General features: G+C 72.4%; 53 protein-coding genes and 3 pseudogenes (2 of these 56 running past the window's edge). 27 read left to right on the top strand and 29 right to left on the bottom strand.

The window, feature by feature from the left end; all coding sequences use genetic code 11:
- Nucleotides 1-588 carry the 5' portion of a hypothetical protein gene (locus J5X75_RS09880; protein WP_208467027.1) on the bottom strand. Its footprint begins 357 nt before the window's first position, so only the first 588 of its 945 coding nucleotides appear in the window; its start codon is at nt 586-588; its stop codon lies beyond the left edge, outside the window.
- A gap of 193 nt (nt 589-781) precedes the next feature.
- Here J5X75_RS09880 and J5X75_RS09885 point away from each other — a divergent pair, with 193 nt between their 5' ends.
- Nucleotides 782-1,846: a hypothetical protein gene (locus tag J5X75_RS09885; protein WP_208467028.1), complete on the top strand. Its 1,065-nt coding sequence runs from the start codon at nt 782-784 to the stop codon at nt 1,844-1,846.
- Here J5X75_RS09885 and J5X75_RS09890 read toward each other — a convergent pair.
- The 5 genes from J5X75_RS09890 to J5X75_RS09910 all read right to left on the bottom strand — a co-directional run bounded on the left by J5X75_RS09890 (nt 1,769) and on the right by J5X75_RS09910 (nt 5,075).
- Entirely contained in the window at nt 1,769-1,993 is a 225-nt protein-coding gene (locus tag J5X75_RS09890) for a hypothetical protein (protein WP_208467029.1), read from the bottom strand. The two genes, J5X75_RS09885 and J5X75_RS09890, sit on opposite strands and share 78 nt — an antisense overlap.
- Before the next feature lie 122 nt (nt 1,994-2,115).
- Nucleotides 2,116-2,721: a hypothetical protein gene (locus tag J5X75_RS09895; RefSeq protein ID WP_238487607.1), complete on the bottom strand. Its 606-nt coding sequence runs from the start codon at nt 2,719-2,721 to the stop codon at nt 2,116-2,118.
- A gap of 190 nt (nt 2,722-2,911) precedes the next feature.
- On the bottom strand, nt 2,912-3,568 hold the full coding sequence (locus J5X75_RS09900; RefSeq protein ID WP_208467030.1) for a hypothetical protein: 657 nt from the start codon (nt 3,566-3,568) through the stop codon (nt 2,912-2,914).
- Between the two features lie 161 nt (nt 3,569-3,729).
- The gene (locus J5X75_RS09905; protein ID WP_208467031.1) at nt 3,730-4,719 is read right to left on the bottom strand and encodes a permease prefix domain 1-containing protein; all 990 of its coding nucleotides are present in this window, start codon (nt 4,717-4,719) and stop codon (nt 3,730-3,732) included.
- Complete coding sequence (locus tag J5X75_RS09910; protein WP_208467032.1) at nt 4,716-5,075, bottom strand: PadR family transcriptional regulator; 360 nt, start codon at nt 5,073-5,075, stop codon at nt 4,716-4,718. Before J5X75_RS09910 ends, J5X75_RS09905 begins: the two co-directional genes overlap by 4 nt.
- A 198-nt stretch (nt 5,076-5,273) precedes the next feature.
- Between J5X75_RS09910 and J5X75_RS09915 the strand changes: the two genes are divergently transcribed.
- Nucleotides 5,274-5,738: an Asp23/Gls24 family envelope stress response protein gene (locus tag J5X75_RS09915; RefSeq protein ID WP_183221900.1), complete on the top strand. Its 465-nt coding sequence runs from the start codon at nt 5,274-5,276 to the stop codon at nt 5,736-5,738.
- Between the two features lie 75 nt (nt 5,739-5,813).
- Nucleotides 5,814-6,404, top strand: coding sequence for a hypothetical protein (locus tag J5X75_RS09920; RefSeq protein ID WP_208467033.1), 591 nt, complete (start codon nt 5,814-5,816; stop codon nt 6,402-6,404).
- Nucleotides 6,405-6,418: 14 nt separating this feature from the next.
- On the opposite strand, the gene J5X75_RS09925 is transcribed toward J5X75_RS09920, so the two are convergent.
- From J5X75_RS09925 to J5X75_RS09935, 3 genes are all read right to left on the bottom strand, one after another.
- On the bottom strand, nt 6,419-7,330 hold the full coding sequence (locus tag J5X75_RS09925) for a PfkB family carbohydrate kinase (protein ID WP_208467034.1): 912 nt from the start codon (nt 7,328-7,330) through the stop codon (nt 6,419-6,421).
- Nucleotides 7,331-7,423: 93 nt separating this feature from the next.
- Entirely contained in the window at nt 7,424-7,945 is a 522-nt protein-coding gene (locus tag J5X75_RS09930; RefSeq protein ID WP_208467035.1) for an RDD family protein, read from the bottom strand.
- Nucleotides 7,946-7,971: 26 nt separating this feature from the next.
- Nucleotides 7,972-8,364 carry a DUF2752 domain-containing protein gene (locus J5X75_RS09935; RefSeq protein ID WP_208467036.1) on the bottom strand — a complete coding sequence of 131 codons (393 nt, stop codon included), beginning with the start codon at nt 8,362-8,364 and terminating at the stop codon, nt 7,972-7,974.
- A 226-nt stretch (nt 8,365-8,590) separates the two neighbouring features.
- Between J5X75_RS09935 and J5X75_RS09940 the strand changes: the two genes are divergently transcribed.
- On the top strand, nt 8,591-9,943 hold the full coding sequence (locus tag J5X75_RS09940) for a protein adenylyltransferase SelO (RefSeq protein WP_307798009.1): 1,353 nt from the start codon (nt 8,591-8,593) through the stop codon (nt 9,941-9,943).
- 87 nt (nt 9,944-10,030) lie between these two features.
- On the opposite strand, the gene J5X75_RS09945 is transcribed toward J5X75_RS09940, so the two are convergent.
- A complete protein-coding gene (locus J5X75_RS09945; protein WP_208467037.1) occupies nt 10,031-11,470 on the bottom strand; it encodes an aminotransferase-like domain-containing protein in 1,440 nt (479 codons plus the stop codon).
- On the opposite strand from J5X75_RS09945, the gene J5X75_RS09950 reads away from it, so the two are divergent.
- Complete coding sequence (locus J5X75_RS09950; RefSeq protein WP_208467038.1) at nt 11,469-12,428, top strand: DMT family transporter; 960 nt, start codon at nt 11,469-11,471, stop codon at nt 12,426-12,428. The two genes, J5X75_RS09945 and J5X75_RS09950, sit on opposite strands and share 2 nt — an antisense overlap.
- Before the next feature lie 353 nt (nt 12,429-12,781).
- Nucleotides 12,782-13,009: a hypothetical protein gene (locus tag J5X75_RS09955; protein WP_208467039.1), complete on the top strand. Its 228-nt coding sequence runs from the start codon at nt 12,782-12,784 to the stop codon at nt 13,007-13,009.
- 430 nt (nt 13,010-13,439) lie between these two features.
- Here J5X75_RS09955 and J5X75_RS09960 read toward each other — a convergent pair whose 3' ends face one another.
- Together J5X75_RS09960 and J5X75_RS09965 are read right to left on the bottom strand one after the other, a co-directional pair.
- Nucleotides 13,440-14,351 (bottom strand): replication initiation protein, encoded by a 912-nt coding sequence (locus J5X75_RS09960; RefSeq protein ID WP_208467040.1) that lies wholly within the window; start codon nt 14,349-14,351, stop codon nt 13,440-13,442.
- A gap of 92 nt (nt 14,352-14,443) precedes the next feature.
- Nucleotides 14,444-15,820: a cellulase family glycosylhydrolase gene (locus J5X75_RS09965; RefSeq protein ID WP_208467041.1), complete on the bottom strand. Its 1,377-nt coding sequence runs from the start codon at nt 15,818-15,820 to the stop codon at nt 14,444-14,446.
- A gap of 818 nt (nt 15,821-16,638) precedes the next feature.
- Here J5X75_RS09965 and J5X75_RS09970 point away from each other — a divergent pair.
- Entirely contained in the window at nt 16,639-16,932 is a 294-nt protein-coding gene (locus tag J5X75_RS09970) for a hypothetical protein (protein ID WP_208467042.1), read from the top strand.
- Between the two features lie 226 nt (nt 16,933-17,158).
- Here J5X75_RS09970 and J5X75_RS09975 read toward each other — a convergent pair whose 3' ends face one another.
- Nucleotides 17,159-18,673, bottom strand: coding sequence for a serine hydrolase domain-containing protein (locus J5X75_RS09975; protein ID WP_208467043.1), 1,515 nt, complete (start codon nt 18,671-18,673; stop codon nt 17,159-17,161).
- Nucleotides 18,674-18,797: 124 nt separating this feature from the next.
- Between J5X75_RS09975 and J5X75_RS09980 the strand changes: the two genes are divergently transcribed.
- Both J5X75_RS09980 and J5X75_RS09985 read left to right on the top strand, forming a co-directional pair.
- On the top strand, nt 18,798-19,850 hold the full coding sequence (locus tag J5X75_RS09980; protein ID WP_208467044.1) for a pectinesterase family protein: 1,053 nt from the start codon (nt 18,798-18,800) through the stop codon (nt 19,848-19,850).
- Between the two features lie 59 nt (nt 19,851-19,909).
- On the top strand, nt 19,910-21,139 hold the full coding sequence (locus tag J5X75_RS09985) for a hypothetical protein (RefSeq protein WP_208467045.1): 1,230 nt from the start codon (nt 19,910-19,912) through the stop codon (nt 21,137-21,139).
- Nucleotides 21,140-21,157: 18 nt separating this feature from the next.
- On the opposite strand, the gene J5X75_RS09990 is transcribed toward J5X75_RS09985, so the two are convergent.
- Nucleotides 21,158-22,084, bottom strand: a complete 927-nt coding sequence (locus J5X75_RS09990) for an NADP-dependent oxidoreductase (RefSeq protein ID WP_208467046.1) — start codon at nt 22,082-22,084, stop codon at nt 21,158-21,160.
- Between the two features lie 101 nt (nt 22,085-22,185).
- Here J5X75_RS09990 and J5X75_RS09995 point away from each other — a divergent pair, with 101 nt between their 5' ends.
- A complete protein-coding gene (locus J5X75_RS09995; RefSeq protein ID WP_307798010.1) occupies nt 22,186-23,163 on the top strand; it encodes a GlxA family transcriptional regulator in 978 nt (325 codons plus the stop codon).
- Here the strand turns inward: J5X75_RS09995 and J5X75_RS10000 are convergent.
- Entirely contained in the window at nt 23,129-23,821 is a 693-nt protein-coding gene (locus tag J5X75_RS10000; RefSeq protein ID WP_208467048.1) for a PaaI family thioesterase, read from the bottom strand. The genes J5X75_RS09995 and J5X75_RS10000 overlap by 35 nt on opposite strands.
- Nucleotides 23,822-23,931: 110 nt before the next feature.
- On the opposite strand from J5X75_RS10000, the gene kstD reads away from it, so the two are divergent.
- Nucleotides 23,932-25,578, top strand: a complete 1,647-nt coding sequence (gene kstD / locus J5X75_RS10005; RefSeq protein ID WP_208467049.1) for a 3-oxosteroid 1-dehydrogenase — start codon at nt 23,932-23,934, stop codon at nt 25,576-25,578.
- Nucleotides 25,579-25,591: 13 nt separating this feature from the next.
- Complete coding sequence (locus tag J5X75_RS10010) at nt 25,592-26,023, top strand: type II toxin-antitoxin system Rv0910 family toxin (RefSeq protein ID WP_208467050.1); 432 nt, start codon at nt 25,592-25,594, stop codon at nt 26,021-26,023.
- Nucleotides 26,024-26,026: 3 nt separating this feature from the next.
- Here J5X75_RS10010 and kstR read toward each other — a convergent pair whose 3' ends face one another.
- Entirely contained in the window at nt 26,027-26,659 is a 633-nt protein-coding gene (gene kstR / locus J5X75_RS10015; RefSeq protein ID WP_208467051.1) for a cholesterol catabolism transcriptional regulator KstR, read from the bottom strand.
- A gap of 102 nt (nt 26,660-26,761) precedes the next feature.
- Here kstR and J5X75_RS10020 point away from each other — a divergent pair, with 102 nt between their 5' ends.
- The 6 genes and pseudogenes from J5X75_RS10020 to J5X75_RS10040 all read left to right on the top strand — a co-directional run bounded on the left by J5X75_RS10020 (nt 26,762) and on the right by J5X75_RS10040 (nt 31,852).
- Entirely contained in the window at nt 26,762-27,718 is a 957-nt protein-coding gene (locus J5X75_RS10020; protein WP_208467052.1) for an acyl-CoA dehydrogenase family protein, read from the top strand.
- Nucleotides 27,699-28,841 carry an acyl-CoA dehydrogenase family protein gene (locus tag J5X75_RS10025; protein WP_208467053.1) on the top strand — a complete coding sequence of 381 codons (1,143 nt, stop codon included), beginning with the start codon at nt 27,699-27,701 and terminating at the stop codon, nt 28,839-28,841. The genes J5X75_RS10020 and J5X75_RS10025 overlap by 20 nt, the downstream gene beginning before the upstream one ends.
- Before the next feature lie 6 nt (nt 28,842-28,847).
- Nucleotides 28,848-29,690 (top strand): annotated as a pseudogene (locus J5X75_RS44110) (bifunctional MaoC family dehydratase N-terminal/OB-fold nucleic acid binding domain-containing protein); the annotation flags it as partial.
- Nucleotides 29,682-30,050, top strand: coding sequence for a hotdog family protein (locus tag J5X75_RS44115; protein WP_307798018.1), 369 nt, complete (start codon nt 29,682-29,684; stop codon nt 30,048-30,050). The pseudogene J5X75_RS44110 and the gene J5X75_RS44115, both read left to right, overlap by 9 nt.
- The gene (locus J5X75_RS10035; protein ID WP_208467055.1) at nt 30,047-31,195 is read left to right on the top strand and encodes a lipid-transfer protein; all 1,149 of its coding nucleotides are present in this window, start codon (nt 30,047-30,049) and stop codon (nt 31,193-31,195) included. The genes J5X75_RS44115 and J5X75_RS10035 overlap by 4 nt, the downstream gene beginning before the upstream one ends.
- 42 nt (nt 31,196-31,237) lie before the next feature.
- Nucleotides 31,238-31,852: a hypothetical protein gene (locus J5X75_RS10040; RefSeq protein ID WP_208467056.1), complete on the top strand. Its 615-nt coding sequence runs from the start codon at nt 31,238-31,240 to the stop codon at nt 31,850-31,852.
- A 36-nt stretch (nt 31,853-31,888) separates the two neighbouring features.
- Here the strand turns inward: J5X75_RS10040 and J5X75_RS10045 are convergent, their stop codons facing one another.
- The 5 genes from J5X75_RS10045 to J5X75_RS10065 form a co-directional block, all read right to left on the bottom strand.
- A complete protein-coding gene (locus J5X75_RS10045; RefSeq protein ID WP_208467057.1) occupies nt 31,889-33,391 on the bottom strand; it encodes a flotillin family protein in 1,503 nt (500 codons plus the stop codon).
- On the bottom strand, nt 33,392-33,925 hold the full coding sequence (locus J5X75_RS10050) for an NfeD family protein (RefSeq protein ID WP_208467058.1): 534 nt from the start codon (nt 33,923-33,925) through the stop codon (nt 33,392-33,394). It lies immediately after the preceding gene.
- Nucleotides 33,926-34,013: 88 nt separating this feature from the next.
- Complete coding sequence (locus J5X75_RS10055) at nt 34,014-34,988, bottom strand: transporter substrate-binding domain-containing protein (RefSeq protein ID WP_208467059.1); 975 nt, start codon at nt 34,986-34,988, stop codon at nt 34,014-34,016.
- The gene (locus J5X75_RS10060) at nt 34,985-36,346 is read right to left on the bottom strand and encodes a GlnX family signal transduction membrane protein (RefSeq protein WP_208467060.1); all 1,362 of its coding nucleotides are present in this window, start codon (nt 36,344-36,346) and stop codon (nt 34,985-34,987) included. The genes J5X75_RS10055 and J5X75_RS10060 overlap by 4 nt, the downstream gene beginning before the upstream one ends.
- A gap of 180 nt (nt 36,347-36,526) precedes the next feature.
- Nucleotides 36,527-38,050, bottom strand: coding sequence for an FAD-dependent oxidoreductase (locus J5X75_RS10065; RefSeq protein WP_208467141.1), 1,524 nt, complete (start codon nt 38,048-38,050; stop codon nt 36,527-36,529).
- A 19-nt stretch (nt 38,051-38,069) separates the two neighbouring features.
- Between J5X75_RS10065 and J5X75_RS10070 the strand changes: the two are divergent.
- The 4 genes and pseudogenes from J5X75_RS10070 to dmpG form a co-directional block, all read left to right on the top strand.
- Nucleotides 38,070-39,983, top strand: a pseudogene (locus J5X75_RS10070) (FAD-dependent oxidoreductase); the annotation flags it as partial.
- Between the two features lie 488 nt (nt 39,984-40,471).
- The gene (locus J5X75_RS10075) at nt 40,472-41,299 is read left to right on the top strand and encodes a 2-keto-4-pentenoate hydratase (protein WP_208467062.1); all 828 of its coding nucleotides are present in this window, start codon (nt 40,472-40,474) and stop codon (nt 41,297-41,299) included.
- On the top strand, nt 41,296-42,174 hold the full coding sequence (locus tag J5X75_RS10080) for an acetaldehyde dehydrogenase (acetylating) (protein ID WP_208467063.1): 879 nt from the start codon (nt 41,296-41,298) through the stop codon (nt 42,172-42,174). Before J5X75_RS10075 ends, J5X75_RS10080 begins: the two co-directional genes overlap by 4 nt.
- Complete coding sequence (dmpG, locus tag J5X75_RS10085) at nt 42,152-43,156, top strand: 4-hydroxy-2-oxovalerate aldolase (RefSeq protein WP_208467064.1); 1,005 nt, start codon at nt 42,152-42,154, stop codon at nt 43,154-43,156. The genes J5X75_RS10080 and dmpG overlap by 23 nt, the downstream gene beginning before the upstream one ends.
- Nucleotides 43,157-43,356: 200 nt before the next feature.
- Here the strand turns inward: dmpG and J5X75_RS10090 are convergent, their stop codons facing one another.
- The 3 genes from J5X75_RS10090 to J5X75_RS10100 all read right to left on the bottom strand — a co-directional run bounded on the left by J5X75_RS10090 (nt 43,357) and on the right by J5X75_RS10100 (nt 46,002).
- Nucleotides 43,357-44,463, bottom strand: a complete 1,107-nt coding sequence (locus J5X75_RS10090) for a ferredoxin--NADP reductase (protein ID WP_208467065.1) — start codon at nt 44,461-44,463, stop codon at nt 43,357-43,359.
- A complete protein-coding gene (locus J5X75_RS10095; protein ID WP_208467066.1) occupies nt 44,463-44,705 on the bottom strand; it encodes a hypothetical protein in 243 nt (80 codons plus the stop codon). Before J5X75_RS10095 ends, J5X75_RS10090 begins: the two co-directional genes overlap by 1 nt.
- A 172-nt stretch (nt 44,706-44,877) precedes the next feature.
- The gene (locus tag J5X75_RS10100) at nt 44,878-46,002 is read right to left on the bottom strand and encodes a 3-ketosteroid-9-alpha-monooxygenase, oxygenase component (protein ID WP_208467067.1); all 1,125 of its coding nucleotides are present in this window, start codon (nt 46,000-46,002) and stop codon (nt 44,878-44,880) included.
- 82 nt (nt 46,003-46,084) lie between these two features.
- Between J5X75_RS10100 and hsaA the strand changes: the two genes are divergently transcribed.
- The 5 genes from hsaA to J5X75_RS10125 all read left to right on the top strand — a co-directional run bounded on the left by hsaA (nt 46,085) and on the right by J5X75_RS10125 (nt 50,285).
- Complete coding sequence (gene hsaA / locus J5X75_RS10105; protein WP_208467068.1) at nt 46,085-47,251, top strand: 3-hydroxy-9,10-secoandrosta-1,3,5(10)-triene-9,17-dione monooxygenase oxygenase subunit; 1,167 nt, start codon at nt 46,085-46,087, stop codon at nt 47,249-47,251.
- Between the two features lie 4 nt (nt 47,252-47,255).
- Nucleotides 47,256-48,053 (top strand): 4,5:9,10-diseco-3-hydroxy-5,9,17-trioxoandrosta-1(10),2-diene-4-oate hydrolase, encoded by a 798-nt coding sequence (gene hsaD, locus J5X75_RS10110; protein WP_208467069.1) that lies wholly within the window; start codon nt 47,256-47,258, stop codon nt 48,051-48,053.
- A gap of 93 nt (nt 48,054-48,146) precedes the next feature.
- Entirely contained in the window at nt 48,147-49,055 is a 909-nt protein-coding gene (gene hsaC, locus J5X75_RS10115; protein WP_208467070.1) for an iron-dependent extradiol dioxygenase HsaC, read from the top strand.
- A 5-nt stretch (nt 49,056-49,060) separates the two neighbouring features.
- The gene (gene hsaB, locus J5X75_RS10120) at nt 49,061-49,615 is read left to right on the top strand and encodes a 3-hydroxy-9,10-secoandrosta-1,3,5(10)-triene-9,17-dione monooxygenase reductase subunit (RefSeq protein ID WP_208467071.1); all 555 of its coding nucleotides are present in this window, start codon (nt 49,061-49,063) and stop codon (nt 49,613-49,615) included.
- Between the two features lie 85 nt (nt 49,616-49,700).
- The gene (locus J5X75_RS10125; RefSeq protein WP_208467072.1) at nt 49,701-50,285 is read left to right on the top strand and encodes a Uma2 family endonuclease; all 585 of its coding nucleotides are present in this window, start codon (nt 49,701-49,703) and stop codon (nt 50,283-50,285) included.
- Nucleotides 50,286-50,288: 3 nt separating this feature from the next.
- Here J5X75_RS10125 and J5X75_RS44120 read toward each other — a convergent pair whose 3' ends face one another.
- The 5 genes and pseudogenes from J5X75_RS44120 to J5X75_RS10155 all read right to left on the bottom strand — a co-directional run.
- Nucleotides 50,289-52,247, bottom strand: coding sequence for a serine/threonine-protein kinase (locus J5X75_RS44120; RefSeq protein WP_307798012.1), 1,959 nt, complete (start codon nt 52,245-52,247; stop codon nt 50,289-50,291).
- Between the two features lie 74 nt (nt 52,248-52,321).
- A complete protein-coding gene (locus J5X75_RS10140) occupies nt 52,322-53,284 on the bottom strand; it encodes an acyl-CoA dehydrogenase family protein (RefSeq protein WP_208467073.1) in 963 nt (320 codons plus the stop codon).
- The gene (locus J5X75_RS10145) at nt 53,281-54,408 is read right to left on the bottom strand and encodes an acyl-CoA dehydrogenase family protein (protein ID WP_208467074.1); all 1,128 of its coding nucleotides are present in this window, start codon (nt 54,406-54,408) and stop codon (nt 53,281-53,283) included. Before J5X75_RS10145 ends, J5X75_RS10140 begins: the two co-directional genes overlap by 4 nt.
- Complete coding sequence (locus tag J5X75_RS10150; protein WP_208467075.1) at nt 54,405-55,556, bottom strand: acyl-CoA dehydrogenase family protein; 1,152 nt, start codon at nt 55,554-55,556, stop codon at nt 54,405-54,407. Before J5X75_RS10150 ends, J5X75_RS10145 begins: the two co-directional genes overlap by 4 nt.
- Nucleotides 55,557-55,636: 80 nt before the next feature.
- A pseudogene (locus J5X75_RS10155) lies at nt 55,637-56,083 on the bottom strand (enoyl-CoA hydratase) (its annotated part continues 375 nt past the right edge of the window); the annotation flags it as partial.

Raw genomic sequence — 56,083 nt, forward strand, 5'->3', positions numbered from 1 at the left:
CATGGCCCGCACCCGGGCGCCGAACAGCGCGTCCACCGCCGGCGGGCCGACCTCCGCGGGGGACTCCGGCAGGCCGATCCGGATCACGATCTCGTCTATCTCGCGGGTGGCCACGATGGTGCGCATCTCATACAGCTCGGGTGTCGCGGTGTCCAGCCGGAACAGGGCCCGCAGCGACGACACCCGCCAGCCGGAGCCGTTCGCCGGGTCGGCGGGCGGCTCCGGGGTCTTCTCGCCGGCCTGGGCCATCAGCGCCACCGCGTCGTCGATGCGCCGCCGGGCGGTGCGCACCGACACGTTCTGGAGGTCGGCCAGGCGCTGCTCGCGGTCCAGGAGGGTGGGGAAGCGGGAGTCGCGGTCCAGCGCGAACGCGAGCATGGCGGCCTGCCGCATGTCCGGCGCCAGGTCGGCGGCGAGTTCCCGCAGCAGCGTCACGACCGCCGCGTGCACCCGGTTCTCCCGCTCGTGGGTGCCGAGCCGGCAGCGGCGGCGGATCTCCGGCCCGAGGAATCCGCCGAGCCCGAGGCGCTCCACGCCCCGGCCCCGGCGGAGTCTCTTCAGCTCGTAGTACAGATCGGAGTCGGCCATGGTCGTCCTTCGGCTATACAACAGACTGACCGTAGTGCATATTTGTGTCGGCTAGCACACCGCCGGTGACCGTGATCCCGGAAAACTACGGATTGTCATCGAGTTGAGAACGTCCTCGATGGCCAGTGCGACGGCCAGAAACATGGCCACTGAGTTGCCGCGATCCGGATTTCCCAGAGTCCAGTATGGGCCGATGATCTGGGGGGATAGGGTCACAGAGAGTTACACTACGAATGCTGGGCCGGGCCGGACACGGATCCCGCGCCAGCGGCGCAGCACGGCCGCCGACCGGGCCCGCCTGCGCCGCCTCGCCGAGGCGGGCCTGCTGGGCGCCCTGTCCCAGGAGGAACGACGGCGACTGCTTCCGGCCGCTTACGAGCTGGCCTATCCGATCGTCTACGACGTGATCACCCGTCGCATCGCCCGCAACCGGGGGCACAACGCCTGTAGTCACGGGCTGCGGCACATGGAGGACTCCTGCCTGGACGGCTTTCACGATGATCTCGAAGCGGTGGCCGAGCACCTGCTCGCCGTCACCCAGCCGATCACTGACCTGGAGGGCTGGCTGGCCCGCCGCGCGCAGAACGCCGCCATCGACGGCCACCGGCGGCGGCGCGGCGAACAGGGCGCCCTCCAGCGGCCGCGGATGACCAAGGCGCTCGCCGAGGGCCTCGGCGATCCGTGGCTGTGCGAGCTGGCCCTCAAGATCCTCACCTGGGTGGGCCTGCCGGGCGGTGTCGGCGTCACCGTGTGGCCACTGGACAGCTGGGCCCGCGATCGCGCCGACCACACTGGCGACCACCGGGGCAGCACCCCGGCCCGGGTGCAGGCCGACATCGACCGGGTCCTCGCGGTGATGCGCCGCCGCCCCGACTGGTACGAGCGCAACGTCGAACGCCCTTTGGGCCGCAAGACCACCCCGGTCGCCGGCTCGCCGGGGGAGCGGGCCGGCGAACCCCGCCCGCTGCTGGTGCTCGACGCGGCCGAGGCCGGCGAGGCCCGGTTCGCGGACCTGGCCGCCGTCGCCGTCGAAGCGATTCGGGCCGGGCTGAACCGGGAGGAGGACCCGACCGTCACCGTGGTCACCGTCCTCACCACGCTGTTCCTCGACGGCAGCGGCGCCGACGAGATCGACCGCGCCCCGGGCGGCGGCACGTCGGCATCCGCCGAGGACCGGCTGTCAGCCGTGCTCGGCGATCCCGCCGCCGTCACCGCCCTGGTCCAGCGGGTCCTGCGGATCGTGCGCGGGCCCGGATAGCAACCGTTCGAGAGCGCGGCGGCGGTCGGCGGCGAACTCCCCGACCTCCGCCGCGTCGTGCTGTTCGAGGGCGACACGGGCGGCCTCCGCCAGCGCCTCCTCGAGAAGACGCCGGATCCGCTCCTCCTGCCCCGGGGTGAGTTCCATGAGAGGGCTACCGGTCGCGATCTTCGATCATGAACAAATGATGACTGATCATCCCGGCCTCTTCTCATACCGTCTGCGGCGCACACCTAGAACTGGCGGACGGGACGGCGGGCGAAGCGGGATCAGGCCGTGCGGACCACCTCGGCGAGCCGCGCCAGCGCCTCCGTGCCGGACAGATGCCCCCGGTGCAGCACGGTCAGATCCTCCACGGCACACGCGGGCGGCGTGCACCCGCCCGCCCGCGCCAGCGCCGGCCGCCGCCTGGCCCACCCGGCCACCGCGGTGGTCAGCACCCGCTCCATCTCACCGACCGGCATCCGGTCGCTGAGCTGCCGCATCGCCTCCTGCCGACAGTCCCAGAACGACCACACCTTGGTCTCGTCGAGCAGCTGCTCCACCGGGTCGGTCCGCAGGTACCGCAGCGCGATCTCGATCACCCCGGGCCGCCCGTCCCCGATCAGGTCGTCGACCATCCGGTGCCGCGCGTGCCCGCCCGCCACCTCGTAGAACGTGCTCCGCGACCCGCGCGGCCCGGCCTGCTCCACGATGCTCTTCCAGGTCAGCTCGGCCGGCGCGTCCAGCAGCGCCTCCGCCGCCCGGTAGTAGATCTGCCGGGTGTGCCAGTGATTACGCCGCGGGGCGGTGTTGCCGGCCAGCCGCCGGACCCACCCACCGACGGCCGTCCCGTCGAGCTCAGCGACCGTCTCGGTCCGGGCACCCATCGTCATCGGTCGCTCCGATCGGCTCGGCGAGGCGTTCCTGTGGCCGATTCTGTCCGTCCGGGAAGATCAACTTAAGCCCCTGTTGGACCGTTTCCACCCCGCTGTCCGGTTGCGCTCCGCGCGCATCACCCTTCAGAGCGTCTCCGGTACGCCGACCCGTACCCGATCGTGCCGGCCCGCGAGGCGCTGCCGTCCGCTACTTCTTCTTCTTTTTGCCCTTCTTGCCGCCGGCGGCCGCCGCGCTGATCAGCGCCGGAGCCCGCTGGGCGTGCTGCTCGACGGTCTGCGAGGCGATCCGCAGGATCTCCGCCTCCCGGCCCGCCTCGGTGAAGTCCTTGCCGGGCTTGTCCTCGGCGACGAACCGCTCGGTCCGCTCCACCAGTCTCAGCAGGTCGAGGACCGCGCCCGGGTGCCGGCGGCACAGCTGGACCGCGATCCGCATCCGTCGCTCCGGGACCTCGGCCAGGTACTCCGGCATCCCGGCCCGCCAGGCCAGCGGGTGCACCAGGTACCCGGCCGGCAGATTGCCCGGACCGCCCAGCGGCGCCAGGATCAGCAGCCGGTTCACCTGCAGCGGCGGCGACTTCAGCCCGGTGTAGGCCAGCCCGCCCAGCGCCAGCGCCACCGCGATCGTGATCGCCAGCACCGGATTGCCGGTGCCCAGAGCCAGGACGATCCCGAGCGCCCCCAGGACCAGCCCACCGGCGGCGACCGTCGCGGAGCTGCCGGTGGTGTCGCAGACGTTGCGCCGCGCCTCGTCGATGTACTTGCGGATCACCTTGTCCAGCTCTGGATTCACCGGTCTCCACTGGTCGTGGCGCACCGGCATGCCACGCACGGCAACCTTCGTCATGGGGGGTCTTCCTTCCCGAACATCCGTGTCTGGGGCCGGCGGATCGATGTGCCCGGCCACGAAGCGACCGTGCCTCTCCGGCAGCGCCGCGAAGATCGGCACGGCGCGGGCCGACCTGAGGGCAATTCGCCCCTCACCTGCCGCGACCCCAGCACGAAGGGTCAGGAGAGCGGGGCGCTGAACTCCCGCCCGGTGCCGGGCACCGGCGTCCGCAGCCCCCGGCGGGCCCGCTCGGCACGCACCGCCACGTCGACGACGTCGTAGAGCGCGCCACCCACCGCGACGCAGATCGTGATGCCGGTCAGCCAGGCCAGCGGATCCGTGCCGCCCCAGTCCAGGGTGGCGATCCACTCCGGGTTGAAGAACCGCTCGTTCACGGCCAGCCACGTCACCGGGATCGCGACCATCGCCGCGAGCACCGCGTTCACCACCGCCACCGTGCGGGACCAGGCGCCGCGACGGAACAGCCAGACGGCGTAGACGCCCTCCAGGATCAACACCCCGATCAGGTACGGCCACCAGAACGACCAGTTCGCCGGGTCCAGCACGGGCACCTCGGTGAACGCGAACTGTTGCAGGATGATGACGGCGATCACCAGCACCACCCAGCCGAGAGACGCGGCCAGCTGCGCCGGCGTCAGGAAGCCCGGCTCGTAACGCGGCAGATCGTCCAGCGTCCAGGCCCGGCCCCGCAACTCGCCCCGGGTCACCCCGGTGCGCTCCAGGACCGCGAAGGTCAGCGTCACCCAGAACACCATGTGCGCGCCGGCCGTCAGCGCCGTGCCGACCGCCGACCCGATCACCTCGCCGACCGTGGCGTCCTCCAGGATCCGGATGACCACCATGACGGCGACCACGATCGGCAGGACGGTGGCGAGCAGCACGACCATGAGCCGTTGCCAGGCCGGGTAGAACACCGGGCCGATCAGGTAGCGGGGGCGGTCGGCGTACCCGTCCGCCAGCCGGTCCGGGTCGCCCAGCTCCAGCAGGGTCTGCTTCACCGCGGCCGCCCGGTCCTGGCCGCCGTCGACCCGGGCGTCCACCGCGTCCTCGATGGACGTGCGCAACTCCCGCTCGATGTCGGAGCGCTGCCCCTCCGGAACCCGGCGCAGCACGGTGAAGACGTAACGGTCGATGAGGCTGGTGGTCACTGCTCACTCCTCGGATCGGTGCCGGCGGGATGGTCGAGGTCGCCGATCGCCTTGTCCAGCCGCGCCCACTCGTCGCGCAGCGCGGCCGCGATGGCATCGCCCTGCTCGGTGGTGCGGTAGAACTTGCGCGGCCGGGCCTCTTCGGTGTTCCACTCACTGGTCAGCAGGCCCTGCGTCTCCAGTCGCCGCAGCAGCGGGTAGAGCGTGTTCGCCTCCACCTCGAACCCGGCCGCGCTCAACGTTTCGAGCAGCGAGTACCCATACCCCGCCTCGCGGAGAACGGTGAGGCTCGCGACGACGACCGTGCCGCGGCGCAGCTCCTGCAGGTGACCGGAGAGCGTCGCATCCATTGTCATGCCAACCACGATACTGTGTCTCACACACCATCGCAACAGACACGCTATCGTGTCCGCGCCCACCTGTGCGCCCTCGCCGCCGACCTGCTGAAGTCGGCGGTCCGACACATGCCTGGCACGAGTCCGTGAGAGGCGTGAGCCGGACTCACTAGTAGGCTCTCGCCTGGTTTTCCGAAAGGCACAGGCAGAGGGACGGATATGAGTGACGAGGCCGAATTCCACGCCGACCGGACGCAGGAGTTCTACCTGCCGGCCGTGGTTCCGGCCGTGCCACCGCAGCACGGCGGGGCCGAGGTCATCGAGGTGGCCGCCTACCGCGGCGACACCAAGTTCGAGCGCGAGGTGATCGAGAAGATCGCCGCCTCCGCGGCCAAATCCGTTCCCGGCGTCGCCGAACTCGGCGGCGACGTGGCCCGCTTCTTCAACTCGGTGCTCGACAAGATCGGTTTGGACAAGGTCGGCGACGCCACCCGCGGCGTCTGGGCCAAGGTGGACGGCACCGACGTGGAGATCACCGTCATCCTGGTGATCAACGCGGGCGAGGTGGTCTCCGACGTGACCGCCAACGTCCGCCACGAGGTCATCGAGGCCGTCGAACGGTACGGTCTGCACGTCAGCGACTGCACCGTCAAGGTCGACGACATCCGCCTGCCGGAGGCCTGACCCCGGAATCGCCCGGTGAGGGGTCCCGGCGGCCGGTAGTGTCGGTTCGTCGGCGGCCGTTCACCGGGAGGGGCGATGATCACCGTTCCGGCGGGCAGCAGCCTCACCATGCGCTGCCCCGACACCCAGCCCATCGTCCTCGTCTCGCTGGCCGAGGTGAGCGCGCCGTTCCTCGCCGAACTCCCGCCCATCCCGGTGCTCAGCCTGGACGGCCCCGGAGTCCGCCGCATCGGCGTCCTCGAACTGGTCACCGCCTCCGGCGTCACCTGGGTCGAGGCCGAACTGCGCAACGATCAGCTCACCGTCATCGGCGACGCCCCCACCGACGTGGTCCAGCGCCGGGCCGCCGCCCGCCGCCCCGGCAACTACCCGGCCATCGGCACCGCCGAGATCGAGACCATCGACGGCCGCCAGCGGATCCCGATCACCGGCCGGGTGGAGGACATCTCCACCGACGGCCTCCTGCTGAGAGCCACCGCCGACGACAACCTGCCCGCCCTGCCGTACGGCATCGAGCGCACCCTCCTGCACATCACCATGCCGTGGGGCGAGATGACGGCCACCATCACCACCGTCGACCAGCGAGCCGACCTGCTACGAGGCACCTTCGAGTGGATAGACCCCAGCGGAGCCACCGAACTGGCCCGGTTCTGCCTGGGCCGCTGAGGCGCCGGCCAGGATCAGGTGCGGCTTCGCAGTTCGGATTCGTGGAGATCCGGGCGGCCGCCGGGATGACGGACCGTGACCCCGGCCGCGGCCACGGCATAGCGTGCCGCCTCCTCCGGCGGCCGGCCGCGCAGCAGGGCGGCGGTCAGCGCCGCGGTGAGCGCGTCCCCGGCCCCGGTGGTGTCGACCGTCTTCTCGTCGGTGAGCGGCACCAGCAGGTGGCCGTCGCGCCACACGAACAGGTTGCCGCCGGAAACGCCGAGGGCCAGCAGCCCCGGACCGGAGCGCATGAGACGGCGGGCGGCCGCCAGCAGGGCGTCCGGATCGTCATCGGGGCAGCCGGTGAGCGACCGGGCCTCGTGGGCGTCGGCCCGCAGCACGTCGGCGGCCGCGAGCAGGGCATCTCGTTCCGGGCCGGGCTCGGGCGCGCCGTCGAGGACGACCAGTGCGCCGGCGTCGCGGCCCAGGCGGGCGGCGGCCAGGGCGGCCCGCGGCGGCTGCTGAAGTTGGACGAGGACGGCTTCCGCCGTACCGATGAGGTCTGCGGCCCGGCTGACGTCGGCCTCGGTCAGCAGCATCGGTGGGGGCAGATGTTGCAGATAGCGCCACCCGCCGGAAGCGTCGAGGGCCTCCACGATCAGGCCGGTCGGCGCCCCGTCGCGGCGGACCACCCGGGACACGTCGACGCCGTCGCGGCGGGCCTGGTCGAGTAGTTCGCCGCCGGCCCGATCGGTGCCGCAGACCGCCACCAGGGCGGGGGACATGCCGAGCTGGGCGAGCGCGACCGCCTGGTTGGCGCCCTTGCCGCCGAGCATCTCGCGTCGCAGGTCGGCGTCCGCGGACTGCCCGGCCGCGGGCATCTCGTCGACGCGCAGCACCAGGTCCCGGGCGAGTTGGCCGGCGACGACGGTTCGTGGGTGGGGCACGCGCAGGCCGTACCCCTCGAAGAACGACGCAAACAGCGAGACGGCCCGCCCAGCGCGACCAGCGCCGGGCGGGCCGTCAGGCCATCAGCCGATTCAGCGGGTGACGACAGTGCTGACGATCTTGTCAGCGAGGGTCTGCCGCTTCGCGTCCCACAGCGGGAACAGGAAGCCGATGTAGCAGATGATGGCGTCGATGAAGTGCGCGAGGTCACGCAGGAACGCCTTGCCGGCGCCGATCGGCTGACCCGAGTTGGCGTCGACCAGCGTGAGGCCCAGCGCCTTCTTGCCCCAGCTCTGCCCGGTCTTGCCGGCCTGGAACCACCGGTTGTAGCCCTGCACGCCGATCGCCAGCAGCAGGAAGATCCAGTAGAAGGCGTTGACCGTGGGCAGGCCGTTCTCGTCGGTGCCCTGGCCCAGCACGGAGGCGAGGATGCTGAACGGCGCCACGATGATGGCGTCGATCAGGTAGGCGCCGACGCGCTGGCCCCAGTTGGCGTAGTTGACGGCCGGGGCGCCGTAGGCGCCGGCGCCACCGTAGGGCGCGCCACCGTACGGCGGGGGCGGCGGGACCTGGTTGCCGTACGGGTCGTTCGGGGGCGGAGGCGGGTAGCTCATATTCGTTTCCTTCGTAGGGGGTCGGCTCATCCGAGCCGGTGCAGTTGAAATAACCAGCTCACCAGGGCGGTCAGCCCGGCGAGCCAGCCCACCTGTCGCCGTCGCGCGGACGACCACGAGCGTGGCGGTTGCAGCACGCCCGCGGCACGCAGCGCCACGAGCGGGCCGGTGACGGCGGTGAACGCCGCCAGGGCGAAGATCAGAGGGTTGGCCTGGAAAGCCGTCTCGACCTGGCCGCGCACCAGCGCCACGGCGGCGGTCGTCAGACCACACGCCGGGCACGGCACATCGGTCATCGTCCGCAACGGACACGGCAGACCCGCTCCGGTACGGGCGGTGACCGTCGGCCAGACCGCCGCCCCCACCGCGACGAGCGCGCCGAGGCCGCCCAGCCGCTCGGGAACGGAGAACTCACGCATGCACACACCTCTAGATCTGAAAGCTGGTGGATCATACGGGTGTTCGGGCCCGTTCGGCGACCCCGTATCCGCAGCGTGGAACCACTAAACGCCCGTTCGAGTGACGGATTTCGCAGTTCCTCCGTCACGGTAAGGCCCCATCCGTATCGATGGTGGTGTCCGGCTCGCGACAGTGCCACCGGCGCCGCGGTCCGCGTCGCCCCGCATCCGACGTAACCTCGATCGGGTGAGCACCGCCCCCGCCATCCCTCTAACGTCCGTCTTCGCCGACACCTTCCCGGAGATGGCGACCCCCTGGCGGGCCGCCGACCCGCCCGACCCGCGGCTGCTGATCCTCAACCGTCCGCTCGCGGCCGAGCTGGGCCTCGACCCCGACTGGCTGGAGACGCCCGACGGCATCGGCTTCCTCACCGGCGTCAATCTGCCCGGGCAGGCGAAACCGGTGGCCCAGGCCTATGCCGGCCACCAGTTCGGCGGCTACTCCCCACGGCTCGGCGACGGCCGTGCCCTGCTGCTCGGTGAGCTGCACGGGCGCGACATCCACCTCAAGGGTTCCGGCCGTACCCCGTACGCCCGCGGCGGTGACGGCCTGGCCGCGGTCGGCCCGATGCTGCGCGAGTACGTGATCAGTGAAGCCATGCACGCCCTCGGCATCCCGACCACCCGGTCGCTCGCGGTCGTCGCCACCGGCCGGAGCATCGTCCGGGAGAATCTGGCCCCGGGCGCCGTCCTCACCCGGGTCGCGGCCAGCCACCTGCGGGTGGGCAGCTTCCAGTACGCCCGCGCCACCGGTGACGCCGGCCTGCTGCGCCGCCTCGCCGATCACGCGATCGCCCGTCACCATCCCACCGCCGGGAACGCGCTGGAGCTGTTCGGCGCGGTGGTGGACGCGCAGGCCGACCTGATCGCGAAGTGGATGCTGACCGGGTTCGTCCACGGGGTGATGAACACCGACAACATGACCATCTCCGGCGAGACCATCGACTACGGGCCGTGCGCCTTCATGGACGCCTTCGACCCGGCGACCGTGTTCAGCTCGATCGACGAGACCGGCCGTTACGCCTACGGCAACCAGCCCACGATCGCCCAGTGGAACCTGGCCCGCCTGGCCGAGTCGCTGCTGCCGCTCTTCGACGAGGACCAGGACAAGGCGATCGCCCTGGCCACCGAGGCGCTGGCGGGGTTCCGCACCCGCTACGCGCGGGCCACCATCTCCGGCATGAGCGCCAAGCTGGGCCTCCCGGCCGACAACGCCCAGCTGGCCGAGGACCTGCTCGCCCACCTGGCGGCCGGGAAGACCGATTTCACCTCGTTCTTCCGGAGGCTGGCCGCGGGTGAGGAGACCGGTGCGTGGGTCGACCGCTGGCGCGCCGAGAACCCCGACACCGAGGCGATGAACCGGGTCAATCCCGTCTACATCCCCCGGAACCATCTGGTCGAGGAGGCGCTCGCCGCCGCCGACGTCCGCGACCTCCTCGAGGCGGTCACCGCACCCTTCGACGCGCGCCCCGGCAAGGCCCGCTATGCGGCCCCGGCTCCGCCGGACTTCGGCACCTACCGCACCTTCTGCGGAACCTGACAAAACCCATTTATCGTACGCGTTAGGCACCGTTCCGCCGTACCCCGCGAGGTTCTGCGACACCGGCCCGTGCCGCGCCCGCCGGGCTCAGATCGGTGGTTCAGCCGGCTCTGGGGGATGTCTCGACGACGTCGAGACATCCCCCAGAGCCAGCCCGAGACGCCGGACGGCCTCGTCCATCGCCTCCGCCGCGGCGGCCGCGTAGGTCAGCCGCAGGAACGCGCCGGGCGGCTCGGCCGCGTGCCAGGCCCGCCCGGGAAAGACGATCACCCCGGCCGCCGCGGCCGCGGCGGCCACCGCCACGTCGTCCCGGCCGTCCGGCAGCCGCACCCACAGGTGCAGACCGCCGCGCGGGACCACCGGCGGCACCAGGCCGGGCAGATGCCGCCGCAGCGCGCCGAGCAGCGCCGCCCGCCGATTCCCCAGCTCGGCCCGCAGCCCGCGACGATGCCGCCCCCACGCCGGGCTGGTCACGAACTCCACGGTGGCCTGCTGCAACGGCCCGGACACGAAGAAGTCGTCGAGCAACCGGGCGGCCCGCAACCGGGCGCCCGCCGGACCACGCGCCCCGAGCCCGGCGACCCGCAGCCCGGGCGCCGCCGACTTGGTCAGCGGCCGCAGGTGGATGACGTGACCGTGCGGGTCGGCCGACGCCAGCGGAGGAGGCGGATCACCGTCGATGGCCAGATCGCGGGCGTAGTCGTCCTCGATCAGGAACGCCCCGGCGTTCCGGACGGCGGCGAGCACCTCCGGCCGCCGGGCGGGGGAGAGGGTCGCGCCGGTCGGATTGGCATACAGCGGCTGGCAGTAGAACAGCCGCGCCCCGGTCCGGGCGAACGCCGCGGCCAGCTGGTCGGGCCGCACCCCGTCGTGGTCGGCCGGCACCGGCACCACGCGCAGCCCGGCGGCGTGGGCGGCGGCCAGCGCCCCGAGATAGGTGGGCGACTCGACGAGCAGAGTGTCGCCCGGCTCGGTCAGCGCCCGCAACGTCGACGACAGCGCCGCCTGACCGCCCGGGCAGATCACCATGTCGTCGGCGCGCAGACCGCCACCGGCCTCCCGCGCGAACCAGGCCCGCAGATCCGCCCGCCCCTCGGCCGGCCCCCGCTGCCAGGCGGCCGGCTGGCGGGCGGCCCGGGCCAGCGCCGCCCCGAGCGCGGCGGCCGGTTGCAGATCGGCGTCCAGGTAACCACCGGACAGCGGAATCGCGCCGGACGGCGGTAACGACAGTAACGCCTGCATCTCCTCCTCACCGAACCGGCGGGGACCCAGCGCCACCGTCTGCCAGGACAGGTCGGGCGCCGCCGCCGGGCCGGGGCGGGCCGCCACGAAGGTGCCCCGCCCGGACCGGGTCTCCACCAGCCCCTCCGCCACGAGCTGCCGAATCGCCTCGGCCACGGTGACCGGGGAGGCCTGGTGCCGGACCGTCAGCTCGCGCACCGACGGCAGCCGGGTCCCGGCCGTGGCGGTGCCCGCCAGCACGCGCAGATGGTGGGCGACCCGCTCGGCTGCGTTACTGTTACCCATGAGAGAGAAGAGTAGCGCTACTGTCGCCGGAGCGATAACGGCCGGAGCGCTCGGAGTGCTCGGTTTCAGCCTGTCCCTACCGGCCACCCGGGTGGCGGTGCAGGAACTGGACCCGTGGTTCGTGGCGTTCGGCCGGGCGGTCGGCGCGGCCGTCCTCGCCGCGGCCTACCTGTGGTTCACCCGGGCGCCCCGGCCCACCCGCGCCCAGTGGCGGCGGCTCGCCATCGTGGCCGCCGGGGTGGTGGCCGGATTCCCGCTGTTCACGTCCCTGGCGCTGACGAGCGAGACCGCCTCGCACGGCGCGGTGGTCGTCACCCTGCTGCCGGCCACCACCGCCGTGCTGGCCGTCCGGCGCGCCGGTGAGCGGCCACCACCCGCGTTCTGGCTGGCCGCCGGCGCCGGGCTGCTGGCCGTCCTGGCCTTCCTGGCCGTCGGCGGAGGCGTCCGCGGCGCACTGTCCACCACCGACCTGTACCTGCTGGCGGCCATCGCCCTGTGCGGCCTCGGTTACGCCGAGGGCGGTGCTCTCTCCCGCGAACTCGGCGGCGCCCGCACCATCTGCTGGGCCCTGCTCGCCGCCCTCCCGGTGACCGTCCCGCTCACCCTGGCCGCCGTGTGGAGTCATCCACCGCAGGCCGGACCCACCGCCTGGGCGGCGTTCACGTACCTCACCGTGATCTCGATGTTCCTGGCGTTCTTCGCCTGGTACGCGGGCCTGGCCCGAGGCGGCATCGCCCGGGTCGGCCAGATCCAGCTGGCCCAGCCGATCCTGACCCTGCTCTGGTCCGCCCTGCTGCTCGGCGAGCACCTGGCGCCGTCGGCCGTGGTCGCGGCCCTGGCCGTACTGGTCTGCGTGGTCCTGACCCAGCGAACCCGCAGCCGCAACCCCTCGGGGCATGCCGAAACCGTCACGCGCCGTGCGAGGCCGCGCCGTGACAGGTCCCCCGTCAGGCGCTGACAGCCGGCGCCCCTCCGCCGCTGAGATGGCGCGTCCGGCTCGTCTTCGCTGGGGAGGTGGCGCGTTGGGCTTGTCTTCGTCGGGGAGGTGGCGCGTCCGGCTCATCTCCGCCGCGGAGGTGGCATCCCCCGGCCGGCGTGACCGCGCCGATCTGGTCGTCTGCGATCCGCCGCTCGGGCTCCCCGATCGGGGCGAGGACAGCCTGATGCTCGACCGGCGCGGGAAATTCGGGATCCCCACCAAGGCGGAGAGCGAACCGCCCTGGCTGCAGCCCTGTCATACGCACAGGGCGTCCGGAGACGGCGATCGAGGACCAGCGCCGGTACCGGACGTTGGACGAGGCCGAGGTGCCCATGCGTGAGCTGAGCGAGTTCGGCCTCGATGCCGTCACCCGAGCCCGCGACGGCCTCACCACCGGCACGCCGCGCCCGGCGAACACCCCTGATGCACAGGTCCCGTCGGCGCGCGGTCCGACGATCTTGTTCAGCTGGCTGTGGGGGCTGTTTGAACGCGTTCCAAACAGCCCCCACAGCCAGCCGGATTCCCACCCGTCCGGAGCGGCCCGCGGCACGGGCGGTTAGTGGCACGCGATCGCGGGGTGGGTGGACGGCTTTGTCTGGCGTGGTTGGCGGCATGGGTGGTGGGCGGTTTCGTCCGGCAGGCCCCGCGGCATGGGTGGTGGGTGGGTGCGTGCTCGCGGGGGTTGGTGGGCGGCTTCGTCTGGCGGGGCCCGCGGCACGGGCGGTGAGTGGGAACGTGATCGCGAGGGTGAGTGAGCAGCTCCGCCCGGCGGGCGCGGCACCGGGCCCGAGCGGGCAGGAGCTCGCGTGGAGCAGGCGGGACGGCCACGATTCGGCGGGGCGGGGATGCCCGTACCGGAAAGGGTCGAAAAGCTTCCCGGCGGTGAGGGTGACGGGCCCGGGCGGGGAGGGTGTCTGGACCGGGCGGGCGGGTGCCTGGATCGGGGTGGGTGTCTGGATCGGGAGAGTGGCTGGATCGGGGGCGGGGTGTTCATGCCGGGCGGGGGAGGGGCCACGCGCGGTGGAAGGAGCCGACGCATGAGGACGCCGGGCGGATTTCGATGCCCGGCGTGTCGGCGGTGACCGGGGGCAGTGGGGTGACTTTGCGGATGTCGTTGAGGCAGGCCTCGAAGCGGGAGCGGAAGGCGGTCTCGTCCTCGCCGGCCGCGCCGAACCGGGCGAGCAGCGACGGCCAGGGGAACTGGCGGGCGTCGTCGAGGTACGTGCCGACCAGGGTGAGCCAGGCGTAGACGTCCAGGGCCAGGCAGGAGTGGCGGCCCAGCGCACGGACGGTGTCGGCGTCGAGCGGGATCCAGCGCAGCGCCGACTTCGCGAACTCGGCTTCCAGGGTGATCACGGGCGGGCATTCCGACGACGAGTCGAGGAAGCCGTGGGTCTGCCGGCTGCGGCCGCTGACCAGGAAGCCCGAGCCGCCGGTTCCCTCGTTGACCCAGCCGTGCCGGAGGGTGCGGTGCAGTTGGTCCTCCAGTTCGGTGAACCAGCTGCCGCGGACGGTCGACTCGGAGAGGGAGCCGAGCCCGGCCAGGAACGCGTAGAGCCGGTGCGGCTGGAACGTGATGGTGCGGCTGCGGCAGCGGAACGCCTCGGTGCACAGGAACATCACCAGGTGGCGGCCGAGCAGCCCGTACGGCACGCCGGCGTAACGCGCGAACTCGCCCTCGCTGAGACCGGACCGCCAGCTGCCGAGGCCGGGCCGGTAGTGCAGCTCGACCTCGCCGGGGTCGGTGTCGGGCAGCACCAGGTCGGCGTGCAGCGGTGGGTAGAGGATCGTCTCACCGGGTGAGCCGGCGGAGCCGGGCAGACGGCATCCGGTGTGCGCGCCGGTCTCCGGCTCGACGGTGATGTGGACGGCGACGTCGCCGTGCCGGAACGAGAAACTCACATCGTCCTCCCGCGGGGAAGTTCCTCTGCGGTGAACGAGTGATCTTCGAAAACGGGTGCCGCCCACCGCCGAGGCGATGAGCGGCACCGGGTTCAGGAGGCGGTGCAGGTGACCGTCGCCGGTGCGGTGTTGGCGCCGGTGAAGGTGCCGGTGAAGCCCCAGCTCGTGGTGGCCCTGGCGGCCAGGCGGCCGTTCCAGGCGGCGTTCTTCGCGGTGACCGTCTCGCCCGAGGTGGTCACCGTCGCGCTCCACGTGTTGCTGAACCGCTGCCCGTTCGGCCAGGTCCAGCTCACCGTCCACGCGGTGATCGCGGCGCTGCCGGCGGTGACCGTGACGTCACCCTGGAATCCGCCCGGCCACGAATTCGTCACCCGGTAGGTGGCGGCGCAGGCGCCGGTGGGCGCGGACGACGACGGGGAGGACGGCGGCGGGTCCGACGGCGGCCAGTTCGACGGCGAGGTCGACGGCTGCGCACCGAAGACCGTCGCCTGCCGGGACGTGGCCTTGATCCCGTTCGCGCCGTCGAACAGCCGCCGGCCCCACGAGGTCAGCTGGGCCGGGTCGAAGTTCGTGACCATGTCGAGGTACTCGACGCCGCCCCCGTTGCCGCTCCACGACCAGCCCAGGTAGCCGACGCCGAGCTGCTGCGCGGTGGCCAGGATGGTGTCCTCGTCCGGGTCGCCGTCCGAATGGTTGTGCCCGAACTCGCCGATCACCAGCGGCAGCCCGGCGATCCGGAACCGGTTGAGATAGTCGGTGATCTCGGCGGCGGTGTCGAACACGCCGTACATGTGCACCGAGAAGACGGTGTTGCGGTTCGGGTCGGCGGCGAACACCGACGCCGCGTTGTCGCGCATGGTGAACGACCAGTCCTGGCCCCAGTTCGGCGCGTCGACCATGATCTGGTGCGCGAACCCGGCCGCGCGCAGCCGCGTGATCGCGTTCTTCGTATCGGTCACCCAGCCCGCCGGGTTGGTGTTGCCGTAGGGCTCGTTGCCGATGTTCAGGATGACGTAGTTCTCCTGGCCGTCCAGCGCGCTCTTGATCGAGATCCAGTAGTCGGTGGCCTGGGCTAGCGTCGCGGCGGCGCCCTCGTCGCCGTACCCGGTCGTGTCGTGCGCCTCCAGCACGCAGATCAGCCGGTTGGCCTTGCACTGGGTGATGACGTTGCCGACGTCCGCCGCGTCGTTCCTGGTCCACCGGTTGCCGCTGCTCAGCACGACACGGACGGTGTTCGCGCCGAGGGCCTTGATGTTCGCCAGGGAGCCGAGCTGACTCGTGTACCAGGTGTGCGCGTGGTTGACGCCACGTATCACGAACGGCGTGCCGTTGCCCTCCAGGATCTGTGTGCCGGACACGGTGAACCCGGTGGCGGCCTGTGCCGGCTGGGCCACGGCCACCGCGGCGAAGCCGGCGCAGAGCGCCGCCACGACGGTGGCCCACCAGGTGACTCGGGGGATGCGTTTCATGCTTGGTCTCCAGGGGACGGAGGGTTGGGAGCGCTCCCAATGTCGCTTCCGCGATTCACGCTTGTCAACGCCGTCGCCCCTCACTCTCTCCTTTCCGGTACGGGCATCGCCGCCCCCGCCGAATCCCGGCCGTCCCGCCGGTCCCCCGCGAGGCGCTGCCGGGTTCGGGCCGTGCCGCGCGCGTCCGGGCGTGAGTGGGTGGTCCGGCTGGCTGTGGGGGCTGTTTGGAACGCGTTCGAACAGCCCCCAGAGCCAGCCGCATCCACGATGCGGCCCGGGCCGCGGCATGGGGCGTGGGTGGGCGCGACGGGTCGCTGGGTGGATGGGCGGTCGGTCGCGGCGTGCGCCTGGGGGTGGGTGGGCAGTTGCGTCTGGTGGCCGCGGCACGGGGTTGCGGGGCTGGGTGGGCCGTCGCGTTTGGCGCGCCCGGCACGGCTGGGTGGGCCGTCGCGTTTGGCGGGCCCGGCACGGCTGGGTGGGCGCGACGGGTCGTGGGCGGTGGGTGGGCGGTTGCGCCTCGGCTGCGGCATGGGCGCGGGAATCGCGAGGGTGAGTGGGCAGCCACGCCCGGCGCGGGCGGCACGGGCGTGCGTGGGCAGCGGATCGCGTGGAGCCGGCGGGGCGGCCGGGACTCGGTGGGGCGGGGAGGCCCGTACCGGGAAGGGCCGAGAGACGGCGGACGGCCCGGTGACCGATATGTCCCCGGGTTGGCGTGATCTTCGTCCGAGCGACCTTGACAGGACCGGCGGCAGCGCACCAGAGTGACGCTCTCACCCCTGCTGACCTGCGAATACGCAGTACGAAGGACGAACGCGCACATGGATCTGCATCCGGACGACCACGACGAGCTGACGCACGGTAGCTCCATCCTCGAGATGTGGCGCCGTAGCGATCATGCGGTTCAGGTGGCGGAGGAGCTGATGCTGATGAACGGTGGCACGGTTCCGATGAGTGACCTGCTGTGGCTGGGTGCCGAGTCGTTCCTGCCGCGGCAGTGGAAGGCCGGTTGCGCGCCGGAACCGGTCGAGGCCGCGGTCCAGGTCTACAACCGCTGGCGCAAGCTGGAGGAGCGCCGCCTCCAGCGCCGGCAGCAGACCGGCGAAAACTACTGACCGTCGCGGTGTCCGTCGGCGGTGGGCCGGCGCGAGCTGTTGATCGTTGTGGCGTTTGCTGGCGGTGGGCCGGTGTGAGCTGTTGGTCGTCGCGGTGTCTGCTGGCGGTGGGCCGGTGTGAGCTGTTGGTCGTCGCGGTGTCTGCTGGCGGTGGGCCGGTGTGAGCTGTTGGTCGTCGCGGTGTCGGCCGGCGGTAGGTCGGTGTGAACTGCTGATCGGCGTGGCGTCAGCGGGACGGCGGGTGGGGCAGGGTGACGGGGAGCAGCGCCGATGTGTGGCCGGTGGTGCGGAGCGCGGCCGTGCCGGGCGGGGTGCGCCGGAAGAGGCGGCCGCCGAAGCGCAGCCAGCCGACCGAGCCGTCCGGGTCGCGGACGAAGTCGGCGCGGGTGTGTGCGTCGGTGCCGTCGGGGGCCCGCGCCAGCACGTGGTCGCGGCGGTAGAACGGCAGCACCATCGCCTCGGCGCCGTCGACGCGGCCGCTCAGCCGGCCGCCCTGGGCGACCAGGTCGAGGGTGAGGGACGCGTGCTCGCCGGCGGAGCCGATCTGGTCGGCCACGTAACGGCCCTCGTAGCCGGACAGCTGGGCGGGGGTCAGCGAGCGCGGGGTGGCCGGCAGGTTGTGCAGGCCGGCCAGGCGGGTCAATGCCCAGTCGTCGGCGAAGAGTTCGGCCAGCAGGGCCGGGCCGCTCTCCGAGTTGGTGAGGACGGTGAGCGCGAGGCCGCGTTCCGGGACGAGCAGGAAGCCGGAGTGCTGGCCGGGCAGGTCGCCGCCGTGCTGGACGACGCGCGGGCCCTCGGCGGTGGGCCGCAGCATCCAGGTGACGCCGAAGCCGTCGACCTCGACGAACAGGGTGCCGCCGGGGCCGGGCCGCCACCGCATGGCCCGCAGTGAGCGGCGGGTGAGCAGCGGGTCGCCGTCGCCGAGGTGGAAGCGGGCCCAGCGCAGCTGGTCGCGCGCCGTGGAGTAGAGACCGCCGGCCGCGTGCAGGCTGCGCGGGATGGCCAGCGCCTCCGGCACCGAGACCGGGTCGCCGGACGCGTCGGAGCCGTGCGGCACGGCCACTCTGGCGCCCGCCAGCTCCGCCAGGGTGAAGGCGGTGCCTCGCAGCCGCAGCGGGTCGAGGATCAGGGACCGCAGGGCGCGTTCGTAGACGGCGCCGGTGGTCACCTCGATGAGCCGGCCGGCGACCCCGATGGCCGCGTTGTTGTACGCCATCACCGTCCCGGGTGGGGTCAGCTGCGGTGCCGTCTCCAGGGCCGCGACGTACTTCTCCAGGGTGTCGTCGCCGCTGCCGGTGTCGGTGAAGACGTCGCCGAGCCAGCCGGCGCTGTGGTTGAGCACCTGCCGCACGGTGACTCCGGGGGAGGTGGCGGTCCGGAAGCCGGGCAGGTAGGCGCGGACCGGGCGGTCGAGGTCGAGCCGCCCGCGTTCGGCCAGCCGCATCGCGGCCGTACCGGTGAAGGTCTTGGTGGTGGACGCGATCCGGAAGACGGTGTCGCCGTCGACCGGGGCGGGCGCGGCCACGTCGGTGACGCCGAAGCCGCCCACATACTCGCGGCCCTGGTGGTAGAGGCCGTAGGCGACGCCGGGAATCCGGTACGCCGTCATGCCGGCCCGGATCTTCTCTTCGAGGTCGCGCACGGCTGCGGGGATCCGGGTCGCGGCCCCGGTGGTGACCACCGCGGCGGCGCCGGCGGCCGCGGTGCGCAGCAGGGACCGGCGGGAGATCGGTTCGACCATCACGCCACTGTATCCACACGTGTCACTGACGTCGACGATGCCGTTGACGTCGGCCGATGACCCGTCTACGGTGTCCAGGAAAGCGCTTTCCCCCAGCGCAATCCCCTCATCAAGGAGTTGTGGTATGCGTCGGCGTACCTTCCTCGGCATGTCCTCCGGCCTCGGCATCGTGGCGACCGGGCTGACCACCACCCCGGCCCTCGCGGGCGGCCGGCGACCGGATCTGACGGTGGCGGTCGACGGCGGCGGCGACCACACCGGCATCCAGGCCGCGATCGACGCCGCCCCGGCCGGGGCGACCGAGCCGTTCGTCATCGGCGTGCGCCCCGGCACCTACCTGGGCCAGGTCGTCGTCCCCGCCACGAAGCCGTTCCTGGAGCTGCGCGGCCTCGGCCGCCGCCCGGACGACGTGGTGATCGCCGACGACCGCGCCAACGGCACCCTCAAGCCGGACGGCACGCCCTGGGGCACCTCCGGCAGCGCCTCGGTCACCGTCAGCGGCGCCGATTTCCGGGCCGTGAACCTGACCTTCGCGAATCTCTTCGACGAGGCCGCCCACCCGGAGATCACCAACCGGCAGGCGGTGGCCGTGCTGACCCGGGCCGACCGGCTGGTCTTCGACCGGGTGCGGTTCCTGGCCAACCAGGACACCCTGTACGTGAACAGCAGCGCGGCCGGTGTGGTGGCGCGGGTCCACCTGCGCGACTGCTATGTGGAGGGTGACGTCGACTTCATCTTCGGCCGGGCCACCGCCGTCTTCGACCGCTGCCGGATCCACTCGCTGAACCGCGGCAGCACCCCGAACGGGTACGTCACCGCGCCGAGCACCGACATCACCAACCCGTACGGCCTGCTCTTCCAGCGCAGCCGGTTCACCTCGGACGCCCCGGCCGGAACCGTCCTGCTGGGCCGTCCGTGGCATCCCGGCAACGACCCGAACGCGATCGGCCAGACGATCGTCCGGGAGTCCTGGATCGGCGCGCACATCCCCGACGCCGCCTGGAGCGACTTCGGCGCCTGGCCGTGGGAGGACGCGCGGTTCTTCGAGTACCGCAACGCCGGGCCGGGCGCGATCGTCTCGGCGAACCGGCCGCAGCTGACCGCCGAGCAGGCCGGGGAGTACACCGCCGCGGCGTTCCTGCGTGGCAGTGACGACTGGACCCCGGAGCGGTGCTGAACCGCCCGTGCGGGTGACGACGGCGGGCCGGGACAGAGACGGCCACATATTCTCGGCCCGTGCCGGTCTCTCGTAAGCGCAAGAAGTCCCAGAAGTCCGCGGCGGCGGCCCGGGCGAGCCGCCGCCGCGACCACGCCCGGAAACTGTCGCTGTCCAACCTGGTCTCCGGGTGGACGGAGGCGTTCACCCGCCGGGTGGAGGCGGCCCGGCCGCACGCCCGGGCCCTGGCCGAGTCGTTGCGGGAGTCGGCGGCCACCGGCACCGCCCTGGAGGACGAGCTGTGCGCCCGGCTCGGCCCGCTGCTCACCGAGCTCGCCGACCGGACCCCGGCCGAGCCCGCCGAGCTGCTCGCGGCGGCCGAGAGCGGCCGTGTCGGCGAACTGCTCGCCAAGGGCGACGACTACATCGGACCGGAGCATTTCGCCGAGGCGCTGGCCGACGAGGTCGCCGGCGCCGGCGGTGATCCGGCCGGCGAGCGGGTGCGGGCCGCGGTCACCGCGATCCTGCCGTCCCCGCTGCGGGAGCGGACCGGCCTGGAGGCGCCGGGCCCGGTGCTCGGCGGGCCGGTGCTGTGGACCCTCGACCGGTACGGCACCCGGTTCGCCGTGGTGGCGCCGTTCACCGTGCCGGACGGCCCGGCGCGCTGGTACCTCTGGGACGTCGACGGGTGCACGGTCACCCCGCTCCCGGTGCACGCCGGCTTCTACGCCTCACCCGAGGAGGCCCTGGCCGCGTGGCAGGTCGGGGTCGGCCCGATCGCGGCCGGCGGCACGTCGTGGCGTGCGGCCGACGATCCCGAGCTGCTCCGCGACGTGCTGCCCGCCCTGTTCGGGCTGACCGCACTCGGCGGCGAGTCGGCCGAGCAGCACGCCGAGTACCTGCGCTGCCGCCGCCTGGCCGAGACGGTCGTGGCGTCGCTGCCCGCCCACCCGGTGCCGCGCCACCGCGAGGATCTGCCGAAGCTGGCCGCCGAGTGGATGAGCCGGTGGCCGGACGCCCAGGACGAGGCGGGCGCGGTGCTGGACGCCTGGCCGCTGGACGTGCCCACGCTGGCGGTCGGCTGTTCACCGCACCGGGTCGCCTACGTGGCCCGGCACATCCGGGAGGAGTACCGGGAGTCCGCCGGCCCGGTGCTCGCGCTGCTGCCGGACTGGGTGGACCTGCTGGCCACCCGCAACGGGGTGACACCCGAACTGGTGGCACGCGCCCGCCCGTACGCCGAGGGTCTGATCCATCCGGATGTCGCCCCCGGCGACCGTGACGCCCACCAGGCCCGCGTCGTCGAGTGAGCGGGACCGCGCCGTGCGTCAGAGGGTGAGGATGATCTTTCCGCTGGTGCGGCCGGTCTGGCCGATCTCGTGAGCCTTGGCAGCCTGCTCCAGGGGCAGCACCGTGTCCACCTCGACGCGAAGGAGCCCGGCATCGGCCAGGTGGGCGAGGTTCGCGAGCCCGGCGGCGTCCGGCTCGACGATCATGAACCGGGCACGTCTGCCCTGCCGGGCCGCCTCCTCTTCCAGGTACGTCTCCGCCGGTGAGGCCAGGGCGACCAGGATGCCGCCCGGGCGCAGCGTCGTCAGCGAGCGTGGCCCGTAGTCGCCGCCGATCGTGTCCACGACGACGTCGAGGTCGTGGAGGTGTTCGGTGAAGTCCGTCGTGGTGTAGTCGATGACCTCGTCGGCGCCCAGCCCGCGGACGAACGCGTGCTTGGCGCCGCGAGCGGTGCCGATCACGTGCGCGCCGCGTGCCTTGGCGATCTGCACGGCGAGATGACCGACGCCACCCGCGGCGGCGTGGACGAGCACACGCTGGCCCGGCTGGACTTCGGCGAGTTCGACGAGTGCCTGCCACGCGGTGAGCCCGGCGAGCCCCAGACCGGCCGCCTGGACGTGGGTCAGCGTGGCGGGTTTGCGGGCGAGATGCCGCGACGGTGCCGTGACGTACTCCGCGTAGGCGCCGGCCACCCGCGGTAGCCACGGCATGCCGAAGACCTCGTCCCCGGGCCGGAACCGTGCGGCGCCGACACCGGCGGCCTCGACCACACCCGACAGTTCCCAGCCGAGCCGTACCGGGCGGCCGAGCAGACCACCGGTCGCGCGATGCCAGAAGTCGGTGGGGTTGACGCCGGCCGCGTGCACCCGGACGAGGACCTCGGTGGGACCGGGATCGGGGCGGTCGGCCTCCACCAGTTCGAGGACCTCCGGACCGCCGAGCTCGTCCTGTTCGATCGCGCGCATCGCATGCCTTCCCGTTCCTCGTCGTCTGCGGGATCCACCCTGCCGGAGCGGTGGTCGGCACATCGAGTGGCCAGATGGCCAACATGTGCAAGGATCTGGCCATGCATCGCGTGGTGGTCCTGGCGCTGGACGGCGTGTACCCGTTCGAACTGAGCATCCCGGTCCGCATCTTCGGCACCGCCGCCGGTTCCGGCGGTGAGCCGCTGTACGAGGTCGTCACCTGCACCGCCGACGGCCGGCCGGTCGCCACCAGTGCGGACTTCACCGTGGCCGTCCAGCACGGCCCCGAGGTGATCGACACGGCCGGCACGCTGGTGTTGCCGCCGTTCGTGTGTGAGCCACTCGGCGACCGGGACTGGCTGCCGGAACCGGTCGCGGCCGCGCTGCGGCGGCTGCCACCCCAGGCACGGATCCTGTCGATCTGCACGGCCTCGTACGTGCTGGCCGCGGCCGGGCTCCTCGACGGCCGGCCGGCCACCACGCACTGGAACAACGCCGAGCACTTCCAGCGCACGTTCCCGGAGGTGAAGGTCGACGCCAGCGTGCTGTTCATCGACGACGGGCGGGTGCTCACCTCGGCCGGCGTGGCGTCCGGTGTGGACCTGTGCCTGCACGTGGTGCGCCGCGACCACGGCAGCGCCGTGGCGAACCAGGTGGCCCGGCTGTGTGTCGTGCCGCCCTGGCGCGAGGGCGGCCAGGCACAGTTCATCGACCGTCCGGTGCCCGAATCGGCGACCGCGACGACATCCGAGGCCCGCCAGTGGGCACTCGGGCAGCTGCACCGGCCGATCACGCTCGCCGAGCTGGCCCGGCATGCCCGGACGAGTGTGCGCACGCTGTCGCGCCGCTTCCGCGCCGAAGTCGGCATGACACCGGTGCAGTGGCTCGCGCGGCAGCGGATCGAACACGCCCGTCGCCTGCTGGAGACCACCGACCTGCCGGTCGACCGGGTCGCGGCCGAGGCGGGATTCGGGACCGCCGCGTCGCTACGTCAGCACCTGACCGGCGCGATCGGCGTTTCGCCGACGGCCTACCGCCAGACTTTCAGCCGGCGCGGGACTCCTCGCCGCGCCCGATGACCGCGCCGAACAGCCGCCGCGCCTGCTCGGCGCGCAGACCGACGAACACGCCGGTCGCCGCGACCAGGATCTCGCCGGGCTCGGCCGCCGTGGCGATCGACCCGGCCACGGTGACCCGGCGCCCGTCCACGTCGACCACCTCGGCGGTCAGCCGCAGCGGGGTGAGCAGCGGGACCGGTTTGCGGTAGCCGGTGTCGAGCCGGACCGTCATGCCCGGATTGCCGGAGGCGCCGGCCGCGTAGCCCAGCATCTGGTCGAGCAGCATGGCGCTGACCCCGCCGTGGGCGTAGCTGGGCGGCCCCTCGAAGGCCAGCCCGAGCGTGCAGGCGCCGATCGTGATCTCACCCTCCTGGTGGATCTCCAGCGGCGGGGCGAAGGCGCTGCCCGCGCCGGTCACCGGGTTGTAGAGGCGCACCCCGGTGCGCATGTCGTCGGCGGACGGGGGTTCGTGCCGGCCGCGGACCCGCTCGCCCAGCGGCGCGGCCGCCTGCCGGATCCGCTCGGCGGCCCGCCGCAGTTCCTCGGTGGGCGCCTCGGTGGCGGTGGCGTGCTCGATGAGCAGCCGCAGTGCGTCGCCCAGGTCGCTGATCGCCTCCCGGCGGCGCAGCAGCGCGTCGTCGACGGCGTGCAGCCGGCGGCCGTTCTCACTGTCGGTCACCCTGTCAGGCTCCTACACCCTCACCCATCAGACCTAGTGAATCTCATCACACTGCTATAACCTGTTCTAGTTGTTGCGGAGCGGTAAACGGCCCGGCGGATGGAGAGGCCATGGCGGTCACCGTGGAATACGACGTGGTCGTGGTGGGTGCCGGTGCGGCCGGGATGACCGCCGCTCTCACCACGGCCCGTGGCGGACTGAACACGGTTCTCGTCGAGAAGGCGCCCGTCTACGGTGGATCGGCGGCCCGGTCCGGCGCCGGGATCTGGGTGCCGAACAACGACGTTCTGCTCGCCGCCGGGGTGCCGGACACGTTCAGCAAGGCCGACACCTACCTGGCGGCGGTGGCCGGGCCCGAGGTGCCGGCCGCCCGCCGCCAGGCGTTCCTCACCAACGGGCCGCGCACCATCGCCTTCCTGCAACGCTGGACACCGCTGCGGTTCGCCTGGATGAAGGACTACCCGGACTACTATCCCGAGCTGCCCGGTGGCATGCCGCACGGCCGCTCGATCGAGCCCCAGGCCCTGGACGCCAACGTCCTCGGTGACGAACTCGCCCACCTCAACGGGCCGTACCAGGCCAGTCCCGCCGGAACCGTGGTCTACACGATCGACTACCGATGGCTGTCGCTGGTCGCCCGCCACCCGCGCGGCGTCGCCACGGCCAGCGAGATCCTCTGGCGCTATCTCCAGCTCGCGGCCCAGGGACAGAAGCCGGTCACCATGGGCCAGGCGCTGGCCGGTGGGCTGCGGGCCGGGCTGATCGCCGCCGGTGTGCCGGTCTGGCTGAACACCCCCCTGCTCGACCTGCACGTGGAGAACGGCCGGGTGGCCGGGGTGCTGGTCCGGCGGGACGGCGCCGAGACGCTGATCCGGGCCCGGCGCGGCGTGGTGATGGCCAGCGGCGGGTTCGAGCACAACGAGCGGATGCGCAAGCAGTACCAGGCCGCGCCGATCGGGACCGCCTGGACGATCGGGGCGGACTCCAACACCGGCGACGGCATCGAGGCCGGTGAGCGGGCCGGGGCGGCTCTCGCGCTGATGGACGACGCCTGGTGGGGGCCGATGATCCCGCTGCCCGGCGAGCCGTGGTTCTGCCTCTCCGAGCGGACCCTCCCCGGCACCATCTTCGTCAACTCCGCCGGGCGGCGGTTCGTCAACGAGGCCGCGCCGTACAGCGACGTCGTGCACGTCATGTACGAGAAGGGCCACATCCCCTGCTGGATGATCACCGACCAGGACTACCGGAACCGCTACCTGTTCAAGGACCTCGCCCCGCTGCTGCCCTACCCCGACGAGTGGTACGAGAGCGGCGCCCTGGTCAAGGACTGGACCCTCGCCGGGCTGGCCGCGAAGATCGGCGTGCCGGCCGGTGCGCTGCGGGCCACCGTGGACCGGTTCAACGCGCAGGCCCGCGCCGGACGGGACACCGACTGGCGCCGGGGCGACAGCGCGTACGACGCCTACTTCGCCGACCCCACCAACCTGCCCAGCCCGTGCCTCGCGCCGATCTGGCTGCCGCCGTTCTACGCCTTCACGATCGTGCCCGGTGACCTCGGCACCAAGGGCGGCCTGCTCACCGACGCCCGGGCCCGGGTGGTTCGCCCGGACGGCTCGGTGATCCCCGGCCTGTACGCCGCCGGAAACGCCAGCGCCGCCGTGATGGGCCACAGCTACGCCGGCGCCGGCTCGACCCTCGGACCCGCGATGACCTTCGGACACGTGGCCGGCCTGGATCTGGCGGCCACCACCCCGTGATGAGGAGGAAGACATGCCCAAGGTGAGCGTCTCGGCCACCACCACCGCCGAGCCGGACAAGGTGTGGCAGGTCGTCACCGATCTGCCCCGGACGCCCGAGTGGAACGCCATGCACCAGGGCTTCACCGGCGACGTGCCGGCGACCGTGGCCGAGGGGACCACGTACAAGCAGAAGGTGAAGCTGATGGGCATGCCCGCCGAGATGGCCTGGAAGGTCGTCGCCGCGGACGCCCCGAACCGCCTGGAGATGGCCGGCGACGGCCCGATGGGCGTCAAGGCGAAGAACCGGTTCGTCATCGAGCCCGAGGGCGCCGGCTCCCGGGTCACCTACGAGATGGAGTTCGCCGGGCCGGCGCTCAACGGGCCGATGGCCGCCATGCTGGAGAAGCAGGCCGGGCCCGCCGCGCGGCAGGCCCTGGAGAAGCTGACCGCCCTGGCCGGTTAGGCGTCAGCGGACCAGCAGCCGGGTGGCCAGCTCGAGGTGGTTGACGACATCGTTCGCCGACGCCCGGCGGGTCACCCAGGCCACCAGGTTGGACAGCCACACGTCACCGATCACCCGTGCCTTGGCCCGGTCGTCGGCGGTCGGCTCACTGTCGTCGCCCTCGTGCATGGCGCGGGTCAGCATGTCCTCCATCAGGCCGGCCACCGCGTTGACCTCGGCGCTCGCCGACGGGTCGGCGAACATGAAGGCCCGGGTCATCGCCTCGGCGAGCAGCGGCTCGCGCTGCATGGTCCGGGTCATCCGGCCGAGGACGTAGAGCGTCCGGTCATACGGAGTGTCCCCCGGGATCGGCTTGCGCCCGATCTTCTCCTGGATCGTCTCGAACTCGCCGGCCAGCGCCGACACCAGCAGATGGATCTTCGAGGGGAAGTAGCGGTAGAGCGTGCCCAGGGCGACCCCGGCCCGCTCGGCGACCGTGCGCATCTGCACCGCGTCGTAACCGCCCTTGGACGCCAGCGCCAGCGTGGCCTCCAGGATCCGGCGGCGCCGGTCGCGCTGCGCGGCCGAACCCGCGATGTCGGCGCCGGTGAGCGCGCCGCGCGCGGTGTTGGTGGTACTCGTTCTCGTGACTGCCATGGTCGCCCTTTCGCCTCTGAATCAAGCCTAGCAACGGCGCGTTGCGTCCCTGTGTCACCCGACCGTGGTGCACCCAAACTGAAACGTGTTCTAATCAGTGTCATGGATTTTCAGCCGGACGAGTCACATCGGGCGATCAGCCGGCTCGCCGGTGAGGTGCTCGACGCGAGCGCCGGCGATCCGGACAAGGCGTGGGCCGCCCTCGGCCAGACCGGGCTGCTCACCCTCGCGGTCCCGGAACGGCTCGGCGGCGCCGGCCTCGGCGTCCTGGAGACCACCCTCGTGCTCACCGAGATCGGCCGCCGCGCGCCCGGCCTGCCCGCCCTCGGGCACCTGGTCGCGGCCCTCACCGGCGCCCACGAGGCCGGGCGGACCTTCGGCATCGCCGTCGCCGAACCGGGTGACCCGCTGCCGGTCGCGCCGCGCACGAGGTTCGCGGACGGGACGGTCACCGGGGTCAAGACCGGGGTCACCGCCGCCGACCGGCTGCTCGTCACGGTCGCCGGCCCGGCCGTCGTGACGATCGACCCGGCCGGGCCCGGGGCCACCCTCGACCGCGGCGTCCTGCGCCTCGACCGGACTGCCGCGCATCCGCTGGGCGACCACGAAACCCATCAAGACCTGCACCGGTACGCGGTGAGCTGCGCCTGCGCACTCGGTGACGGCGCACTGGCCGGGGCGCTGGCGCTGACCGCCGAGCACGTGCGGACCAGACGGCAGTTCGGGCGGCCGCTCGCCACCTTCCAGGCGGTCGCCCAGCAGATCGCCGACGTCTACATCGCCAGCCGCACCCTGCACCTGGCGACCCTCGCCGCGGCGTGGCGGCTCGGCACCGGCCGGGACGCCGACGACGACCTGCACGTGGCCGCCCAGTGGCTCACCGCCGAGGCGCCGCCCGCCGCCCGTACCTGCCATCACCTGCACGGCGGGCTCGGACTGGCGATCGACTACCCGCTGCACCGGCACACCACCCTGATCCGGGACCTGGTCCGCTTCCTGGGCGGCGCCGAACACCGGCTGACCACACTGGGGGAGCGGCTTGTTCATCGACCTGACTGACGGGCAGCGTGCGCTCCGGGACGAGCTCCGGTCGTACCTCGCCGGGGTCCTGACGCCCGCGCAGCGTGGCGAGCTGGCGCGGGAACGGCTCGGACCCGCCTATCGCGACGTCGTGGCCCGCCTCGGCCGCGACGGCTGGCTCGGGCTCGGCTTCCCGGCCGAGTACGGCGGACGCGGCCTCGGACCCGCCGAGCAGCAGATCCTGGTGAACGAGACGGCCCGCGCCGACGTCCCGCTGCCCGCCGTCACGTTGCAGACCGTCGCGCCGACCCTGCTGGCACACGGCAGCGCCGAGCAGAAGGCACACTTCCTGCCCCGGATCCTGGCCGGGGACCTGCACTTCGCGATCGGCTACACCGAACCGGAGGCCGGCACCGACCTGGCCGCGCTGCGGACCCGGGCGGTGCGCGACGGCGACGAGTACGTGGTGGACGGCCAGAAGACCTTCACCACCGGGGCACACGACGCCGACTTCCTGTGGCTGGCCTGCCGCACCGACCCGGCCGCCGAACGCCACCGCGGCCTGTCCATCCTGATCGTCGACACCCGCGACCCCGGCTACTCCTGGACGCCGATCATCACGAGCGACGGGTCGCACCACGTCAACGCCACCTACCTCACCGGCGTCCGGGTGCCGGTCAGCCGCCGGGTCGGACCGGAGAACGGCGGCTGGCGGCTGCTCACCGCGCAGCTCAACCACGAGCGCGTCATGCTCGGACCGGCCGGGCGGATCGGTGCCCTGCACGATCGGGTGCGCGCATGGGCGTACACCCGAGGGGTTGCGGAGATCGCGGAGGTCCGCCGCGCGCTGGCCCGGACCCACGCGGCGCTGCGTGTCAACGAACTGCTCAACTGGCAGGTCGCCGGCGGCGAACCGGCCCCGGCCGACGCCTCCGCCACCAAGGTCTTCTCCTCCGAACGCCTGCTGCGGCTCGGCCAGGAACTGGAGGAACTGGTGGCCCGCCACGGTGACCCGGCCGACCCGGGCACCGCGGACCTGCTCGACTGGCTCGGCCTGCACGCCCGGCGCGACCTGGTGCTGACCTTCGGCGGCGGCGTCAACGAGATCCAGCGCGAGATCATCGCCAGCGCGGGCCTCGGCCTGCCCCGAGTGCCCAGGTAGGTCGTGATGATCGAAGAGGTGGTGGCGCGGTTGACCGCGGCGGGGGCGACGCCGGCGCGGGCCGGGCGGGATCCGGTGAACCTGCCGATGATCCGCACGTGGCTGGAGGCGATGGGGGACGGCAATCCGGCCTATGAGCAGGCGGGGGTCGCGCCGCCCGCGATGATCCAGGTGTGGACGATGCGGGGTCTCGCGCCGTCTCCGGTCGACGATCCCTTGCAGGTGATGTCGGAATTACTCGACGAATCGGGATACCGCGCCGTCGTCGCCACCGACTCCGAGCAGGTCTACCATCGGCCCCTGCGCCTCGGCGAGACGGTCTCGGTCCGCAGTCAGCTGGAGGCTGTCGTCGGGCCCAAGAGGACCTCGCTCGGCGAAGGGTGGTTCGTCACCACGCTCAGCACCTGGCTTGTCGGGGACGAGCCGGTCGGGGAGATGCGTTTCCGGATTTTGCGGTATAAACCATCTGGAAATCCGGACAGACCGGCAACTGAGAAGCTGCGGCCGATGATCACCGCCGACAACGCCGCCTTCTGGGAGGGCGCCGCGGCGGGCGAACTGCGCATCCAGAAATGTGGTGAGTGCGGCACGATGCGCCACCCGCCCGGCCCGGCCTGCCCGCAGTGCGGCTCGCTGAAACCGGAGTACACGACAGCCGAGGGAACCGGCCGGATCCACAGCTACGTGGTGCACCACCATCCACCCGTCCCCGGCCGGCGCGCCCCCTACACGGTCGCCCTGGTCGACCTCACCGAAGGCGTCCGGGTCGTCGCCGAATACCGCGGCCCCCGCCCGGAGATCGGCGACCCGGTCCGGGTGTTCTTCGACGATGGCCTGCCGGTGTGGCGGCCCGACGTCGAGGTCCTCGGCCCGTGGGCGCTGGAGGTCACGCCCACCCTGATCGTCAGCACGGCACTGGCCACCCGCGACTTCCAGAACGTGCACCACGACCGGGACGCCGCGGTCCGGCTCGGCGGGAAGGACATCTTCCTCAACATCCTCACCACGACCGGCCTGGTGCAGCGGTTCGTCACCGACGCGCTCGGCCCGGACACCCGGGTACGGGGCATCCGGATCCGCCTCGGGACACCGTGCCACGCGTACGACACCCTCACCTTCACCGGGCAGGTCCTCCCGCACGGCATCGAGGTCGCCGGGCGTACCGCCGCCGGCGTGCACGTCAGCGGAACCGTCGAGGTGGCGTCATGATCAGCCGAACCGCCGCGATCGCCGGCATCGGGGCCACCGAGTTCAGCAAGGACTCCGGCCGCAGCGAGCTGCGCCTCGCCGTCGAGGCGATCCGGGCCGCCCTCGACGACGCCGGCCTGCGGCCCGCCGACGTCTCCGGCCTGGTCACCTTCACCATGGACAACAACAGCGAGATCGCCGTCGCCCGGGAACTCGGCATCGGCGAGCTGACCTTCCTGACCCGGATCGGGTACGGCGGAGGCGCCGCCTGCGCGATCGTGCAGCAGGCCGTCCTGGCGGTCACCGCCGGGCTCGCCGACGTCGTCGTCTGCTACCGCGCGCTCAACGAGCGGTCCGGCCGCCGGTTCGGGCAGGCCTACGCGTCCCCGGACACCGACGCCGGCTGGCACGTGCCGGCCGGTCTCGCCACCCCGGCCGCCCAGGTCGCCATGGTGGCCCGCCGCTACCTGCACGACCACGGCGCGAGCACCGACGACTTCGGGCGGGTCACGGTCGCGGCCCGCCGGCACGCGGCCACCAACCCGCACGCCTGGTTCCACGGCCGCCCCATCACCCTGGACGACCATCGGGCCTCCCGGTGGATCGCCGAGCCGTTACGGCTGCTCGACTGCTGCCAGGAGAGCGACGGGGCGGTCGCCGTGGTGGTGACCGGCGTGGAACGGGCCCGCGACCTGCCCCGGCCGCCGGCGGTGATCGCGGCCGCCGCCCAGGGCAGCGGACCCGGCCAGTTCGTGATGACCAGCTACTACCGGCCGACGGTGGCGGGGCTGCCGGAGATCGCGGTGACCGGACGGCAGATCTGGGAGCAGTCCGGATACCGGCCCGCCGACGTGCGCACCGCCATGCTCTACGACCACTTCACCCCGTACGTCCTCATGCAGTTGGAGGAACTCGGATTCTGCGCGCCCGGCGAGGCCCGGCACCTGATCGCCGACGGCGGCATCGAACAGGGCGGGCGGCTGCCGGTGAACCCGCACGGCGGACAGCTGGGGGAGGCGTACATCCACGGTATGAACGGCATCACCGAGGCGGTCCGGCAGATCCGCGGCACCGCCGTCAACCAGGTCCCCGGCGGCGGACCGGTGCTCGTGACCGCCGGCACCGGCGTCCCGACCAGCGCACTTCTGCTGGAGGCGACCCCCTAGGCTGTGCGCGGACCGACCATGTCACGCACGGGGGAGACCGCATTGTCCAAGAGAGCCGCGGCCGTTTCACTGGTGGCGCTGGCCCTGCTCGCCGGCTGCACACCGGACGAGAAGGGCCGGACCGACGCGCCGATCGGCCCCGCGCCGGCCACCACGGCCAGCCCGGTCGCGCCGGAGAACCTGCCGGAGGCCGAGGACCCGACCGGCACCCTGGCCGCTGTCGGCGACGGCGGCGACTGGGACAACTACGTCGCCGCGTGCGCCAACGCCGAGCAGGAACCGATCGTCCAGCACGTGGCGGTCGGCGACGTGAACGCCGACGGCACCGCCGACGCGCTGGTCGCCCGCACCTGCGACGCCTCCACCTCCTACTTCCCGTCGACGGTCGAGGCCTTCGACGGCAGGTCGCCGGTGGAGGCGCCGACCCGGATCGGCAAGCCGATCCTCACCGACGTCGGCCCCACCGACCAGCCGTGGGTGATCGGCCTGTCGGTCAAGGGCGGCGCCGTGACCGTCCAGGCCTACGGGACCGACAGCGCCGACAGCAACGCCTGCCCGAAGCTCAAGCTCACCTACCGGTACGAGCTCCGGGGCGGCGACTTCGAACAGACCGACCGGGCCGCCACCAAGTCGGCCACCTGCCTCGCGATCGAGTGACCGGCGAGGGCGCGGGGCCCTCGCCGGTCATCCGGATCAGTCCTGCGCCTTCGCCTCGACGGCCCGGTCGCCGTTGGCGTGCGTGCCCAGCCGCGACAGCAGCCCGGCCAGGTCGATGCCGGTCAGGTCGGTGCCCAGTTGCAGGCCCTGCGCCACGTTGCTGGCCACCGACTTGGTCAGCGACGAGGCGCCGTCGGTGGAGATGACGGTCAGCTTGTCGATGCCGGCGATCGGGGCGCTGGCCGCCTCGACCACCTGCGGCAGCACCTTGACCAGCAGGTCCATCACCGCGGCGTCGCCGTACTGGGCGTACGCCTCGGCCTTGCGGGCCATCGCCTCGGCCTCCGCCTGACCCTTGGCCAGGATGGCCGCGGCCTCGGCCGCGCCCTCCCGCTCGATCGCCTCGGCGATCGCGGAACGCCGCCGCTGCTCCGCCTCACCCTCCTTGGCGCCCTCGATCGCGTTCGCCTCGGCCAGCGCCGCACGACGGGCCCGCTCACCCTCACCGATCAGGCGGGCCTGCTCGGCCTGCGCCTGGGCGGCCGCGATGGTGGCCTGCCGCTGCGCGTCCGCCTGGAGCACCGCGGCACTGCGGGACGCCTCCGCCTCCTGCTCCACCCGGTACCGCTCGGCGTCCGCCGGCTTACGCACCTCGGTGTCCAGCTGACGCTGCTTCAGCTCGGCGTTCTGCTCCGCCACCTTCTGCTGCTCGGCCAGGATCTTCTGGTCCCGCTCGGCCTGCGCCAGCGGGCCGGCCGCCGCCGACTGCGCCTTCGCCGCGTCGATCTCGGCCTGGATGGCGGCCTGCTTCAGCGACAGGTTCCGGTTCGCCTCGGCGATCGCCTCCTCGGCGAGCAGCCGCTCCTGCTCGGCCGCCTGCCGGGCCCGGGCCTCGGCGATGGCCGCGTCCTTGAGCACGCGCGCCGCCTCCGGACGGCCCAGATCCTGCAGGTACGACCCCTCGGCCAGGATGTCCTGCAACTGGAACGTGTCGAGCACCAGACCCTGGTTGGTCATCGAGTGCTCGGCCTCCTCGGCGACCGCGCTGGCGAACGCCGCCCGGTCCCGGATGATCTCCTCGACGGTGAGCCGGCCCACGATCGACCGCAGCGCACCGGCCAGCACCTCACGGGTGAAGTCCTCGATCTCGGACTGCTGGTGCAGGAACCGCTGCGCGGCCGCGCGGATCGCGTCCTCGGTGCCGCCGACCTTGACGATCGCCACACCGTGCAGTTCGGCCCGGATGCCCTGCTTCGACACCGCGCCCTTGATGCTCACGTCGATACGGCGGCTGGACAGGTCCAGCGACTGCAACTTCTGCACGATCGGCAGCACGAACACCGACGCGCCCATCACGACCTTCTGGCCGGACAGGTCGGTGCTGCTGGTGCCGTCCAGACCCTGGGTCACCTTGCCCTTGCGGCCGGTGATGATGAACGCCTCGTTCGGCCCGGCCACCTTGATACGGGAGAGCACGAACACCACGAGCAGCACGACCAGCAGCACGGCGCCACCGATCGCGTAGACCAATCCAGACATCTATGCCTTCCCTGTGTGAGGGGTTTCCTCGACCACGACACTCGTCTCGCTCGGCGCCTCGATCACGAAGATCTGGGCGCCTGCCGGAATCGCCCGCTCCGCGCGGGCGTAGAGCTTGACCGGCTGACCGCCGAGCCGGACGCGGACCTCGCCGTACCCCGTCCCGGCCGGCACCGGGGTGACCACCACCCCGAGCGAACCGACCAGATGGGCCCGCTGCGGGGTGGCGTCGGTGCGCATGTTCCGCGCGGCCCGCGACAGGCGCCACGCGAGCCAGGCGGCGGGCACGGCCGCGAGGGCGCCGGCCAGCATCGACACGGCGACCACCGCCGGGGTACGGGCGCCGAGCAGCTCGGAAGCAGCGGCCCCGGCGAACCCGAACGCCCCCACGAAACCGGCCACCACCTCGAGTGACACCGGCCCGCCCGCATCCGGATGACCGAAGTGGAGCAACCCGCCGCCGAGCAGCGCCAGCGCCAGGACCGCCACGGCGACGCCACCGATCACCAGAAACACCACGGTCGCCGTCAGCACCGGCCATCCTCCCAGTTCAGCCCGGTCATCGACCGGCTGCGCCAGGGTAGTCCAGCCGGGCCACCCGCGTCGTCGGCCGAACGACCCGTCAGCGGTAGACCGCCGCCGGTGGGTCCGCCGCGCCGAGCCGGCTCCGCAGCCATTTGTCGTAGATGCGGGTCCACGTGGCGTCGGCCCGCATCTTCTCCAGCACGCCGTTGACGAACCGGACCATGTCCTCCTCGCCCTGCGGGATGCCGATCCCGGCCGGTTCGTCCGACACCGGCGCCCCGATCACCTCGGTCGTCGGATCCTGCGCGGCCAGCCCGGCCAGCAGGATGTCGATGGTCGAGACCGCGTCCACCTGCCGCTGCTGGAGCAGCACCAGGCAGTCCAGGGTGCTGTCGGTGCTCACCGGGATGGGTTTGGACGGCTGCGCCGCGATGGTCCGGATGCTGGTGCTGCCCCGGGTGGCGCACACCTTGCGGTTCGCCAGGTCGGCGAAGTCCTTGATGCCCTCGTTCCGACGGACCAGCAGCCGCTGCCGGGAGGCGATGTACTCGGTCGAGAACGCGACCTGCTGCCACCGCTCACAGGTCATCGTCATGGTCCGGATCACCATGTCGACCTGGTGGTTCTGCAACACCGGGATGCGGTCGGCCGTCGTGATCGCCCGGAACTGGACCTTGTTCGGATCCCCGAAGATCGCCCGGGCCATCTCCCGCGCCATGTCGATCTCGAAACCGACCAGCTCACCGCTCTCCGGGTCACGGAAACCGAACAGGTACGCGTTCTGGTCGATGCCGACCACGAGCCGCCCCTTCGCGGCGATCCGCGCCATCGGTGTGCCGGCCGGCATGGCGCCCGCCTTCGGCAGTGGGCCCTCCGGCCGGAAGCTGGCCCGGGGATCGCAGTTCGGCGCGGCCGCCGCGCTCGGCACCTCGGCCGGATCCGCCACGTTCACCGGGCGCGGCACGGTGGCGGTGGCGTCGGCGGCCACCGGCCGATCCGTCCCCCCGGCCGGGCCGCATCCGGCGGCCAGCGTGATGAGCAGCAGCGACGCGACGACCCTCGTAGTCTTCACCGGTACTCCCCGATTCGCGGACGGAAACCCAGGACGACCGCGGCCACCAGGCCCACGGTCAGCAGGACCAGCCCGGCCGTCAGCCCGCGCAGCGCGGACGCCGCCGAGTCCGCCTGCCGGTCCACCCGCTCGTTCGCCACGTCGAGGGCGCCGGTCAGCGCCGCGTCCAGCCGGCCGAACACCGCCGAGAGAGCGTCGTCGCCGGTGGCCGTGGCCAGCTCGACGGCCCTGTCCCAGTCGCCGCCGTCGTCCAGCGTGCGCACCTCACCGTGCATCTCCCGCCAGCGCAGCGCCTCGTCGTGGGCCTCCCGGATCAGCTGCCGGTCACCCTCCGGGGCCTGCTCCAGCGCCTCCGCCAGCCAGCCGGACGTCCCGTCCGCGCCGATCAGCTCCGTCATCTGCGCGGTGAAGCTCTTCTCGAACACGGCGCCGCTGCCCCGCGCCACCAGCGTCAGCGACTCGTTGGCGCGCGCCTGCAGACTCGCCCGGCCGGCGTTGGACAGCGTGGACACCAGATCGGTGCCCTCGCGCCGCCCGATGTCGAGGCGGTTCGCCGACACGGTCAGCGCGGCCGCCGACCAGAGCAGCGCCAGCACCAGCACCAGGCTCGCGGCGACCAGACCCGGATTGAACACCCGCCGGCTGCGACGGGCCACCAGCAACTGCGCGGCCACCAGCGCGCCGGCCGTGACCAGCACGAGCAGGGCCACCAGCCACGGGAACCCGGACGCGTCCTCCTGCTCGGCCGCCACCCGCCGCTGCGTGTTGTCGAACACCACGGCCGCGGCCGGCAGCATGGTCTGCTGCATCAGCGCCGACGCCTCCCGCAGGTAGGCCCCACCCAACGGCACCCCCGACCGCTGGTACGACCGGGCCGTCTCCACCAGCCCGGTGTAGACCGGCAGCTGATCGGCGACCACCCGCAGCCGGGCCGCGTCGGCGTCGTCGGCGCCGCGCAGCGCCACGGTCAGTGCGGCGGTCGCCTTGGCGATGTCGTCCAGATAGCGCTGCCGCAGGTGGGCCGGCTCGGCGCCGCGGGCCAGGAAGGCGGTGGCGGCCGTCGCGTCGGCATCCGCGAGCGCCCGGTAGAGGGTCTGCGCGTCCACGCTCACCGGGCCGCCGACCGTGGCCACGTCCTGGATCAGAGCGGATCTCTCCCGTACGGCGGCGACCGCGGCCGTGCCGGCGAGCAGTCCCAGCGCCACCAGACCGATCGCGACCAGCCAGTAGAGCCTCGGGGTGTTCATCCGGTCACGGGCCCGGGTCAGGAGACCGGCTTTCGGGGCCGGGCTGACCGCGGTGCTTCGCGGTGGTTTCCCGGCGGTTCTGACCTCGGCAGGCGCGAGTTGGGTCGGCACGCTCACCCCTTCGATTCACGCTCGCGATCCACACGGGAATCGCTGGACGGCGACACCGTCAAGGTACGTGCCGCCGTCCAGGCTTCCTGCCGCGCTTCTCGCCGTGCTTCCCATTCGGCGCTTCTCGTTCGGAGCTTCTCGTTCGGGGCTTCTCGTTCGGCGCTTCTCGTTCGGCGCTCTTCATTCGGCAAGATCGAGAGCGGCCAGGTAGCCGAACGTCATCGCCGGGCCCAGCGTGGCGCCCGCGCCGGCGTACCCGCGGCCCATCACCGAGGCGGACGTGTTGCCGGCCGCGTACAGGCCCGGAACCGGGGCGCCGTCCGGGCGCAGGACCCGGGCCCGCTCGTCGGTGCGCAGCCCACCCTTCGTTCCCAGATCGCCGGGGACCAGGGCGAACGCGTGGAACGGCGGTTTCGACAGCGGGCCCAGGCACGGATTCGGGCGCTGCCGCGGGTCACCGTAGTAGCGGTCGTACGCCGAATCGCCCCGCCCGAAGTCGTCGTCCCGGCCGCTCGCGGCGAAGCCGTTGAACCGGTCGACCGTACGGCGCAGCTCCTCCGGCGGCACCCCGATGCTCGCCGCCAGACCCGCCACGGTGTCCGCCCGGTGCGCCACACCCGCGTCGAACCAGCGGCGCGGCAGCGGGGTGCGCGGCGCCCGGCCGGCGAACAGGTACCGGTCCCGGTAGGTGCGGTCGGTGATCAACCAGGACGGCAGGTGCGGTGTCCCGGTGCGGCGGCCCAGCATGACGTGCACGACGTCGACGTACGGGGCGGACTCGTTCACGAACCGGCGACCGGAGCCGTCCACCATGAGGCTGCCCGGCAGGTTCCGTTCGGCCAGGCAGAAGTAGGGGCCACCGGTGAGCGGCAGCGACGGCCCCCACCACGCCTCGTCCATCAGATCCAGAGCGGCGCCCAGCTCACGGCCCATCCGGATGCCGTCGCCGGTGTTGCCGGGCGCGCCGACCGTCCACTCGGTGCCCAGGTCCTGATGCTCGCGGCGCATCCCCTCGTTGCGCTCGAAACCGCCGCTGGCCAGGATCACGCCACGGCGAGCCCGCCACGTCCGCCCGCCGGACCGCACGGCCGCGACCCGGCCCTCGCCGACGTCCAAGCCGGTCATCGGGGTGTCCAGGAGCACCGGCACCCCGGCCCGGCGCAGCCCGGCCCGCAGCCCGGCGGCCAGCGCCTGGCCCATGGTGAGCCGGTGGCCCCGGAACCGGCTCGCCGCCAGCCGGACCGCGGTCAGCGCCGACCGCGGATGGCGCATCCCCAGCGACAGCCAGCGGTAGTCGACCGCGGTCACCGCCATCCCGTTCGGCGCGGCCCGGTACGGCGGGGCCAGCGTCTCCCGATCCACACCGATCCGGCGTACGTCCAGTGGCCGCGGCTCGACGGTCCGCCCCTCGGCCAGTCCGCCGGGCGCCTCCGGGTGGTAGTCCGGATAGCCCGGCACCCGCGCGAACTCCAGCGGCGTGTGCCTCTCGACGAACGCCAGGACCTCCGGGCCGTACGCCAGCAGCGCGTCCCGCCGGGCCGGCGCCACCTCATCGCCTGCAACGTGTTTCAGGTAGGTGGACGCTTCCGGGCCGGGCAGCCACAGGCCGCCGCCAGAACGGGCGGTCGAGCCGCCGTACACCTTCTCCCGCTCGATCACCACTGCACTGAGCCCGTGATGGGCCGCAGCGAGGGCGGCGGTCATCCCAGCCGCGCCGCTGCCGATGACGACGACGTCGTACGCATCCTCGGTCTTCACTAGAACAGGTTATAGTTATCCGGCTGGATCCGGGGAGGTGCACGTGGACGAATCGGCCACGGTCGTGGTGGTGGGCTTCGGCGCGGCCGGGGTGTGCGCCGCCATCGAGGCCGCCGAGGCCGGCGCCGACGTGCTGGTCATCGACCGGTTCACCGGCGGCGGCGCCACCGCGATCTCCGGCGGCGTCGTCTACGCGGGCGGCGGGACCCGCCAGCAGCGTGCCGCGGGCGTCACCGACACCCCATCGGCGATGTACGCCTACCTGCGCCACGAGGTCGGCGACGCGGTGTCACCGGCCACGCTGCACCGGTTCTGCGACGAGTCCGCCGACATGCTCGCCTGGCTGGAGGACCACGGGGTGCCGTTCGACGCGCGGTTGTGCCCGTACAAGACGTCCTACCCGACGAACCGCCACTACCTGTACCAGTCCGGCAGCGAACACGCCCACCCCGACCCGGCGCCGCGCGGCCACCGCGTCCACGCCCCGGGCACATCGGGCGGCACCCTCCACACCCGACTGGTGGCGGCGGCACGCACCCTCGGCGTCCGCTTCCTCCCCCAAACCCAGGCCCTCTCCCTGATCCTCACACCCTCACCCGCCGCGGCCTCACCCGCCGCGGCCTCACCCGCCGCGCCCCCACCCGCTTCGTCCTTGCCCGCCGCGCCCCCAACCGGTTCGCCCCTGCCCGGCTCGTCTGCGTCCGGTCCGCCTCCGCTCGGGTCGCCGTCGATCGAGCCGTCCGGGGGCGAGCCGTCCCCGACGGCCGAACCCTCACCGGGCCGGCAGGCCGCGACCTCGGCCGCCGGGGCGGATCATGCGGAAAGGCGGGTCGTCGGCGTGGAATGCCGGACCTTGCGGGACGCCCCCGCCTGGGCACGGCTCGCGCACCGGCGACTGCACCGCTGGTCGGTGAAACCGGGGCTCTACCTGCCGGGATTCGGCCGCGCGATGCACCGGCTGGCCGCCCGGATCGAGAACCGCCACGGCCGAACGCTGCGCATCCAGGCGGGCGCGGTGGTGCTGGCGGCGGGCGGATTCGTCTTCAACCGGGAGATGATGCGCGAACACGCCCCCGGCTACCGCGGGTTGCGTCTGGGCACGCCCGGCGACGACGGTTCCGGCATCCGGCTCGGGACGGCGGCCGGGGCGGGGGTCCGGCACCTCGGCCGGGTCACCCTATGGCGTTTCCTGACACCGCCTTCGGCGCTGCTCGGCGGTGTGCTGATCGACCGGGACGGTCACCGTTTCTGCGACGAGTCCCGGTACGGAGCCGCGCTCGGCGACGCCATCCTGCACCGCCCCGGCGGCCGGGCCTGGCTGCTCATCGACGCGACCGTGCTCGCCGAGGCGCGCCGCCAGTCGCGTTCACAGACCCTGTGGTTCCAGCGCCTCCCCACGTGGTGGCTGCTGACCGTCAAGCGCCTCCGCGCCCCCACCCTCGACCGGCTGGCTGGCCGCGCCGGCATCGACCCGTCCACCCTGGCGACGACCGTCACCGCCAACAACACAACCGCTGCGGCGACCGGCTCTGAGGCCGATGCGCCGATTCGCGAGACGCTCGACGACGACTCCGCAGTGAGCGGCGCGGTCGGGTATGACCAGGTCGGGAAGCCGCTGGCCCTGGTGCGGCCGCTGATCCGGCCGCCGTTCTCGCTGCTGGACGTATCGCTCCGGGCATCCCCCGCGCCGATGCTGACGCTCGGCGGCCTCACCGTCGACGAGGAGACCGGCGGGGTGCTGTGCCCGGACTCAACCGAGATCCCCGGACTCTTCGCCGCCGGGCGCACCGCGGTCGGTATCTGCTCCGGCTCCTACGTCAGCGGCCTGTCGCTGGCCGACTGTGTCTTCTCCGGCCGCCGAGCCGGTCGCGCCGCCGCCATGTCGCCCCGTCCGGAACCCGCGCCGAAACCCGTGCCAGAACCGAATCCGGAAACGACCGTCCAGCACACCACCGCCGACTCGAGTGACCCCACCCGGCTGGCTCTGAGCGCTGTCTCAGTCGGGTTCAGACAGCCCCTGAAGCCAGCTGGTCTCGTTCGGTCGGCTCTGAGTGCTGTTTCAACCGGGTTGAGGCAGCGACTGAGGCCAGCCACTCCGTTTCGACTGGCTCTGAGCGCCTTCTTGGGCGGGTTGAGGCTGCTCCTGGGGTCAGCTACTCCGTTTCGGCTGGCTCTGAGCGCCTTCTTGGGCTGGTTGAGGCAGCTCCTGAAGCCAGCTGGGTTGGTGCGGTTGGGGTCGGGCGGGTGGGCATGGCGGGGCTCTAAAGCTTCGTCACGCGGTGTGCGGCGCGGGGCGAGGCTGTTGCGGGATGGGGGCGGTCGAGCTGGGTGGGGTGACGGAACGGGGCAGTGGGGGAGGACAGAGGGATGAGCGTGCTCGCCGTCAGTGAGTTGCGGGGGATCGCGGACCGGCTTCGGGACGCCGAACGGGACCGGGCGCCGGTTCCTCCGCTCACGCTGGAGCGGCCGTGGTTGAGTGCGGCGGACGCCTACGAGATTCAGCTGCACAACATCCGGCGCCGGACGGCCGCGGTCGTGGGCCACAAGGTGGGGCTCTCGTCCAAGGCGATGCAGGAGATGATGGGCGTCGACGAACCGGACTACGGGCACCTGCTCGCGGACATGCGGTTGTCCGAGGACGAGCCGGCCGACGCGGGGCGGTACTGCTATCCGCGGGTCGAGATCGAGGTGGCGTTCCTGCTCGGGGACGATCTGCCGGGCGAGGACTGCACCGAGGCGGACGTGCTCGCGGCGACCGAGGCGTTCGCCCCGTCGATCGAGCTGATCGACAGCCGGATCGTGGACTGGCGGATCAGGCTCGCGGACACGATCGCCGACAACGCGTCGTCGGCGGGATTCGTGGTGGGCGCGTCACGCGTACCCCCGAATGATCTTGATCCTCGCGGCATCGCCGCGGTGTTGCGCCGGGGAGCGGAAGTGGTGGCGGCGGGCCGGTCCGACGCCGTGCTCGGCAATCCGGTGACCGCGGTCGCCTGGCTGGCGCGGACGGTGGCGAGATTCGGTGTACGGCTGCGGGCCGGCCATCTGATTCTGCCGGGCGCGTGTGCGCGGGCCGTCGATGTGCGGCCGGGCGACGAGTTCCGGGCCGAGTTCAGCGGGCTCGGCGAGGTGCGGCTGGCATTCGCCGGCGTCCGGGCCGGCAGCGGGAACGCCGAGAGGGAGGACTTGTCGTGACGGTGACCGCGGCGATCGTGGGGTCGGGGAACATCGGCACCGATCTGCTGTACAAGCTGCTCCGATCGCCGGTGATCGAGCCACGATGGATGGCCGGGATCGACCCGGAGAGCCCGGGGTTGCGGCTGGCCGCCTCGCACGGGCTGGTCACCGGGACCGGCGGCGCGGACTGGCTGCTGAGTCAGGAGCCACGGCCGGATCTGGTGTTCGAAGCCACCTCGGCGGCCGTGCACCGGGCCAACGCTCCCCGCTATGCGGTGGCGGGAATCCGGGCGATCGACCTGACTCCGGCCGCCGTGGGACCGGCGGTGGTGCCGGAGGTCAATCTCGGGGAGCACCGGGACGCGGCGAACGTCAACCTGATCACCTGTGGCGGGCAGGCGACGATCCCCATCGTGCACGCCGTGTCGCGGGTGACGCCGGTCAGCTACGCGGAGATCGTGGCGAGCGTGGCGTCCCGTTCGGCCGGGCCGGGGACCAGGGCGAACATCGACGAGTTCACCCGGACGACGAGCCGGGGGCTGGAGACCATCGGGGGAGCGGCGCGCGGTAAGGCGGTCATCGTGCTGAATCCGGCCGAGCCACCGTTGATCATGCGGGACACCGTCTTCTGCGCGGTGTCCCCGGACGCGGATCAGGCGGCCGTCACCAAGTCCATCGTCGACCGGGTGTCCGAGATCTCGGCATACGTGCCGGGGTACCGGTTGCTCGACGAACCCCAGTACGACCCCGTGGGTGATCAACTCCGGGTCGGGGTCTTCGTCGAGATCGAAGGCGCCGGCGACTATCTACCGAAATATGCGGGGAACTTGGACATCATGACGGCGGCGGCGACCAGGGTGGGTGAGGAACTTGCTGGATCTCCGGATCACTGACTCGTCGTTGCGGGACGGGTCACACGCGAAACGGCACCAATTCACGGTGGACGAGGTCACCGCGATCGTCCGCGCCCTGGACGACGCCGGAGTGCCGGTGATCGAGGTGACCCACGGTGACGGGCTCGGCGGGTCGACGTTCACCTACGGGTTCAGCCGCACCCCGGAACAGGAGCTGATCGCCGCCGCCGTCGCCACGGCCACCCGCGCGCGCATCGCCTTCCTCATGCTGCCCGGTGTCGGCGTCCTCGACGACATCCGCGCGGCGGCGGGAAACGGCGCGAGCGTCTGCCGGATCGCCACCCACTGCACCGAGGCCGACATCGCGGTCCAGCATTTCGGCATCGCCCGCGACCTGGGGCTGGAGACGGTCGGTTTCCTGATGATGGCCCACTCCCGGCCGCCGGAGGCGCTCGCCGAGCAGGCCCGGATCATGGCGGACGCCGGATGCCAGTGCGTCTACGTGGTCGACTCGGCCGGCGCGCTGGTCCTGGACCAGGTCGGCGACCGGGTGGCGGCACTGGTCGCCGAACTGGGTGACGACGCGCAGGTGGGTTTCCACGGCCACGAGAATCTGGGACTCGGCGTCGCCAACTCGATCATCGCCTACCGGGCCGGCGCGAAACAGATCGACGGCAGCACCCGCCGGTTCGGTGCGGGCGCCGGGAACACGCCGGTGGAGGCGTTCGTCGGGGTCTGCGACAAGCTGGGCATCCGTACCGGTGTGGACTTCTTCAAGATCGTGGACGCGGCCGAGGACGTGGTCCGCCCGGCCATGCCCGGCGAGTGCAAACTCGACCGGATGGCCCTGATCATGGGGTACGCCGGGGTCTACTCCAGCTTCCTCACGCACGCCTACACGCTGGCCGAGCGCTACGGCGTCTCCGGCGCCGAGATCCTGGTCCGGGCCGGCGAGCGCCGCCTCGTCGGCGGTCAGGAGGACCAGCTGATCACGATCGCGCGCGAACTGGCCGCCCGCTGAACCGATCTCCCGGCCGGCGCTCAGTGTTGCTCGCCGGGTTGAGCAAGTCCTGGCGGTCAGCTGGGTGTTCCTGGCTGGTTCTGGGGGAGGGCGGGTTGTTTCGCCAGGCTTGAGCCAGCCCAGGCGGTCAGCTGGATCGAATGGGCTGTTGAGGCCGATCATCCACTACGCCCGGCGGCGCGAGATCCCTCGTACCGGATCTATTGATAGGTGACGGTGACCGAATCGGTCAGCGGGACCGCCTGGCAGGCCAGGATGTAGCCCTCGGCGAAATCCTCCTCCTCGAGGATCTCGTTGTTGACCAGCGCGACCTCGCCGCTGAGCAGGCGGCAGGCGCACGCGCCGCACTGGCCCTGCCGGCAGGAGTAGGGCGGGTTCAACCCGGCGTCGATGATCACGTCGAGCAGGCGCTTGCCGGGCGCCCAGGGCAGCACATGGGTCCGCCCGTCGAGTTCGACCTCGGCGACCGCGGCCCGCGATCCGGCCGAATTGGCCAAGGCGCCCGGCTCGACCGCGGCCCGCGATCCGGCCGAATCGGCCAGGGCGCCCGGCTCGGCTGAATCGGCCAGGGCGCCCGGCTCGGCTGAATTGGCCAAGGCGCGGGACTCGGCGGAGACGACCAAGGCGCGGGACTCGGCTGAATCGGCCGAGGGGCGGGACTCGGGCGATCCGAGCTCGAAGCGTTCCACCCGGATCCGCGACGCGGGGACGCCGGCCAGCTGCAACGCCTTCTCGGCGACCGCGACGAACGCTTCCGGTCCACAGACGAAGGCCAGACGATCCGGGTACGCCGTGAGCAGTTCCCGAAGAGCGTCGGCCGTCGGCACGCCGCGCTCGCTGTCGAGCCAGTGCGTGACCGGAAGCAGCCTGTCCAGCTCGTCCCGGAAGATGATGGAATCAGCGTCCCGGTTCGCGTAGATCAGCGACCATGCGCCGCCCCGCATCGACTTGATGATCCCCATGATCGGGGTGATGCCGGAGCCGCCGGCGAGCAGGAGCAGGTCGTCGTCGGGGGAGTCCGGGGTGAACGTGCCGGCCGGGCCCGACATGTCCAGGACGTCCCCGGCGTGGACGTGGTCGCAGATCCAGTTCGACACCTGGCCGCCGGGCACGCGTTTGACCGTCACCTTGGGCGCGGCGTCGACTCCCGGCGCGCTGGACAGCGAGTAGCAGCGCGCCCCGGCCGGTGTCCGAACCGTCAGGTACTGGCCGGGGCGGTAGCCGAAGCCGGCGTCCAACACCAGGGAGTGGGCATCCGCGGTCTCCGGGATCACGTCCGCGATCCGGACCGGTCGGAACGTCGGCATCAACTCACCTCCAGACGGCCCTCACGAATCGCGCGGTCGATGCTCTCCCGCAGTTTCGGGCAGGTCGGGACCAGAGCGGTCGGCCGGCCGACCGCCTCCGCGACGATCAGTTCACAGGCTCGGCCCCGCCACTGCACGCTGGTCTGCATGGAGCTGCGCTTGCCGGCCCGGACTCCGATCCCGCAGCCGTCACAGTCGATGTCGACGAGGCCACCTTCCAGATAGTCGCGGCGCTCGCTCACGTCGCCGTCCCAGCTGTGCCTGACTCGCTCGCAAGCTTGCTCATGTCGCCGCCTTCGCCGTGCCTGACTCGTTCGCGAGCTCGCTCACGTCGCCGTCCCAGCTGTGCCTGACTTGCTCACGAGCGTGGTCATGTCATCGTCTTCGCTGTGCCTGGTTCGTTCGCGAGCTCGGTCACGTCGCCGCCCGGGCCTGGTTGGCGGCGACCTCGGCCTCCCAGGTCTGCACCGCGCGGGTGGTGTCGACCTCGAACTCGTAGCGCGCCACCATGTCGTCGGTGACGTCCTCCACGTCCACGTAGAACTGCTCGTACCATCGGCGGAGCTGGTAGACCGGGCCGTCCTCGGCGCAGAGCAGCGGGTTGTCGATGCGGCTCTTGTGCTGCCAGATCTCCACGTCCTGGAGGAACCCGACGCCGATGCTCCTGGCGAACTTGGCCGCCGCCTTCGCCGCCTGCTCGGTGGTGAGGCCGGGCAGCCGCTTCATGATCAGGCCCCACTGGAGGACGAACGAGTCGGGCGACACCGGATAGTGGCAGTTGATCAGCACCGACTCGATGTTGATGCCGTTCCAGTCGTTGTGCAGATAGTCGATCATGTAGGACGGCCCGTAGTAGGCGGCCTCGCTGCGCAGCGTCGACTCGCCGGACTGGCTGGCCGTGCTCGGCACGTCCGGGCGTGGCCGGGTGTGCAGGAACTGCGCCGCCACATGCCCCTCCATCACGTTCTTGAAGAACGTCGGGAAGGCGAAGTGGATGTAGAAGAAGTGGGCCATGTCGACCACGTTGTCGATGATCTCCCGGCAGTTGGCGCCGTCGATCCGGACCGAGTCCCACGTCCAGTCGCTCCACTCGTCGGAGAAGGCGCCCTCGATGCGGGGGATGGCCACCTCGGGTGGCGGCGGATTGCCCTGCGGATCGTTCCAGACGAACAGTTGACGGTTCTGCTCACAGGTCGTCCAGGAGCGGGTGCGGGCGCGCATCGGGATGCGGTGTGCGTACGGCACCTCGACGCAGCGGCCGTCACCATTCCAGCGCCAGTCGTGGAACGGGCAGGCGATGGTGTCGCCCTTGATCGTCCCCATGGTGAGGTCGCCGCCCATGTGCCGGCAGTAGCCGTCGAGCACTCTGATCGCGCCGCTGGAGTCCGCGAAGACCACGAGTTTCGTGCCGAACGCCTCGATCGCGTGCGGCTGCCCGTCGCGGAACGTGTCGGCCAGCCCCAGGCAGTGCCACCCGCGGGCGAACCTCACCGGTAGCTTCCCGGCGTCGATGGTGCGCGGTTGCTGGCTGATGCTCATGCGCCGCTCCTGGTCCGCTAGGTAGAACGTGTTCTAGTATAGGGGTCGCTCGACACGCGGCCAACCAGCCTGGAGGGATCTCATGGAAGCGGTCCTCGCCGGAGTTCGGGAACTGTTACCGGTTCTGCGGGAGCATGCGCAGGACACCGAGGATCGCCGGGCCCTCGACCCGGAGACCGTCAAAGCACTCGCCGAGACCGGCTTCTTCCGCCTGCTGCAACCCGCCCGATTCGGCGGCCACGAGGCACACCCGCTCGACTTCCTCACCGGGGTCCGGGAGATCGCCTCAGCCTGCGGCTCCACCGGCTGGGTCGCCTCGGTCATCGGCGTGCACAACTGGCAGCTCGCCCTCTTCCCGGACCGGGCACAGCAGGACGTGTGGGGAGCCGACACCGGCACCCGCATGTCCTCGTCCTACGCCCCGACCGGCACGATCACCCGGGTCGACGGGGGCTACCGGGTCGACGGCCGCTGGAGTTTCTCCTCCGGCTGCGACCACGCCACCTGGGTGCTGCTCGGCGGCATCATCCCACCCGGCGAGGACGGGACGCCCGCCGACTTCCGCACCTTCCTGCTGCCCGCCACCGACTACACCATCGAGGACGTCTGGCACACCGTCGGGCTGCGCGGCACCGGCTCCAACGACATCGTCGTCTCCGGCGCGTTCGTCCCGGAACACCGGACGCTCAGTTTCAACGACACCGCCCGCTGTGTCTGCCCAGGCCAGGAGCAGAATCCGGGGCCGCTCTACCGGATCCCCTACGCCTCGATCTTCTCCTACGCGATCACCACACCGATCATCGGCATGGCCACCGGCGCCTACCGGGCCCACGTCGATCACACCCGCGGCCGGGTCCGTGCGTCCTACGTGGGCGTGAAAGCCGCCGAGGACCCGCACTCGCAGGTGCGCGTCGCCGAGGCGGCCGGCGACATCGACTCCGCCTGGTTCGCGCTCCAGGCCAACATGCGCGAGCTGATGGACCTGGCCACCGCGGGCGCGAAACTGCCGATGCCGTTGCGCCTGCGGGTCCGCCGCGATCAGGTCCGCGGGACCGAGCTGTCCATCCGCGCCGTCGACCGCCTCTTCGAGAACTCGGGTGGCCGCGCGCTCGCGATCGGCACCCCGATCCAGCGATTCTGGCGCGACGCCCACTCCGGCCGGGTCCACGCGATCAACGACCCGGAACGGGCCCTGTCCATGTTCGGCCGCGGCGAGTTCGGGCTCCCGCTCAACGACGCGATGGTGTGATCCCATGACACTGGCCTTTCACCGCGACGGCGCGGGCTCTCCGGTGGTCCTTCTTCACGGCGGCGGTCCGGGTGCGTCCGCCAGGAGCAACTTCGGGCGGACGATCCCCGCGCTCGCGCCACACTTCGACGTCATCGCGGTCGACCAGCCCGGTTACGGTGGCTCGCTCGGCGACCCGATCGTGGGGCAGTACTTCACCCACGCCGCCGGTGAACTGGCCGCGCTGCTGGACAAACTCGGCATCGAACGGGTCGACCTGATCGGCAACTCGCTCGGCGGCGGCACCGCCGTGCGCTTCGCCCTCCAGCACCCGGCACGGGCCCGCCGGCTGCTCCTCATGGGCCCCGGTGGACTCTCCCTCAACGTCTTCGCCGCCGACCCGACCGAAGGGGTCAAACGACTTGGCGCCTTCGGCCGTGACCCCAGCCGGGAGAGACTCGCGGCCTTCCTCCGCACCCTCGTCTTCGACCCCTCCCTGATCACCGAGGACCTGATCGAGGAACGCTTCCAGGCCGCGGTCGATCCGGCTGCCATGCGGGCCATGCGGGAGATGGGCGCCTCCTTCAGCGACCCGCGAACATACGAGGAGGGGATGCTCTGGCGCGACGCCCACCGGCTGCGGCACGAGACCCTGCTCGTCTGGGGCCGGGAGGACCGGGTCAACCCGCTCGACGGCGCGCTGGTCGCCCTCAAACTGCTGCGCAACGCGCGCCTGCACGTCTTCGGCGGCTGTGGCCACTGGGCCCACCTGGAGAAATTCGACGAGTTCAACCGCCTGACCATCGACTTCCTCACCTCCTGAACCGCGCCTCCACTCTCCCTATCGCGCCCGCCCCGGCTTTCGGTTCACGCCTTCTTCGTTCCGGTTCACGCCTTCTTCGAGAGGGGACCGCTCGTGAGCAACCTCATCCGCTCCCTCGGCTACCTGCGCGTCGAGGCCACCGACCCGCCCGCCTGGCGCGAGTTCGGCGTCAAGGTGCTCGGCATGGCCGACGGCCGCGGCCCCGACCAGCAGGCCGTCTACCTGCGCATGGACGACCTGCCGGCCCGCATCGTGGTGGTGCCCGGCGAGAGGGACCGGCTGGCCGCCTCGGGCTGGGAACTCGCCGACCCGGCCGCCATGACCCGGCTCGCCGCCGCGCTGGAGGAGGCCGGGTACGCGGTCAAACCCGCCGGCGCCGACGAACTCGCCGACCGTCGTGTCTCCCACCTGATCAGCGTCGACGACCCGGCCGGCAACCGCCTCGAGTTCTTCTGCGGCGCGGCCCTCGACACCCGGCCCTTCCTGAGCGCCACCGGCACCCGGTTCGTCACCGGCGTCCAGGGCATGGGGCACGCCGTCCTGCCGGCCCGCGACGACGCCGCCTCGCTGCGGTTCTACACCGAGGTGCTGGGCTTCCGGCTGCGCGACTCGATGCGGCTCGTCCCCGAGCACCTCGGCCTGCCGCCCGGCGACCGGCCACTGTGGATGCGGTTCCTCGGCTGCGGGCCCCGGCACCACAGCGTCGCGCTCGCGCCCATCCCGGCGCCGACCGGGCTGATCCACCTGATGATCGAGACCGAGACCCTCGACGACGTGGGCCGGGCCATCGACCGCTGCGGCCGTCACCGAGCCCCGATGATCTCCACGCTCGGGCGGCACGCCAACGACGAGATGGTCTCCTTCTACGTGCGTACGCCCAGCGGCTTCGACATCGAATACGGGTACGGCGGGCTCACCGTCGACGACAGCACCTGGGTCGCCCGGCAGACCACCGCGCACAGCGTGTGGGGCCACCGCTTCTCCGGCGGGGGCGGCCATTGACCGAGATGACGGCCGCGGGACTGGAGCCCGCCCGGTTCCGGCGGGCGTTCGGGCACTTCGCCACCGGGGTCACGGTCATCACCACGGCCGACGCCGACGGTCCCGCCGGGTTCGCCTGCCAGGCCTTCGCGCCGCTGTCGCTGGAGCCGCCGCTCGTGCTGTTCTGCGCGCGGAACGAGTCGGAGACCTGGCGGCGGATCCGGGCGGCCGGGATCTTCGGCGTCAACGTGCTCGCCACCGACCAGCGCGACGTCTCCCGGCTCTTCGGCACCCGGGGCGCCGACCGGTTCGCGGCCCTCGACTGGGCGCCCGCGCCCTCCGGGGTACCCGTCGTGGCCGACGTGCTGACCTGGGCGGACTGCGCGGTCGAGGCGGTCCACCCGGGCGGTGACCACGTCATCGTCATCGGCCGGGTGACGGCGCTGGGGCCGTGCCGCGACATCCCGCCACTGCTCTTCTACCGCAGCCGCTACACCTCCACGGCGCCGAACTCCCCCTACGAGCCCCCCGAGGTCGTCGACACCCTGCTCTCCTGGCCCCGCCACACCGACTGGATCTGAACGCGTGCCGGGACTTGCTTGGCGACGGGTGGTCTGGTGACTAGTATGGGTGCCGGGGGTCGCCGAGCGGGAGAGGGGCTGGAGCGTGGATGTGGAACCCGAGGGCGGATGGCATCGCCCACCGCCGGAAGGCCGTTTCGCGGAGGACCTGGACACCCTGCCCGGGCTGCCGCGCGACGCCGAGCTGATCGACGGAAGCATCGTGGTCCCCAGCCCACGAGCACTCTTTCACATGAAGGCGCTGCGGCTGGTCGAGAACGCGTTCGTCCGGCACGCACCCCGGGATTCGTTCCTGGTCCGCAGGGACATGTCGGTCGTGCTGTCCCGGAAGCAGCGGCCGCGGCCGGATCTGCTCGTCGTCCACGCGTCCGCCGAGATCGACGACGACGCGACCTGCTATCCGGCGGACGCGGTGGTGCTCGCGCTGGAGGTGACCTCCCGTGGTTCGCTGACCCTCGATCAAGAATGGAAACCGCATTTGTACGCGGCCGCCGGCATTCCCTTCCACTGGCGGGTGGAGCACTCGGCGCGGCGCAAGCCGGTCGTCCACGCCTTCGAGTGGGATCCAGCGACCCGGGCCTACGGGCCGTTGGGGATCTTCCACGATCGACTCGTCCTGACGGTTCCGTTTCCGATCGACATCGACCTCACCGAGATCGACCGGATGTGACCGTCAGCCGCAGTGCTCGAAGGCGCTCTGATAGGTCAGGCCGCCGATGGTGCCGCCCCACTTGACGCAGATCCCGTCGGCTGCGGCGCGCACCGGGCCGGCGTAGTACTGGAACGTGCCCTTGTCGGTCTGCTTGGCGCCGCCCTTCACCTCCAGGTAGGCGGACATCGCCGTCTTCTGGTCGAGGGTGTTGTTCTTGACGGTGACTACGCAGTTCGAGCCGTCCGTCGCGTAGAGCAGGTAGACGACACCCCGCTTGACACCGGCGGCCGTGGTCAGCGGCTGCTTGTCGATCACCGAGTAGCCGCTGCCGCAGATGTCCGCCGGCTTGTACGGGTTCGTCTCGCTCGTCGTGGTCGGCGTCGGCGAGGTGGACACGGACGGATCGGTGCTCGCCGTGGCGGTCGGCTCGCCGGGCGGGGCCGAGACGGCCGGCGACGACTCGTCCACCGGCGCGGTGGGCTGGGCCGGTCCGTCGCCGTTCGCCGAGGGCTTGCGCTGCTCGATCGGCTGGTCGGTCACCCGGTCACGGGCGCGCGGGCTCTCCCCGCCACCGGCCGGTGGCTGGCCGCCGCTGACGAACTCGCCGGTCTGCTCGGGGTCGCCGGCCCTCCACTGGTTGCCCAGCGCGATGCCGCCGCCCGCCAGCAGGAGACCGACCGTCACGGCCGCCAGCGCCACGGTCAGCTGGCGGCTCTTGCGGGGCCGCGCCGCGGTGACGCCCGCATGCGTCCCGGTCTCGTGCCGCAGCGAGCCGAGCGAGACCGCCCCGGACACGGCCGAACCACCCGGCCGCTCCCGCGCGGCGCCCGGCGAGACCGGCGCGGCACCGAACGGCGGGACAGCTGCGGCACCGGACGGCGGGACGGCAGCGGCGCCGGACGACGCGACGGTAGCGGCACCGGACGGCGGAACGGCTGCGGCACCGAACGGCGGAACGGCTGCGGCACCGAACGGCGGAACGGCCGCGGCACCGGACGACGCGACGGCCGCGGCACCGGACGGCGGGACGGCCGCGGCGCCGGGCGATGGGACGGCCGCGGCACCGGACGGTGGCGCGGTGGGGCCTGCCGGAGGGAACCGGTTCGGTGGGATCGCGTTCGGGGGAATCGGTGCGCTCACCGCGTACCCCGGAGGGTTTGAAGCGGCCCGCGCGGCCGCGGCCAAACCGGCGGCGTCGGGGAAACGCCTGGCCGGATCGCGCGCGAGCGCGCGCATCACGACCGACGCCGTGGCGGGCGGCACATCCGGCGGCAGGACCGGCGGCTGGCCGTGCACCAGCTGGGCCAGGACGGCGAGCGGGTTGTCGCCGACGTAGGGCGGGCGGCCGGTGAGGCAGCAGAACGCCACCGCGCCGAGCGCGTACATGTCGGTGGCGGCCGTCACCGGACGGCCCTCCGCCTGCTCGGGCGCCATGTAGTGCGCGCTGCCGAGAACCACGTTCGTGCTGGTGATGCCGGTGATCCCGGCCGACCGGGCGACCCCGAAGTCGACCAGCACGATCGCGCCGGCGGGACGCACCAGCAGATTGCTCGGCTTGACGTCGCGGTGGATGATGCCGGCCTCGTGCGCGGCCTGGAGCGCCTCGGCGACCTGCCCCACGATCGTCATCGTCTCGGCCGGACCGAGCCGGCCCGCCTGCTGGATCCGCTTCGACAGCGGGGTGCCGTCGATGTACTCCATCACCAGATAGTCGAGCCGATGCGCGCCGACCACCGCGTTCTCGCCATAGTCGTAGACCTGCACGATCCCCGGATGCCGAAGCGCCGCCATCATCCGCGCCTCCGACCGGAACCTGGTGATGAAGTCCGAATCGGACATCAGCGCGGGGAGCAGCACCTTGACCGCTATCTCGCGGTGCAGCAGCAGGTCGTTGCCGCGCCACACCTCGCCCATGCCTCCCGCGGCGATACGCTGGGTCAGCTGGTAGCGGCCATTGAGCACGACACCCGGTGAAAGCACCGGATCATGCTAGTCGGCGCGCGCACGCCGCACCGCCCGGCGATTCACCGGTCCCGATCCCCGGACCGGCCGGGTCAACCGTCCAGCAGGGCCGGCGCCAGCCGGGTGACGTGCTCGGACGGCCGGCCGAACAGCCGGGCCGACGCCCACGCCCGCCGCAGGTAGAGATGTGCGTCATGCTCCCAGGTGATCGCCAGGCCGCCGTGCATCTGCACCATCTCGGCGGCCACCGCCCGCAGCGTCTCGGAACAGTGGACCTTCGCGATCGCGGCCTCGGCGCCGCCGGTGGTGAGCGCCGCGTTCGCCGCCGACCGGGACGCCTGCACCCGGATGTAGGCCTCGGCCAGCCGGTGCTGCAACACCTGGAACGACCCGATCGGCCGCCCGAACTGATGTCGCGCCCGCACATGGTCGACGGTCAGCTCGAGTGCCCGCTCGGCCGTGCCGGTCTGTTCGACGGCCAGCGCCACCATGGCCAGATCCCGGATGGGCGCCGCCTTTCCGAGACGCCGCCCCGGCACCCGGTCCAGCCGGATCGCGCTCAACGGCCGCGTCGGATCGAACTCGTCCACCGCCAGCCGTTCGACGCCGCGGGGATCGACCTCGAACAACCCGGCCGGTAGCGCCACCAGCAGCGTGTCCGCGATCGCCAGATCCAGGACGTCCCGGAACGAACCGCTGACCAACCCGTCCGCGACGGTCCCGGACCCCTCCCAGGCGACCGCCACGATCCGGTCCCCGGCGCAGATCTCCGGAAGAAGCCGGACGTCACCGGAGCGCAGCAGCAGATGCGTGGCCAGCACCCCGCACCCCAGCATCGGACCCGGAGTCAGCTGCCGCCCCAGCTCCTCCAGCACCACGGCGGCCTCGGTGAGGGTGGCGCCGGAACCGCCGTACCGCTCCGGAACCGCCAACCCCGCCACGCCGATCTCCTTGCAGAGCCGCCCCCACAACCCCGCGTCGAACCCGTCCCGCGCCGCGTGTCCGCCCACCAGGTCCCGCACCGCCGCGCGCAGAGCCGCACGCTCCTCGATCATTCGAAACCCTCCTTCCGGTACGGGTGAGCCGGCTCCCACCGCACAGCGGCCGCCGGGTGGTCACCCGATTCCCGCCACTCGCTCGCCAGGCCGGTGAGGATCCGGGCCCGATGCCAGGACGGTGTCCCCCAGGCGAGATCCAGCACCCGCACCAGGCCCAGCCACCGCCAGAGCCCGTGCTCCCGTGTGTACCCGACCGCCCCGTGAACCTGCAGCGCCACCCGGGCGGCCCGCCGCGCGGCCTCCCCGCAGGCCACCTTCGCCGCCGACACGTCCAGCGGCTCGTCCGTCACCGGCCGGACGCACCGTCCCGCCGCCGGATCTCGCTCGGGCGGCTCTGGGGGCGGCTTGAGGGCGACCGCGGCGGCGTACAGGAGGGGTTGCGCGAATTCGATCGCCACCGCGACGTCGGCCAGTTGATGGCGCACCGCCTGGAACGAGCCGATCGGCCGGCCGAACTGCGTCCGCTGTTTCGCGTAGTCCACCGACCTCTCCAGCAGCGCCCGCGCCGCGCCGAGCAGCTGGGCCGAACAGGCCAGGACGCCCAGCTCCATGGCCAGCCCCGAGTCCTGTCCGGAAGCGATCAGCGCACCGGGTGTCACCTCGGACAGCCGCCGAGCCGGGTTCAGCGAGGGGAGCACCGATCGGGCGTGGCCCTGCCGGATCTCGTCACCGTCGGTCACCAGGATCAGATCCGCACCGTCGCCGTCGGCCGCGAACGGCAGCCACGGCGGCGCCACCAGCGACGCCACCAGCCGGCCCCGGGCCAGCGCCGGGAGCCACTCCCGCGCGGCGTCGCGGGGCCGGTTCGGCGCGGTCGCGGCGGCGGTCAACAGGGCCGGGACGGCGGCGACCGACTCGGCGAGCGGGCCGGGAACGGCGTGGTGGCCCAGTTCCTCGCAAGCGACGATCAGATCGACGGGGCCGGCGTCGTGCCCACCCCAGCGTTCCGGTACGAGCAGCCCGGTCACCCCGGCTCCGGCCAGCGCCGACCACAGCGCCCGGCCCGCACCCGGATCGCCGTCCGCCCACGCGGCCGACACCTTCGGCAGGTCCGCCGCCGCCAGCATCGCGTGCAGGGAGTCCGCGAACGCGAGCTGTTCCTCCGACGGCGCGAGTCTCATCGCGGCTCCCGGGGCAGTCCGAGCACCCGCTGGGCGAGGGTGTCCCGCTGGATCTCGTTCGTACCCGCGTAGATCGGCCCGGCCAGCGCGAACAGATAGCCCGCCGGCCACTCCGGATCCGCCTCGGCGAAGGGCCCGAGCACGTCGAGTGCCGTCTCGTGGAGGAAGACGTCCAGTTCGGACCAGAACAGCTTGGTCGCGCTGGGTGGCACCGGTCGCGCCAGCGAGGCATAGGCCGCCATCCGGTACGCGCGTGCCCTGATCCACGCGTCCGCCACCCGCTCCCCGTGCCGGTCCCGCCCGGCCGGCTGCCAGGGCTGTTTCGGGGGGCCGGAGACGGCGCCGGCGGCCAGCCAGAGGCGGACCAGGCGGTCGGCGGCGGCGGTGAACCGGCCCGGCCCGCGCAGGGAGAGGCCACGCTCGTGGGCGGCGGTGCTCATCGCCACCCGCCAGCCGTCACCCGGTTCGCCGATCACGTCGGCGTCCGGCACGAAGACGTCGTCCAGGAAGATCTCGGCGAACCCGGCCCCGCCGTCGAGCTGCCGGATCGGCCGGACCGTCACGCCCGGCGCCCGCAGGTCGACCATCAGATAGGTCAGGCCCCGATGACGATCCGGCCCGAGCGTGGACCGGAACAGCCCGAACGCGCGGTCCGCCACCGCCGCCCGTGAGCTCCACGTCTTCTGGCCGGACAGCGACCAGCCGCCGTCGACCCGCCGGGCCCGGGAACGGAGGGATGCCAGGTCGCTGCCCGCGTCCGGTTCTGACCATGCCTGCGCCCACACCTGCTCGGCGCGGGCCATCGGCGGGAGGATCCGGGCGCACTGTTCGGCCGTGCCGTGCGCCAGCAGTGTCGGGGCCAGCAGGAACAGGCCGTTCTGCCCGATGCGGACCGGTGCCCCGGCGGCGTGGTACTCCTCGTCGAACAGCAGCGTGTGCAGGGGCGGCGCGGCCCGGCCACCGTATTCGACCGGCCATCCCACCGCCGCGAGCCCGGCCGCCGCGAGCCGCCGCTCCCAGGACCGGTGCGCGAGGTTCCCCTCGGCGGTGTCCACTCCGGGCAGCGGGCCGGCCGGCACGTTGGCCGCCAGCCAGTCCCGCACCTCGTCCCGGAAACGGACCGCCGCGCCGTCGAGATCCAGGTTCACTCCGCCCCCTCACGATGAAGACCCGTGTCGGCACCCGGCGAAGGGTGGTCGGGCGGCGCGAACGGGGTGGGCGAGACGGCGGCTTTCATGGTGGCCGGGGTCAGTCCGGCCAGCGGATCGGCGGTGGTCTCCGCGTTGTGGGAGTGGGCGACATGGTGCAGCCCGAAGACCGCGTCCATGCCGGAGCGCATGCCCATCTGGTCCTCGCACAGGTTGACCGCCCGCTTGGCCAGCGCCAGCCCGAACGACGGCATCACGGCGACCTTCGCAGCCAGCGCGAACGTCTCCGACTCGAGAGCGGCCCGGGGCACGACCCGGTTGACCATGCCCACCTCGTACGCCCGCTGTGCCCCGAATCGATCGCCGGTGAACAGCACCTCCCGGGCGAAGCGCGGCCCGAGCGCCCACGGGTGGGCGAAGTACTCCACGCCGGGGATGCCCATCCGCAGCACCGGGTCGGCGAAGAACGCGTCGTCGGCGGCGACGATCAGGTCGCACACCCAGGCCAGCATGAGCCCGCCGGCCAC

The sequence above is a fragment of the Actinoplanes flavus genome (assembly GCF_017592555.1).
GTDB lineage: Bacteria > Actinomycetota > Actinomycetes > Mycobacteriales > Micromonosporaceae > Actinoplanes > Actinoplanes flavus.

Excerpts from the sequence above, each read along its gene's own strand:
- J5X75_RS09885 (WP_208467028.1), top strand. The coding sequence starts at position 782 with ATGATCTGGGGGGATAGGGTCACAGAGAGTTACACTACGAATGCTGGG.
- J5X75_RS09890 (WP_208467029.1), bottom strand. The coding sequence starts at position 1,993 with ATGGAACTCACCCCGGGGCAGGAGGAGCGGATCCGGCGTCTTCTCGAG.
- J5X75_RS09895 (WP_238487607.1), bottom strand. The coding sequence starts at position 2,721 with ATGACGATGGGTGCCCGGACCGAGACGGTCGCTGAGCTCGACGGGACG.
- J5X75_RS09900 (WP_208467030.1), bottom strand. The coding sequence starts at position 3,568 with ATGACGAAGGTTGCCGTGCGTGGCATGCCGGTGCGCCACGACCAGTGG.
- J5X75_RS09910 (WP_208467032.1), bottom strand. The coding sequence starts at position 5,075 with ATGACAATGGATGCGACGCTCTCCGGTCACCTGCAGGAGCTGCGCCGC.
- J5X75_RS09915 (WP_183221900.1), top strand. The coding sequence starts at position 5,274 with ATGAGTGACGAGGCCGAATTCCACGCCGACCGGACGCAGGAGTTCTAC.
- J5X75_RS09920 (WP_208467033.1), top strand. The coding sequence starts at position 5,814 with ATGATCACCGTTCCGGCGGGCAGCAGCCTCACCATGCGCTGCCCCGAC.
- J5X75_RS09930 (WP_208467035.1), bottom strand. The coding sequence starts at position 7,945 with ATGAGCTACCCGCCTCCGCCCCCGAACGACCCGTACGGCAACCAGGTC.
- J5X75_RS09935 (WP_208467036.1), bottom strand. The coding sequence starts at position 8,364 with ATGCGTGAGTTCTCCGTTCCCGAGCGGCTGGGCGGCCTCGGCGCGCTC.
- J5X75_RS09950 (WP_208467038.1), top strand. The coding sequence starts at position 11,469 with ATGAGAGAGAAGAGTAGCGCTACTGTCGCCGGAGCGATAACGGCCGGA.
- J5X75_RS09945 (WP_208467037.1), bottom strand. The coding sequence starts at position 11,470 with ATGGGTAACAGTAACGCAGCCGAGCGGGTCGCCCACCATCTGCGCGTG.
- J5X75_RS09955 (WP_208467039.1), top strand. The coding sequence starts at position 12,782 with ATGCGTGAGCTGAGCGAGTTCGGCCTCGATGCCGTCACCCGAGCCCGC.
- J5X75_RS09965 (WP_208467041.1), bottom strand. The coding sequence starts at position 15,820 with ATGAAACGCATCCCCCGAGTCACCTGGTGGGCCACCGTCGTGGCGGCG.
- J5X75_RS09970 (WP_208467042.1), top strand. The coding sequence starts at position 16,639 with ATGGATCTGCATCCGGACGACCACGACGAGCTGACGCACGGTAGCTCC.
- J5X75_RS09975 (WP_208467043.1), bottom strand. The coding sequence starts at position 18,673 with ATGGTCGAACCGATCTCCCGCCGGTCCCTGCTGCGCACCGCGGCCGCC.
- J5X75_RS09980 (WP_208467044.1), top strand. The coding sequence starts at position 18,798 with ATGCGTCGGCGTACCTTCCTCGGCATGTCCTCCGGCCTCGGCATCGTG.
- J5X75_RS09990 (WP_208467046.1), bottom strand. The coding sequence starts at position 22,084 with ATGCGCGCGATCGAACAGGACGAGCTCGGCGGTCCGGAGGTCCTCGAA.
- J5X75_RS09995 (WP_307798010.1), top strand. The coding sequence starts at position 22,186 with ATGCATCGCGTGGTGGTCCTGGCGCTGGACGGCGTGTACCCGTTCGAA.
- kstD (WP_208467049.1), top strand. The coding sequence starts at position 23,932 with ATGGCGGTCACCGTGGAATACGACGTGGTCGTGGTGGGTGCCGGTGCG.
- J5X75_RS10010 (WP_208467050.1), top strand. The coding sequence starts at position 25,592 with ATGCCCAAGGTGAGCGTCTCGGCCACCACCACCGCCGAGCCGGACAAG.
- kstR (WP_208467051.1), bottom strand. The coding sequence starts at position 26,659 with ATGGCAGTCACGAGAACGAGTACCACCAACACCGCGCGCGGCGCGCTC.
- J5X75_RS10020 (WP_208467052.1), top strand. The coding sequence starts at position 26,762 with ATGGATTTTCAGCCGGACGAGTCACATCGGGCGATCAGCCGGCTCGCC.
- J5X75_RS10035 (WP_208467055.1), top strand. The coding sequence starts at position 30,047 with ATGATCAGCCGAACCGCCGCGATCGCCGGCATCGGGGCCACCGAGTTC.
- J5X75_RS10045 (WP_208467057.1), bottom strand. The coding sequence starts at position 33,391 with ATGTCTGGATTGGTCTACGCGATCGGTGGCGCCGTGCTGCTGGTCGTG.
- J5X75_RS10065 (WP_208467141.1), bottom strand. The coding sequence starts at position 38,050 with ATGACCGCCGCCCTCGCTGCGGCCCATCACGGGCTCAGTGCAGTGGTG.
- J5X75_RS10075 (WP_208467062.1), top strand. The coding sequence starts at position 40,472 with ATGAGCGTGCTCGCCGTCAGTGAGTTGCGGGGGATCGCGGACCGGCTT.
- J5X75_RS10090 (WP_208467065.1), bottom strand. The coding sequence starts at position 44,463 with ATGCCGACGTTCCGACCGGTCCGGATCGCGGACGTGATCCCGGAGACC.
- J5X75_RS10100 (WP_208467067.1), bottom strand. The coding sequence starts at position 46,002 with ATGAGCATCAGCCAGCAACCGCGCACCATCGACGCCGGGAAGCTACCG.
- hsaA (WP_208467068.1), top strand. The coding sequence starts at position 46,085 with ATGGAAGCGGTCCTCGCCGGAGTTCGGGAACTGTTACCGGTTCTGCGG.
- hsaD (WP_208467069.1), top strand. The coding sequence starts at position 47,256 with ATGACACTGGCCTTTCACCGCGACGGCGCGGGCTCTCCGGTGGTCCTT.
- hsaB (WP_208467071.1), top strand. The coding sequence starts at position 49,061 with ATGACGGCCGCGGGACTGGAGCCCGCCCGGTTCCGGCGGGCGTTCGGG.
- J5X75_RS10140 (WP_208467073.1), bottom strand. The coding sequence starts at position 53,284 with ATGATCGAGGAGCGTGCGGCTCTGCGCGCGGCGGTGCGGGACCTGGTG.
- J5X75_RS10145 (WP_208467074.1), bottom strand. The coding sequence starts at position 54,408 with ATGAGACTCGCGCCGTCGGAGGAACAGCTCGCGTTCGCGGACTCCCTG.